Raw genomic sequence first — 55385 nt, 5'->3', positions numbered from 1 at the left:
GGCTGTGGCGAACACTTGCCGAACGCTACCGGCAAAACCTGATGCTGCTGCAGCCCGTTCATGAGTCCATTGTCCGCGGCAACCTGCGTCGCGGCGTGCGTCCCTATGTCAACCTTTACGGAGTCCGATATTCCAGCGGCGTGCTCGGCGAAGCGTCCGGCCAGATCGGCAAACCGTTGCGTATCTATTTCGATCCTGAGGATATGCGCGTCGTGACGGCGTTTCTCGCCAGCGGTGAGGAAATCGGCCCTCTCAGGGCGGCCAGACCCTGGGACCAGACACCTCACTCGTTGCGGCTTCGGCAGGACATCCTGCGGCTGAAACGTCTCAAGGAAATCGACTACGGCGATCTCTCCGATCCCGTAGAGGCTTACCTCAAGTATCAACGGCGCAAGTCCCGCGCGAAACAGCGGCGAATGCCCCATCGCATCGCCGAGGCGGCACGTGCCGTGGGGCAGCGCGACAGGCGTGACGAAATTCCGGCGGCCCCAGCATCAAGCGGTTCGGACAATATCCCTGCCGTGAGCCTGCCCGAGCTCGGCAAGGGGCAGGTCTTTCGTTGACCATGGCGAGCGACTCATTACGGCCGTCGCCGATCGATGACCATCCGGTTGTGCTGCGCAGATATCGCATCCCGACGCCATCGATCGCGCAATTCTACGCATTGCTGGTGCGCTGCTTGTCGTTGCGTACCGGAGCGATGGTCTATGCCCGCTCGCGGGTCGGCAAGACCTATGCGATCCTCTTTCTGGAGTCACTGCTCGCTTCACAGCGCCCGGCCTTGCCGATCCTGCGCATGCGTTGCCAGCACAAGCGCATTGCCACCGAGACGGCTTTCTTCAGCGCCCTGCTGACCATGGCCCGGCACAAGGCGAGCTCCGGACGCGATCCGACACAGCTGCGGCACCGGCTCACGCAGCGCCTGCTCGAAATCGCCGATCAGTCACACAGCAGCGATATCCTCGTTTTCCTTGACGAAGCCCAGCATCTGGGCAGCTCGGAGTTTGAATGGCTGCGCGACATTCACGACGAACTCGAGCTCGAAGGCGTGCGCCTTGTGACCATGCTTGTCGGCCAGCCTTCGCTGCGGGCAAGGAAGAGCATTTTCCAGCACGATGGAGAAGAACAGATTGTCGCCCGTTTCATGACCGAAGAATTACCCTTTCACGGCGTACGTTCCGCGCACGAGTGTTCGGCCTGTCTGCAGGGGTACGACCAGGGCGAGTATCCTGAAGACTCCGGCTGGACGCATACGCGCTTCTTTTTCCCGCGCGCCTGGGACGCCGGCATGCGTCTGGCCGCTGAAGGTGGCGCGTTATGGGACGCTTTCGACGACGCCCACAAGCGCGCCCAGCTAGTGGGGGAGCTGGAACTCCCCATGGAATTCTTCACGCGCGCGGTCCAGCACATCCTGTACCAGTATGCGCCGCGTGACGCCACCAGTTTCGCCTTTTCGAGAGCAATCTGGGACGAAGGCGTCGACGTGTCCGGCTATGTGCGCGCCAGGAAGTGATAACGCCCGGCCAGTGGTCGGAACGTTGCCGTGGCAGGAACGCGGCCCGGTTTCCACCGCTGACCGGACAACGTATACAACGCGCCCGGCATGGACCTGCGCGGTCGAGTCCGCGTGGTCGCGGTTCGCAAAGTTTCAGCTGCTCAACCGGCTGAACTGGACACAACTCGGCGAGGCGCTGGCGATCCAGCCAGCCATCAATACGGGCGAGGGCATTGACCTCCGGGTGACCGATGCCTTCAGGCTCAGCGACCTGGCCGACACCCTGTGCATCAGCTTGGACGACCTCGGAAATTCGTTTTGCACTGCGAAGCGTGGCGATGCGTTGCTCGACGCGGCGAGCCCGTCGCTGCGCTTCTGCCCGACCTGCGCGTCGGCGGGTTTTCATGCCACGATTTTTCAGTTCACCGCGTTCCGGCGCTGCCCCGTTCACGAATGCGCGCTGTGCGAGGCCTGCACCGGTTGCGGGCAACCGCTCGCGTACCGCCTCCACGCAGGGCTCGTACGCCATCCGTATGCCTGCCCGGCCTGCGGGCGCTCCCTGCTCGCCGCGGCCGCGCTTCGCCGCCTGCGCGCGAACGCCGGTATCGATGCTACCGGGCTGGATCGCCTGCGCGCATGGCACGACTACTTCTTCCGCTATGTGCAGCTGCTCGGCCCAGGCAGGCGGCGCATGCGTGATGCGGCGGGGCAGTACCTTGCCGGCGACGAAATCCAGGCGTGCTCGGACATTCCCCGTCGTCTCACGTTTATCGGCGAGCTGGAGCGACGCCTTCGCCGGCCGCCTGAGCTGCCCCGCGTCGATCCCGCACCCGAGGCCAGTGCACAACGCGGGGGCGGCTCTCGACCGTCAGTGCGCTTGCCGGTCAACTGCGCCTGGGCAGCCGGCTGGCCGCACGTCGACCACACTTGCATCATGCTGTGCGCCGTCTACAGTAAGGTCCGGAAAAATCATGTACGCCGTCTGGCGCGTTCAATCCGGCCCGTACATCCAGAGGCTGGCTCCATTCGCCATTCGCCCGAATTCGGATTGTTGCTGTGCGACGGCAACATCTCTGCTCAGTCGATTGCCCTGCTGGGATGGCGCCTGTCCTGGGAGCGGCGTTTCAGCATCCAGACACTCACGCGCTGCCAGGGAAATTATCCGCCTTTTGGACTGTTCGAATGGCTGGCCTTCATGCCGGCCCATTTGCCGCCCACAGCCGACCCGCGGGGCTGGCTGCATCGCCATTTCGTTCACGCACTGGGTCAAACCTGGAACGCGTGGTGTGCGATCGCTTCCGGGATGCAGGAAAGCGGCGGCTACGTGGTCTCACCGCTGCTTTTCCCCACGCGCCTGCTCTGGCTGGATTATCCCGTCGACGGGGATGCCTTGGGCACTGTGCGTTCGACCACGCATGTCGTCCCGCTCCGCGAGGCGGCCGCTCGCGGCTGATCTGATCGCGCTCGCACCGCCCGTTGTTCTGGAACCGCTATGGGCGCTTTCCTCTGTCAACCGCGCGTGAGGCTGGTGACAGTAGTCAGCGAAAGATCGACCGGCGCGGGCTTTCGCAGGCGGCTGCAGCAACCCTGGTCAGGCCGTGCCGAAGTTGATGTTCGGGTGCTTCCCCCTTGCCTTACCAGACCGGAAACACGACGTCCGGCTGCGGCGTAAATTGAATGCCCGAGCCGGGGCAGATCACGCGGCCCCGGACGGCGACGCGCTGGTTCAGGTACGGTAGCAGGAGCGTGGGGGCTGGTGCGCCTCCTTCACCAAGGAGAATGTCGGACACCTCCTTGTCATTGCACGGCGACGTCGAGGGGCGATCCAGCATGATCGTTGTATAGTCACCCGGCGCGTACTTCCCGCTGCCACGCTGAATAGTCCCAGTGATCCAGATGTCGTATTGCAGGGGCAACGTCGGCAGCGGCGGGCTGGCAGACATGGCGTTCTCTGACCATAACCCGGCGATCACCGCTGCCGGGACCAGGACACACAATCGTCTTTTCATGGCGCAAGCCTTTTGACGTCCGGTGCACGTCACTGTTTCCTTTTCACTTCCCCGAAGTCGGCATCTATCACGTCCTCGTACTTCCCGAACAGCACATGGTCTCCAACCTTCACATCCGGCACGCACCGTTTGGCCGTCCTGGCACCGCTTTCCGGGGCCAACGGCGATGACTTCACCCTGATCGGGTTTCTCACCGGCGGTCGCCGGTATGACGATGCCTGCCGCGATCTTGCGCTCCTTTTCAACACGCTTGACCACGACCCGGTCATGCAAGGGCATGAGCTTCATGATCGTGCTCCCTGAGACGCCGTGCGGGCGCGGCCAGCTCCCGCATGCATACCGGTGCGCCCGTTCCCGGAAAGCCTGCGCGCCAGTTTGGCGGGCGCGGTCGCCACATGGCCGGCCGGCACAACCCTGGCCGGTCGCACCGCGGGCGGGACCGAAGCCGTTGTCGCGCACCGGAAGGTTTCCTGCAAAGCTTCATCAAGCAGTTTGTCGATGTCAACGATATCTCGCGTCAATATCGTGGTCGGTTTCATCGTTGGCCTCCGTCGTCAGTCGGGAAAATTCGGTCCTCCCGCGATCAACCATGATCTGGCCGCGCCTGCGCTTATGGGACATCGCGCCATGTCGCCTCGTCAAAATCCCTGGCAAGCCCCGGCGCGAGTGGCAGCGTCCCCGGCACGATGTAACCCGCAGGCTCGACCGTCGGCTCGGGTGTCAGCCGCAGGTCAGCGAGTCTGGCCCTGAGGAACGCGTCGGCATGCGCAAGCCGGTCCTCAAGCTCCGGTTCCATAATGCCCAGAACCTGCGCTGCGGCATCCGCAGGCTGCGCTTCCAGGCGACAGAGCGTAACGGCGCGTCGCCAGGGTTCCGGCAGCTCCGCAAGCAGCGTTGCCACCAGCTCGCGAAGCTCCCGGGTCATGACCGCATCCTCCGGCGTGTCGTCCATTGCCGGCACCATGTCTTCGAGGCGCAGGACTTCGTCGGGCTGCCAGTACTCGAACAGAATCTCGTCGTCGTCATCGTGTGGTTCGTGGAGCTGGACGGGTAGCCTGCCTTCGAGTGAAATGCATCGACCTTCCTCGCTCTGTCGATGCGCCACTTCGTCGGCAAGCCGTTCGAGCGCGATCTGGTAGAGCCATTGCAGCGGTTCGAGCCTGCGCGGGCGCTCTGCCTGCCGTTCGCAGGCACGGGCCAGGGCCTCGTCGACGATGTCGTCGACCGTCGGGTCGCCTGGCGCGAGATCGCCCCGTGCCTGGAGATAGGCGAGTTCCCGCTGAACGAAGTGCTGCAGCGGTGCGAGCAGGGGGCGCACGAACTCGCCGAACCACGCGGATCTGGCGTCCGTCTGCGCCGCCAGGGCCGCCTTGAACCGCCGCAACCCGGCGCGCCGTTCCTTGCGGCGCCAGGCATCCTCGTGACGCAGATGCGCGATGTGCCGTTCGAGCTGCCGCTCCAGTTCGGTCATGGAGAGTTCGATCGCCGTGGCCGGCTCCGGCGAATCATTCCCGCTCGCGAGCGCTCCTCCCGGCAGCACCAGCAGGAGCCGTGTGCGGTAGACACTGCGATGGCGGCTTCTTTCCACCGTCGCATGCAGCCGGGCCAGCTCGGCCGGAAAATGCGACAGATGAGGCTTCAGGCGTCGCTCCGCGAGCCGGCCAATCAGGTCATCCAGCTCCGGGCGGGAGAGCTTCGCAACGTTGCGGTAACTGATCGACGTTTTCATGTCAAACCTGCGCATGTCCGGGCGCGCCGCGGTGGCGAGCGACGCCAAGTCCGTTTGGTCCGGGCCCCACGCCAGGTGGCGCGTGGCGCGGCGAACCGGATCCGTTAATACATGCCGGCATGCCTGCTGCCTCGTCAGTCGGACCAGCCTGTCTCCGGTAATCAGGTATCCTGGCTGAAAACTTCCAGACCCGTCAGGCACCAGCATCGAATCCGGCCAGTCGGGCACCCCGGCCGCGAGGCCGCGCATTGACAGTCGTGCCCTCGCGGCGCAACGCCGAGCCGGACGTTGCGCCGCGTGACCCTCTCATTCACTTTTGTTCCCCTTGCCACTGGCGTCCGGTTCCTTTCTCTCCAGGCTCAGGTAGGTATTGGCAGCCACCAGCCCGAACACGATGTGATTGAGGAAACTCACCCAGCCACGGGCATCGGCAAACCAGGAAAACCATTGCGTCATGCCATGGAAGTTGATCACGTACAGCAACACGCCGAATATGGCACCCACCAGCGACGCCGTCCCGACACTGGAATCCAGGCTGAATGGTGCCATGATCACTGCCAGAATGACCGCGAAGAGGATCGCCAGCACAAAGTGCGTAAGCAGCGCCACTATTACGACGCCCGCCGCAAACGTAGCGGGTTGTGCGAGCACGTCGCGGCCCATCACGATGGCCGCAATCATCCGCAGCGGCGACCATACGCTTTGCCGGGCAACACCCATGGCAAAAAGTTCAATCACCAGGAAAACGGCGCCCGCCACGCACCCGCCGATAATGGCTGCCGGCCACTCGGGCATGCGGCGAACGAAATGATGCGAATGCATGTGAAGTTCCATCATGACCTCCTCGGGATCTGCAGGTCTTTCCTCACCGGCGCCATCGCCAGATCGCCTCCGCGACATCCGGCGGCGGTGCGCGAAACGGGCGACTGTCCACAAGCCGCACGGCGTACTCCAACGCTTCCGATTCCGCCTTCTCGCGACTCGGCCAGCGGCGGCGCAGCCATGGCAGGTGCCAGTTCACGAAAACCTCGCCATCCCTCACAACCTGAACAAATACAAGGTATCCGTTCGCCGCGGTTTGCCACGGATATGCCGCCGTCCGTACGTGCCTCACGACGAGGGTATGCATACGGATCTCCAATCCGTTGCGCATCTCGGTCCTCACCCGTTCCATTGAATCACTCCCCCTCGCGCGTGCAGGCATCCTACCGGCCGTGCAGTGCTCCTGCCAAAACCGCTCCGAATCTGGTGCCCATCGCTTCATGGAATCACCGCCGGCATACGGCATGATCGACGGCGTACCGACGTCGCGAGCGGTGCCCGCACGGCAACCGCGCTGCTAACCGCGGCGCAGGTGAAACGTGAGTTGGCGAAACGTCTGCCGCAGGACAGCAATGCGGTCCGACAGCGTGGGTCGGGCACGCTGCGTGAACGGCCGGAAACCGCTGGAAAGGTCGACTATCGTACGGTGGAGGCGCTCGAACAGCGTAGTCGAAGCCGAGCGTAGGTGAAGGCAGCTCATCGTCTTCTCCTTCGACGCAGCAAGGAAGAGAACGGGCTTGCGCGCTCCAGTTCGCCTGCCATGCTGCGGGGCAAACAAATCGAAACACGCAGCATGCAACCGATCCATCACCGGGCACACTGCCTGAACTGCATATAAGTTAGTTTCACTGATGAAAATTTTCAAGGTCGTGCGATGGATCCCGGTAACCTAGCCGGCGAGCCAGTTTGCGGCTTCCGGAGTGCCTCACGGAGGACACCACATTTTCACGGTGGCGAGCAGCAGCGCCACCGGGACCGGCTTGATGAGGCAGTCGCCCCACTGCACCGGCCCCGGCGACGAAGGTGGCATCGCCGTATGAACCAGGATCGGGATGTGTGCCAGTGCAGGATGCGCCCGGAGCTGGCGACACAGTTCACCGCCACCCATCTGCGGCATCACCCAGTCCGTTATGATCAAATCGGGCGGCTGGCGAAGGGCCTGCGCGAGCGCCTCCACGCCGTCGTGTGAGCAGCACACGTCATACCCTTCGGCGGTGAGTATGAGGCCGCACGCATCGAGCAACTCAGGCTGGTCGTCGACAAGCAGGATAGAAGGCATTTTGCTGGTCGGTAGAGTTGTTTTCGCGACGCGGAGCAAATGGCGTTCCCGAGCGCCGGCCGGAAAGATATTGGCCGCCGAGGCGGTGCGAGGAAACGATAATATGTCCTCGCATGCGCGTCTTTGCTCAACGATTCACGCATTGGGTACGGATCATGACCGATTCTCAAACGGGAACCCTGCACGCCCTCGCCGGATTTCTCCGACGGGAACAGGTGCGCCTGACGGAAAGATGGATGCAGGCGGTTGCTGCCGATGCCGACCTCATCGAGGCGGACCGGCTGACCTGGGAGCAACTAGCCGACCACCTGCCCGCCATACTGAGCGGCATCTGCGTCGCGCTCGAAGAGCAGGATCTCCAGCCGGTCGAACGGGCCATCGAACGCGATGCGAGGCAACACGGGAACGTGCGCTGGCAGCAGGGTTACCGCGTTGATGAACTCGTGCGCGAACTGGAGCTGTTCCGGCGGCAACTGGCCAGCGCCGTCCGGGCCTTCGCGGAGTCCGAGGACACGTTTACCCGCGACCATGAATCCCGTGCCCTGCGCCTGATCGACGAGGCGCTCAGTTTTGTCACCCTGACGTCGATCCGCGAGGTCATCGGCGAGCGTGACCGGACCATCGCGGAATACACTAGCCAACTGGAACGCGCCAACCGGGAGCTGCGGGAGCAGCAACGCCAGGTCAGTGAACTGCACCGGTCGCGCATGCAGATCACGCGCAGCCTCGTGCACGACCTGCGCAACTTCCTGAACGCCTTTTCGGTCGACCTGCAGCTGATTGCGCGTGTTCCATCCGGAGCCGAGGCCGGGCTGGCGCTCGCGACCCGGCAGGCAAATGACATGAAGCAGCTGGTCGACGAAATGATGGAGTATTCGGTCGTCGTCGGCGAAAACAACCATAACTGCATCGAGCCGGTCGATCTGCCCATGCTGTTCGACGAACTGGTCACGGCCGCCCGTCCGGAGATCGAAGCGAAGGGCCTGCATCTGTCTGCCCGCCTTGAGGCCGGACTGGTCCGGGTGCAGTCGAACCGCATCAGGCTCAAGCAGGTCGCGCTGAACCTGCTGTCGAATGCGACGAAATATACCCGCGAAGGGGAAATCGAACTGGTCATCGCGAGATGCGGAGACAGCCAGTGGTCCATGCGGGTCGCCGACACCGGTGTCGGCATTGCGCCGTCAGACACGGAACGCGTGTTCAGGGAGTTCGAGCGGGCCGCCGGCGACGACGTCCCGGGAGCCGGTCTGGGTCTGGCGATTGTCAGGGAGCTGTGCCGCTCGCTCGAGGGCGAAATCCATTTCGAGTCCCGCGAGGGGCAAGGCACGACATTCGAAATCCGCTTTCCTCTCGACCTGACGCCGATAAGCTGACGCTGCACCCGCCGGCTCGCGATCTGGCCGGCTGTGCGCAGGGTGCGCGCCTCGCGATCGGTGTTCTACGTGTGTCGATGACGCGGATCCAGCCCGACCTGCTCCGCGAAAATGCTGAAAAGCGTGCCGTCCGGCACGCCAGATTCGGCCACGGGTGAGGTGCTGTCACGCGGCATCGACCGGCGCCTGCACCTTGCCGGACTCCGAAGGTAGCCGGATTATTGACACTGTTCAATCCGCGCGGCGGGTAACGACGCTCCTTGTGGGACGGCCTTCGGACGACACCGCACGCCCAGGTCGCGCTGGAGGCACGCTCAGGCAGCCAGTCCTGCTATCCCGTCTGCAGTGCGCATCACTGGATCGGCGGTGCGGTGCCCAGTTTTTCGGCCAGCATCCGCTCGTACACGCCGAAGTGCAGGTCCACTTCAGACTGATCGACTGCGGTAACGATCAGGGTGACCTGGTCCGGCAGCAGACCAAGCACGCCCGCGATACACGTTTCGAGCTGTGGCGCGCAAACCTTGTCCTTGACGACAGTCGTCCCGATCGTGACTTCATAGTTTTTCTCCTGTCGGCAAACCACTTCCACCAGGCGCGCGCGGGCGCTCATGTTGTTGTCGACCGCCATCCGGATGACGTCCACCGCCTTGCGCATCGCTTCTGTCGGAAACCCCCGGGTCGAACGCAGCCGCATGCGGTGCGGGCCCAGGGTCAGCCAGTCGGTATCGAATTCCATCGCGTCCTCCATTTGCTGTATGGTTCCGCCGCGATGATATGACCGGGCAAAAAAATTTCAAGGGTGCACCGCTGCTTTTGCCCCTTGAAATCCTCGCCAGAGTGTCTATCTTAGGTTTCGCTCAGGCAGACGCGCGGCTTGCAACGTCCCGTGCGCTGCGTGTTTCGATTTGTTTTGCCAGACGCTGGCAGGCGAACTGGAGCGCGTAGGCCCGTTCGCCTCCATCAACATTTGAGGAGAACTGCATCATGAGCGATTTCTACTCCGGATCTGACCTCTTCAGCGAGTTCGACCGACTGCAACGGCAGATGGCGAACCTCTTCGGTACTTTCCCCTCCAGCCTTCGGGCGAGCCGCTTCGGCGCCTTCCCGCCGGTCAACATTGGCGCGACCGACGAGTCGATCGAGATCGTCGCCTTTGCACCCGGCGTCAATGCGGCGGAACTCGACGTATCGATCGACAAGGGGCTGCTGACCATCAGCGGTGAGCGCAAACCGGCACAGCCGGATACCAGCGAGGACACGCGTCTGTATGCGCAGGAGCGCTTCACTGGCGCGTTCCGGCGGGTGATCGAGCTGCCGGAGAACGCAGATCCCGACAAGGTTCAGGCGCGCTACGAGAATGGCTGCCTGTCGATTGCGATCGGCAAGCGCGAATCCTCGAAGCCTCGCGCGATCACCGTCCAGTAACCCCAGGAGCCGAAAATGAGCGATACCACTGAACTGAGCAAGCGCGACCCGTCGGCCGTCACGCGCACCGGGAACGAGCCGTCCGCGCGACGGATGACAATTACTCCTGCCGTCGATATCTACGAGGGCAGTCAGGGCGTCACACTCTGGGCCGACCTGCCAGGAGTTACCCGGGACAAGCTCGATGTGCGGGTCCATGACGGCAATCTCGCCATCGAGGCTGAGGCGGTCGTGCCGACACCGGCAAATCTGCGGCTGCAGCATGCCGAGGTCCGTGAGCCGCGCTTTGCGCGCACGTTCACGCTCTCCCCGGACTTCGACACATCGAAGATCGAGGCAAATCTGAAGGACGGCGTACTGAAGCTCACGATCCCACGCCGTGACGAGGCGCGCCCGCGGCGGATCGAAGTGCGTACGGGCTGAAGTCGGCGCGTAGGGCAGCAGGCAGAAAGCACAGTGGGTGGCGGCGGCCTGGCTGCCTCCCCGCCGACAGCGGAGGCCCGGATGGGCGAGCCGTTCCCGACAGCAATGTCCGTGGCCAACATTGCGATGTCCAACTGCCACCTGCACCAACATGCACGGCGGTGGTTCACCGCAGCAGAAGCGCCGCGCGATGCGCTGTCGTGCGCCGTCAGTCGGCCTGGAAAGGGAACATTCGCGGCCGCGGAGCGCCAGGTGGCCGCCCAAACCGCTCCCTCAGCCCAGTCCGAAAACGTCGACGTTGGAAACGCAGGGTGCGGGTGCCATAACCGGTTCTCCTGCCAGATTCCAGAGGAGGAAACGATGAATCCCGATCCGAAAAAGTGGAATCCCTTCAAGTTCCTTCGCGGGGCTGTGCGCAAGTCCGATGCGGACAGCACGGAGAGCCCGCCGACGAGCGAAAACGAACAATGGCGGGCCCCCCTGCCCGACATTGCGCGATTGTTCTCACGGGAACCATGGCGCGCAGTGGAGGAGTTTTTTCACGACCCGTTTGCAGGCCGTAGCGTGCTCGAGCGATGGTTCGGCGACTTCAGTTCATCGCGCTTCCAGCCACGCATCGACGTTGTCGACGAGGGACCCGTGCTACGCGTGACCGCAGAGCTGCCCGGGATGGAGCGCGAAGACGTGAAGGTGAGTGTCGAGGACGGCGCGATCGTGCTGCGTGGTGAGAAAAAGCAGGATGTGCGCAGTGAGGAAAACGGCTGCTACCGGCTGGAGCGTGCGCATGGACGCTTCGTGCGCACGATCCCCATGCCTGAATACGCCGATCCCGGTCGCGCCCTGGCAAAATTCGACAACGGTGTACTCACGTTGACCGTGCCGAAAACGGAGCCGGTACCGTCCACGAGTCGCACGATCGATATCAGTTAGGGCGAGCCTGCAATGCGCAATGACGGCGGGCAGAAAAGTGGACTGGGTCGTTAGCTCAGCTGGTAGAGCAGCGGACTTTTAATCCGTTGGTCACTGGTTCGAATCCAGTACGACCCACGTGCAGCCGGGCAAGGACAGCGCCAGGTTCGACTAGGCCATGGATGGCGGTCAGCCACCCGTGGTGGACCGCTCGCTATGGAAACGCATCACGTCGGGGGTTCCCGACGCATATCGCACGGCGTGGTCCTTCGGACCGGGTTGGATCTCACACCAGAATTCCTGGTGGCGGGCACCGAGACGTCGGGCTGCCTCATAGCGATGAAAATGACTGGCAAGCCAGAACTGGCAGCCATCAAAGAACACCTTCATCGCCGGCTGCGCCCCGCGCATTAAACCACGGCGGACGTCGGCCATAGCGTCCTGCAGCGCAGCATCGGCGAACAGCCCCTTGGAGGCAAGCTCATCGTCAACCGAGAGCTGCAAGAACTTGAGATAGTCCCGGCCGAGGACGCCGGCGGGAAGTTTCATAGAAGAGTAGACGGGCGAACGAGGATGGCTGGGCATATGTCTGATTCTGCGGGGACAGCAAGACGGTCGTGATGCGGGATATGTCGCCACACTCCCGATCCCCGATCGATCTGGCTGGCCGGGGCAGTTCATTCCTCAGCCATGAGATGGCGGATAACCAGCGCCGGGTCGGCGATATCCAGAATCAGCCGGCGAAGGATGCGCCTGCGCATGTGCTCCTCGTCGAGCGTCCACGGCGCGCCCTTTTCGCTGAGATAGCGAGCGAGGGCATCCTGGTTGTCGGCGCCTGCCGGCAGGTCAAGCCGAACGGCCAGCAGGGCCGCCACGACGTCATCGATCTCGATGTCGAGCGGTCTTGAGTCAATGAAAAGTTCGAGTTTCATGACGGTCTCAGGCAAAAAGCGGCACTGCCCCCGCGAAGACTGAAAGAACAGTGCCGTAAAAAATGCACCGGCCGGGCTGGACGGCCGGTGCAGAGCGGAACCGATGTACGGTCAGTACTCCAGTTCCGGCGCACTCGCGGGCGCCGGCTTTTCGTCCTTCGGCGCTTCGGCCACCGTTGCATCCGTCGTCAGGATCAGCCCAGCGATCGATGCGGCGTTCTGCAGAGCCGTGCGCGTGACCTTGGTGGGATCGACCACCCCCGCCTCGACAAGATCGCCGTATTCGCCGGTGGCCGCGTTGTAGCCGAAGTTGCCCTTGCCTTCGAGCACCTTCGCGATGACCACCGAGGGCTCGTCACCCGCATTCGAGGCGATCACGCGCAACGGCGCTTCGAGCGAGCGCAGCACGATATGGATGCCGGCGTCCTGATCACCGTTGACACCCTTCAGGTTCGAAACTGCCGAACGTGCGCGCAGCAAAGCCACACCACCACCCGGCACGATGCCTTCTTCGACCGCCGCACGCGTGGCGTGCAGCGCGTCGTCGACGCGGTCTTTCTTCTCCTTCATCTCAACCTCGGTGGCCGCTCCGACCTTGATCACGGCCACGCCGCCGGCGAGCTTCGCCACGCGCTCCTGCAGCTTCTCGCGATCATAGTCACTCGTCGCTTCCTCGATCTGCGCACGGATGGACTTCACGCGCGCCTCGATGCGCTTCGCGTCACCGGCGCCGTCGATGATGATGGTGTCGTCCTTGCGCACCTCGACGCGTTTTGCTGACCCGAGATCCTCGAGCGTGGCCTTCTGCAACTGCTTGCCGGTCTCTTCCGAGATGACGGTCGCGCCCGTGAGGATGGCGATGTCCTCGAGCATGGCCTTGCGACGATCGCCGAAACCGGGTGCCTTGACGGCGGCGACCTTCAGGATGCCGCGCATCGCGTTGACCACAAGCGTGGCCAGTGCTTCACCGTCGATATCTTCCGCAACGATCAGCAGCGGCTTGCCGGCCTTGGACGTCGCCTCGAGCACCGGCAGCAGGTCGCGGATGTTCGAGATCTTTTTGTCATGTAGCAGGATCAGCGCATCGTCAAGATAGGCCGCCTGCTTGTCCGGATCGTTGATGAAGTAGGGGCTCACGTAGCCGCGGTCGAACTGCATGCCCTCGACCACGTCGAGTTCGTTTTCGAGCGACTTGCCGTCCTCGACCGTGATCACGCCTTCCTTGCCGACCCGCTCCATCGCATCGGCGATGATCCTGCCGATTGCCTCGTCGGAATTGGCCGAGATCGAACCGACCTGAGCGATTTCGCGGTTCGTCGAGATCGGCTTCGACAGCTTGCGCAACTCATCGAGCACGGCAGCCACGGCCTTGTCGATACCGCGCTTCAGATCCATCGGGTTCATGCCGGCGGCGACATGTTTCATGCCTTCCTGCACGATCGCCTGGGCGAGCACGGTGGCTGTGGTGGTGCCGTCGCCGGCCACGTCGGCGGTCTTCGACGCGACCTGCTTCACCACCTGCGCCCCCATGTTCTCGAAGCGGTCCTTCAGCTCGATTTCTTTCGCGACCGACACACCATCCTTCGTGATGGTCGGCGCGCCGAAGCTGCGCTCGATCAGCACGTTGCGGCCTTTGGGTCCGAGCGTGACCTTCACGGCATCGGCAAGCACGTTCACGCCCTTGACGATACGGGCGCGGGCGCTGTCATGGAATTTGACGTCTTTTGCACTCATGTTGTTGCTCCGGGTAAAGTCGTTGACTCAACACGTCGCGAACGACCGGGCGGGCGTCCGCGACCGGTCGAAAGTTCAGGCGGCCTTGCGGGCGGCGCCCACGTCGGCCTCGAGGACGCCCATGACGTCCTCCTCGCGCATGACGAGCAGTTCCTCGCCATCGACCTTGACGGTCTGGCCTGCGTATTTGCCGAAGAGCACCTGGTCACCGACCTTCAGCTGGAGCGCGCGCAGCGTTCCATCCTGCAGCAGCCGGCCGCTGCCGACGGCGACGACTTCGCCCTGTTCTGGTTTTTCTGCCGCTGAATCGGGAATTACGATGCCCGAGGCCGTCGTCCGCTGCGTTTCGATTCGCTTGACGATAACCCGGTCGTAGAGGGGACGAATCTGCATTTCCATCTCCTGAGCGATTAAAGGATCACCAATAAGGGAATCCGGCTGCATATGGGGCGCGTGAAATGCCTCCGTGCAGCCGAGCCAATGTCTGGCGGAAAGCGAAATAGAGGCGGCCATCGCGCCCTTCAAGGGGGCGTGGAAATAGCTCTTTGTAACAAATTGTTTCAGCGCGACAGCAGAATGCGCCGAACCTTGCCGAGGCAATAAACCGTGCGGCCGCGCCCATCCGGGCGGCGCGGCTCAGGCAGTACGGGACACGGTGGCCGGCGTCCGCCATCGGCGTCCAGAGTGTCGTCCGGTTCTTTGAGCGTGTTCCACAGGCCGCCCTTGACGGGGCGGAAGAGCCAGCGCACATAACCCCTGGACGCGGCAAGCTGCATCAGCACCTCGCGATCGGTCTCGTCATCGAGAAGCGGCCGGTCGCGGGCACCGTCCTCTCCGTAGTCGCCGAACGCCTGCCGGCAGGCGAGTGCCTCGGCGGCGCTCGCGCCGATCACGTTGCAGCCGCGCCGCTCGACACGCTCGACATCCCACGCGCCGGATTGCCAGGCCGCATCCAGCAGCATGGCGTCCACGGTCTCGAAGCTGTGCCACGGTGCATCGAGCTGAACGGCCGATCCCGGGACCGGTCGTGGCGGGATCTCGATGCCGGGCAGGACAAGCGGAGTCGCGCGCCGGAATCCGTGCCAGTGGAGTATTGCGATGAGCGGCGTATTCACCTGCGCCGCCGCCGTGACGGTGACGGCAAACAGCGGCAGGCGCACGGTGTCTATCTGCTCCTGAAGCCTGTCGAAAAGGTCCATGAAGCCTCCCGGTTGACATGTTGCAGGGCCTCTTGAAATTTCCGTTCCTTGCGCTATTTTATGCATCGCTCAGGCAGTCGCAATCAAGCGCTGCGTGTTTCGATTTGTTTGTCGGCGGGGCTTCCCACGGGCAGGCGGACTGGAGCGCGTGGTTCCGTTCGTCTTTCGTGCGCGGCCCCGGTTTCAGGGAGCCAGTCATGAGCGATCTTTTCTTCAGCACCGATCTGCTGGGCGAATTCGACCGCCTGCAACGGCAGATGGCCAGCGTCTTTGCGGGCTTGCCCGCAAGCCTGCGCGCCACGCGCAGCGAAACCTTTCCACCCGTCAACATCGGCAGCACCGACGACAGCGTCGAGATCGTCACGTTCGCGCCAGGACTCGATCCGGCAGCAATCGACGTCTCGATCGACAAGGGGGTGCTGACGATCAGTGGCGAGCGCAAGCCGCCGCAACCTGAAGCGGACGATGAGACGCGCGTCTACGCCAGGGAACGCTTCATGGGGGCATTCCGGCGCGTGATCGAGCTGCCGCAGCACGCGGACCCCGACAAGGTCAGTGCGCGCTATGTGAACGGCTGCCTGACGGTGAGCGTCGGACGTTCCGAGGCGTCGAAGCCACGCGCCATCGCCGTCCAGTGAGCCCGGCGCAAATGGAGTACGTGAAAGCACGGAGGACATCATGAACGACAGCACTGAACTGGCCACCCGTGAGTCGCGCACTGACGTTGCCTCGCGCGAGGGTGCGCAACCTGCGAAGCAGCTGACCCGGATCTCACCTGCGGTCGACATCTTCGAGGACAGCCGCGGCATCACGCTATATGCCGACCTGCCGGGCGTACCGCGCGAAAAGCTCGACGTGCGCGTGCACGACGGCAGTCTGAACATCGAGGCCGAGGCAGTGATTCCGGTTCCATCAGGACTGCGCCTGCAGCATGGCGAGGTGCTCCACCCGCACTTCAGACGCGCCTTCACGCTTAGCCCCGATTTCGACGCCTCGCGGATCGACGCACAGTTGCGCGATGGCGTCCTGAGGCTCACCGTTCCTCGTCGTGAGGTGGCAAAGCCGCGACGCATTGAGGTGAGCGTTGGCTAGGCGTACGCACAGGGGCAAGTCCGGTCATGCGGAGTGGACCGCACGGCCCGCGCCGCGTGACCTGTCACGCGGAGGTATTTATGGACAACGTACGCAGCGAATGCTGGAAGGGCTTCGTGATCGAGACCAGCGCGTTTCCGGTTCGGCACTGCGCGCTGCCTCCTGCCGGCCGCGATACGTACGTGGCCGTCGTGCGCATCCGGCACGCGGAGCAGACGGTCGCGGACTGGCATCTGCCGCGCTACGCCCAGCACTGGGCAAGCGTGGACGAGGCGCATCGGGAGACGGTCGAGTACGCGATACGCGCCATCAACGCGGGCTGTCTGAACGATACGGGTTCGCCGGCGCGATTCCTCGCGTGACAGCGCCGCGTTGCATGGTAGCGCAGCCCCTGTCCGGCTTGCACTACGTTTCGTTTTTCTGCAGGGGGCCGCTGCTTTCGGGACCCTGCCTTACGGGAGAAGAAAATGCTCAGTCCACACGAATTTGCGACCCTGATGCTGGTTCGTCAGGCGCCGGACCAGCTCGACATGGAGCGCGCCGAGCTCGACGCGCTGCTCGAACGCCAGCTGGTCATGCTGGAACATTGCGCCGAGGGCGCACGCCGCGCATACCTGGCCGGGAAGGGCCGAACGTTCCTCGACGCGCTCCACCCGGGGAGCGCAACACGTCGATGCCGGAAGACCGCCGGCAACGGCGGTGGGGAGAGGCCGGAGCCGTCCCCCGTGCCGGGCAGCCAACCGACGGATATCGTGGTGCCGGGACATGCAGGCTGAATGGTTGTGCAATCGCAACGCCTGGCTTGTCATCTCCGCGGTCGCGTGTGGGCGCGAGGTTGCCGTGAAACTCTCCGGTAACCGCGCTGCGATACAGGTCGTCGCGGCAGCGTCCAATCGATGGCGACCCGGGCGTGCAGGTCGTGGAATGACAGGTGCTGCACTTAATAGACTGGACGCGAATTCCGCGTGTCCGGAACTGTTTCGGAAATGATGCTCAGCCGGAGGTGTGATATGCAAACGGACAAAGTCATCGAGTATCACGGCTGCGAGGTCCGGCCGGTGGTCACCGCCACCGGGAGTGGCCGTTACACAGCTGCGGCCGTCGTCACCGACCGGGCGGGCGAAATACGCACGCTCGGTGTCGATGGAGATTTTGCCAACTTCCAGGAGGCACGCGATGAAGCGCTGGAGCTTGCCGTCGCATGGATCCAGCAGCGCTCGGTTGTTTCGGACCGGTATGTCCGACGGACCTAGCCTCCAATCAGCAACTGCCGTCCGGACGCAGGGTGAATAACGGCGGATTCGACGGTCGATCCGAGTCCGGTTCGCCGTGCTTCCGGAACTGTTAGGGCACAAGCCACCTCGAGGAAAAGAGAATGACAGATATTGCAGTCATCGATCCCGACGACGAAGACGCGCTTTATGAACGCATCCGGCTCCTGCTCTTTAGCGCTGACCTGCCGGTGCAGCGTCTGCAGGCCGACATCGACGATATCGGACGTTTCACCACGCCGGATGTGCGCTCACCGCACGTGCGCCTGGTCGAGGCCATGCCGCCGCTTAAGCCCGCTGCGGAAGCGATCGTGCGCGCCATGATCCGCGCATACGGCATGGAGCTGTTCGGGCGCGGCAGCGCGAATTCCGGGCTGCGTGCCTTGATCAAGGCTGGACCAGTCAAGTTCGGACAGACCGCCTTGATGCTGGGGCCTGACGCGCCCGTGCCGGTGCGTGCCCGTCCGCTCGTCGAGGAGTTCAACCGAATTTTCGAGCGCTACCCCGAAAGCGGTTTCCCGCAGGCGCGATACTTTCTTTCGGCTATTGGGCTGCCAGTCGGCCGCGACATGAATTCGCGAGTGCGTCGCTCGCTCCAGCGCAACTAGCACAGATGCCGTACTGACAAATATCCGGCTCGGGAACTTCGCTTCATGTCGTAGCGGTCGGTTTTCGCGAGCCATCGGTCGCATCGGCGAACCCGCTTCAGACTGAAATGCTGCTGGAGCAGCGTTCTATCGCCGCGCATCCGCAGGATTGCCAAGGGAAGCGTCTATGTGCTGCAGCGCATAGACGCTTTCCTGTTTGCCCCCTTGAGCGCGCGAACCTCCCTCCACTGCGGGCTAGCGGGAACAGACGACCGGGGCAGCGCAGTGATGTTCGAATGGAGATGGACTGATAACTTTTCTTATCGGTCCAGCATCAAATCTGGACTAAACTGGAGGTCATGAAAACACGCGAAACCGAACCCACCGGGTTCCCCGACGACGCCGAACTGGCGGCGCTGCGCGCATGGTACGCTGGACTTGACGCACGCGCGGCTGTTGCACGGTATCTGGGCGACCGCAAGGCGCCGGGGATGTCTGCCCGCGGCATGCTCGGACGCATCCGGCGCGCACTGGTCGCGTTCGCGACGAGTCGTCACCGGGCCGACCTGGCAGAAACATTCGACGAGCGATCGACAGCGTCGGCAGATACCGTTGCGCACACGATCGAGACATTGCGCAACCTGCCGTCACCGGAGCCGTCCATCGCCGACGACGTCGACCAGTGGTTGCCACCGCGGGTGGTTGCCGCTTTGCGGACGCACGGGATCCGGACGCTCGCAGACCTGACCGTGCGGATTCCGCGCCGGCGGCGCTGGTGGACAGCGATCGCCGGACTCGGCACGGCAGGGGCAGGCCATGTCGAAGCATTTTTTGCGGCCCATCCGGCTTTGACTGAACGTGCCCGTGTGCTGGTTGCGGTAGCACCTTCCGGACCGGTCGTGCCATGGGAACAGCTGCGTCTGCCGCACGAGGTCGACGGCTCGCAAGGACTGTTTCGCGCACCACGGCACGTCTGTTTGCTCAAGGCATCGAACGACTACGAGGCGGTGCAATCGTGGTTGTCCCTGCACGAGTCCGCCGCCACCAAGCGCGCCTACCGGAAGGAGGCGGAACGCCTGATCCTGTGGGCAATCGTCGAGCGAGGCTGCGCGTTGTCGTCGCTGACCACTGACGACGCGATCGCCTACCGCGCGTTCCTGCGACGGCCGACGCCACGCGAACGCTGGGTCGGGCCGTCGCGGTCGCGACAAAGCGTGGAATGGCGACCGTTCAGCGGACCACTATCGACGCGCTCTGCCGCGTACGCACTCACCGTACTTGCAGCCCTGTTCCGCTGGCTGGTCGAGCAGCGCTACGTCCTCGCGAACCCGTTCGCCGGCGTCAAGGTGCGAGGAAGCACGAAGGCGGGCCTCGACGTCACCCGCGGCTTTACTGAAGGCGAATGGCTGCTGCTCCGCACGATCGCCGATGGTCTTGAATGGTCTTACGGCTGGAGTGAGGCGGCCGGCCAGCGCCTTCGCTTCCTGCTGGATTTCGGGTATGCGACCGGCCTGCGGGCCAGTGAACTGACAGGTGCCACGCTCGGCGACATCCGCATCGACGAACAGGGTGATCACTGGCTGCACCTTGTCGGCAAGGGTGGCAAGACGGGCAAGGTCGCGCTCCCGACGCTGGCGCGTATGGCACTCGATCAGTATCTGGTGCAACGCCGGTTGCCGGTCACGCGCGAACGGTGGGATCCAGCAACGGTGATCATCGCCAGCCTCGCAGAGGATGGAACCGGGATTGAAACCACGCGGCTCGGACGCGTGCTGCGACGCTTCTTCGTGCTGGTCGCCGACGCGATTAAGGATGAGCGGCCTGCGACGGCGGAAAAGCTGCGCCGTGCGAGCCCGCACTGGATGCGCCACACGCACGCATCAATCGCGCTCGCGCGCGGGGCCGAACTGATCATGGTGCGCGACAACCTGAGGCATTCGTCAATATCGACGACATCGATTTACCTCCACGGCGACGAGGTCAAACGGGCAAGGCAGTTCGATCAGGCGTTTGGCGCCCCTGGACGCTAGAGACTCGGCTACATAAATCAGTGCCCACCAAGAGTCGCGAAAGATCTCAACTTTACTTCGCGAGTATCGCAACAATTTGATTTATATGGATAATAATTCCTATCCGATGCTGAAATTCCCCTAAATTCAGCGTAGGTTCAACTTTACTTCGCAAAACGGAACATCTTTACTTCGGCGGACGAGTGGGAGGTGGCGCGTCTGTACACACACCCCGACTTCCGTTCGGCGCTGGAGCAGGAGTTCGACGGACCGATCCGGCTGCGCTTTCACCTCGGCGTCTGGCCGTTCGCCAGGACCGACCGGCACACCGGCAAGCCCGTCAAGGGCGACGCGGGGCCTTGGGTGCTGCTCGCCATGAAGTGGATGGCGCGCCTGCGGGGCCTGCGGGGAAGCTGGTTCGACCCGTTTCGCAACACGCCCGATCGTGTGCTCGATCGCCAGATCCTGGTGCAATACGAGGCCGACATGGATGCCGCATTGGCGGATCTCAGCGCCGCAACGCTGAATACCGTCACGCAGCTCGCTTCGCTGCCGCAGTCGATCCGTGGCTACGGGCACGTCCGGCAGGCCCAGGCCGAGGCCGCGGCCGCGAAACGCGAAAATCTCGTCCGGCAACTGGAGGCCGAAAGTCGTCAACTAGCCAAGGCAGGCTGACAGGCCCCCCTTCCGATTCGAACAAGCGGATGCGTGCGGCACGCGTTTTGTGCGCAATCGCCTGACGCCGAGACCTTCTTGAACGCGAAGGCGAAGCGTTGTTGACGACTCTCGATGAACTATCGCATCCGCTTTGGTGAGTCGTCGACACAGGCGTGACAAGCCAACTATCTGGAGAGGGACGGCTCCGGGCTTTAAAAGATTATGGCTCGATCAACGCCTCGATCAATGTAGGAGTGCAGATCAAATTAAGATTATAAACAGGAGACAAATTGAAAAATACCGTCATTGCAAGTGTGCTTCTCGCTTCAGTTTCAAGCGCAGCATCTGCCCAGTCGAGCGTTACGCTTTACGGTATCGTCGATACCGACATTCGTTACGTCACGAATACCAACAAAAACGGGGATTCAAGTATTGGGATGGGAAACGGAGGGCTGGCCGAAAGCCGGTTTGGAGTCAAGGGCACTGAAGATTTAGGTCAGGGGTTGTCCACAATCTTCCAGCTCGAAAATCGATTCTACGCGAACTCGGGTCAGTTGGACTCTGCTAAACCGTTCTGGAATACCGCGTTCGTCGGAGTGCGCTCGAGGCAGTGGGGCGAGCTGACTATCGGACGACAGAGCACGACGCTAATCAGCATCGTCAGCCAGGCGTATGCGTCCAATCCCTGGGTTCCGTTCAGCAACGTCTTCCTGCCGGAGGTCATCATGGTCGGAGGGGACCGAACGAGCAACCTTGTCAAGTACACCTTACGAGCCGCCGATCTCTACGGTCAGGCTTCCTATGCACTCGGCGGGGTCGCGGGAAATAGCGGTTATGGGTCACAAACTGCCGTTGGTGTTGGCTGGTTTCCTGGGGCCGTGCGGATCGCGGGTGGGTATGCTGTCATCCATGATTCGACCAACGGTGCTCCGGCACAGATCTGGACGGCGGGTGGCTCGTACACCTGGAATACAACGCAGTTTCATGCGGGGTATTTTCAGAGCCGACTTAGCTCGAACTTCATGTCCTATCAGAACGGGCCGTATTCGGAGCAGGCGCTCAGCGCAATCAAGTACCTCGACTTCAGTTCACGCCGAATGATGTCACTGGGTGTAACACAGTCGGTCGGCCCCGCATTGCACCTGGCCTTCAATTACTGGCGCACATGGCAAACCGGCAAGACCGAGAAGCAGGACGGCACCGCTTCGCAGTTTCAGTTGCTCGCCGACTATTATTTGTCGAAACGGACTGACGTCTATCTCGAAGGGGACTACGGGTTGTACCGTCAAGATTTGATCGGTACCACGCTTGCCGGATTGTCTTCGGGCGGTGCGCCGGCGAAATCGACGCAGCTTGGAGTGACTGTCGGCATTCGGCACAGCTTCTAACCGAGATCAAAGCGCGGTGCACGGCGAAGCAGCGCGCAACTGATCAGTCTGAACGCAAATTGGGGAATTCAAGTGAAGATATCCAGAATCATTACAGCGTTATCGGTTTGCGCCATTGCGACGTCTTTGTCCACTGCGTACTCGCAGTCCGCCCAGCCAACGTCCGGATCGTCGAGCGTTGTTCCCGACAGAGCGACGACCGCAAAGGAACAACGAAAGGCCAACCGCAAGCTCGGAGCCGACGTCCGGCGCGCGCTGGAGCGGGCCGGAATCGACGCAAGCAGTGTTGTCGTCCAGGCGAATGCCGGCGCGGTGACGCTGATTGGCGCAGTTCCTGACACCACCCAGATTGCTCGAGCGGAGAGTATCGCTCGTGGCGTTGCGGGCGTCACGGCGGTCAACAACAAGCTAACGATTCGTCCCGAGCCTTAACGGAATCGAGCGGGGTTTGCGTGTGACCGGACCGGGTTCTTCCGCAGGCCCCGCGCCCGCCGGCATCCCGAAAATCCGGGTTTAAGAACCGGATACTCCAGCGCCTCGGAGCACGTCCTTCGGCAGCACACGTGCGTAGCTCACATCGGGAAGCTGCTTCGCGAACAGGATCCGGTAGACGACCGGCGCGGTCACTCGATCGAGTAGCACCTCGGTGTCGGGGGCCGTCTCGCCCCGCTCGATCGCGCGAAGGCAGATTGCGTCAAGCTGCTGCCGGATTTTGCCGGAGCAAAGCTGCGCATTCTCGCCGCTCCCCGTTCCTAATATTTCACACAACAGCGCGCGACCGGGCCCCGACGCGGTTGGTCCCCCCGCCGGTGTCTCGGTCCATCTCGCGCGCGCGTTTGCCACGATCCTCGGCGTGGCGCTGGAAATCGTGGTATTCGATGCGGCCGGCAAATCCGTTGAAGCCGTGTGAGTGCGGAACGCGCGGACTTAGGCTTTTTCGCCGTGGACCCGCTGCGGGGCGAAACCATAGCGTTTACTGAACCGTACGTACTGATCGAAGGCTATTACCTCGTGCGCGACACACAGGCCATTCGCCGCAACGAAGATGTGGATCAGCTGAAAAACCGCGTGGTCGTCGGAAAAGGCAGCGCCTATGATCTGTTCCTCACGCGCGAAATGAGGCATGCGCAGATCGTGCGCGCGCCCACTTCGCCTACCGTCGTGCAGACATTCCTCGAACAGGACCTCGAAGTGGCTGCGGGCGTAAAGCAGCAACTCGAAGTCGATGCCGCGAGGCGCCGGGCTTGCGCATGCTCGACGAGCGCTTCATGGTAATCCGCCAGGCGATGGGCTTGCCGAAGAGTCGCGGTGCTGCAGCGGCGCTCGCGTTGCATGCATTCGTTGAGGAAGTCAAGGCGTCCGGGTTCGTCGCTGCGGCACTCGTGCAGTATGGGATCGTGGGCTCGTTGGTTGCACCGGCGGCATGAGTATGATCAGAGCTCAAACGCCGAAAGCGCGACAGAGTGGTCGGTAGCACTCGACGACAATTCGTTGACGCAGTCCAAGCGTACTTGCACGCGAGCGTTGCCGATCCAAACATTTAGCCATTGTTGCTGACCGCCACGGTCATCAGGGGATGCCCGCTCTCTGAGCGGACTGACGATCCCGGAGGTCTCAAGGATGGCCCCCCACTAAGTGCGGGCAGGAAATATACGAAAAAGGCAATTGACGTCGGACCGTTATTCCACGGGCCCGCCGGATTGTACGGAAGGGGGCTGCGAATTCTCTGCGCTACGCGGTTTCACGGATTGCGGCTTGCTTCTCCGCCGAAATCCACGCCCCTGCGATGAGCGCCCCCTGCATGTGCGGGATCGGCGTCACTGCAACGTTCACCTCTCACTCACCGAACGCCACGTCGTCTAGACGGCGTGGCAATTGAACCGCAGCCAGAAAGGCGACGGCGTGAGTACCACAGAGGATCAGAAACGCCCACCCATATGCGCCTGAGACCGCATGGCCCGCGTCGATAGATTTTAGCCTCCATGCCAGGAACGTCGCGCAAAGGGTCGTCATGGTCGGACCGCCGAGGCGCTGAACGATGTTGAGCGACGTCGTTGCCATCGGCATCCGCTCTCTGCGGACCGAAGCATAGGCAGCGGTCAGCGACGGCAAGCCTACACCACTCATGCCTATTCCCCGTAAAAGCAAAGCGGGTATGAGTACGCCCAACCTCAGTCCATGGGCAGCGAGGTACAGCATGGGCAATGTGGCGGCGAACGTCAGAAGCGCGCCACCCGCGGATACGCACCGAATGCCGAGTTTGTCGGTCAGCGCGCCCATGAAAGGGTTGGTGAGCATCATGCCGATACCAAGCGGCGCGAGCATCCAGCCCATTTCTCCCGGCGTCCGGCCGCACGCCTGAATCAAAAAGGCCGGGATGAGCATCTGCCCGGCAAGCATACCGCCGTTCGACAGGAATTGCGTGACGGCCGCAGTGCGGAAAACCTTGCCACTGAACAGTCGCAGGTCGATCAACGCATCGTCCCCCTTTCGCCGTGCTGTCCACAGGAAGGCCGCCATCATTACCATGCCGCCGGACAGAATTACGAGCCCGGCCGTGTGGTCGAGGCGTTCGGAGCCATACAGGAACATCACAAGCCCGGGCGAGAGCAACGCGAGACCGGACCAGTCCAAAGTTCGCCGCTTCGTCTCGTTCTGGTCGTTCGGGAGGAACAGGATCACCAACAGAAGTGCGACGCCCCCGACCGGCAGATTGACCAGAAATAGCCAGCGCCAGGACGCATACTGCAGGATGGCGCCGGCGATGACGGGACCCAGGACCGGAGCCAACAGCACAGGAAGCGCCATATAGCCCGCCACGCGGGCCATGTGCTTGCCCGCGGCCCGAGCTATCATCATCTGGGTCATAGGCGCAAGGAGGCCCCCGCTGATCCCCTGCAAGACGCGGAACCCGATCAGCGCGGGCGCCGACCAGGCAAGGCCGCAAAGCGCCGAGCACAGCGTGAACGTTGAGAAGCACCAAAGGTAGAGGGCCTTTGCGCCGATGCGGTCGACCAACCATCCATTCAGCGGCAGAACCAGGGTGAGCGCCAACAAATAGCCGCTCGTGATCCACTGGATCGTCGAAAGGCTGCTATTCAACTCTGCCGCGAGGTTTGACAGTGAGACGTTGACGATCGTCGCGTCGAGCTGGGCGAGCAACGCCCCGAACAGCGCGACGCCAGCAATTTTCCAGACCGAGGAATCAAGCTGGTCCGTCGCAGGTGCGTCCGTGGTATCAACGGCTGTTTTAGGTGGGGTTTGTGACATGGCCGCCATTGAAACGGCCGAAATGCCGCGCCGAGAACAGTGAGATCAGGAATGCGCCAGCACCCAAAGCGATGATGTCCGCCGTGTGCCTCAACTGGAAATCGCCGACACGGCAGACAAGCAGGTAGCCGATAACAATATTGCAGAAGCCCCAGAGCACATTGATGCTCGGTGAAGACAGCCCTTCGCCGGGCGGCTTTGCGAACAGACTCTGGAATGGTCGACCCATCATGCCGCTCACGACATGCGGCACAGCATTCGCCAGGAAGAAACCACCGAGGAAATACGCAAGCAGGAATAGCCAGGACATCTCAGGTGTTCCTCGTCGAAAGGAGATTGGCAATCTCCTTGCTTGTGCCTGCTTCGCCGAGCTGCGGAAAAATCCGCTCAAGACTGTTGAAGTGCGCTTCCGCGCTGACGTCAGTCATGGCGTCCACAGCGAGGGTGACGTTGAAGCCAAGTTCATGCGCCTGCCGCGCGGTTGACTCGACGCCCACGCTCGTCGCAACGCCGCAGACCACCACCTGGGTGATGCCGGTTGATTTGAGATGCGCCTCAAGACCGGTGCCGGTGAACGCACCCCAGGTTTTCTTGGACACGAAATGATCCTGGGGCTGGCGATCCAGCTCTGGCAGGAGTTCGGACCAGTCCGGCGTGAGCGCACCGCCCGAGTGGTACTGCTCAATCCGGCCCGGCGCCATCCCGATGACGTTGACCAGCACGACGGGAAGGCCGTGTTGGCGGAAAGTTGCCGCAAGAAGACTGGCGTTCTCCAGCACTTTCACGAAGGGATGGGCAGTGGAAATCGACGCAACGACTTTCTGCAGGTCGATAACAATCAGCGCAGTTTTGGAATCCAGTTCGGTTACAGACATAAGTTGTCCTAATAATTTGAGCTTGATCTGCCTCTTCGTCACCGCCGATGGCGGCGATGACGAAGGTCAGGAATCGCCGACCTGCCGGATGATCGCGATCGCCGCTACAAGCGCCTCCAGGTCGGCGGGATCGAGCTGGCCGATGGCTCCGACCAGCCAGTTTCGCTTCATGGCGCGGTGGCGGGTTCTCACCGCCACGCCAGTCGCGGTCAACACAAAAAGGATCTGGCGACGATTCGTCGGGTGGGGCCGACGCTCGATCAGCCCTTCCTGCTCAAGACTCGCCAGAATGACCCCCATCGACTGCGGCTTCATCAGTTCTGCACGCGCCAGATCCGCGGTCGTCATGGGTCCGCCTTGCTCCAGACGAGCGAGGACGCCCATCTGTGAAAGGGCCAGCTCGGTCGGATTGGATTCCGTGCGTAGGCGCCGCAGCAGCCGACTGATCGCCGCCGAAAGGTCGTTTGCAACAATGTCTAGGGAAGATTCGGTCGTCATGATGGCAATATATACAGTACAAGATAAACTTGCAAGTTTACCTTCTATTACCGTTACGACACTGCTCGAGGGTGCTTGGTGCCCTGAGGGTTCGCAGATCAGAAGGCTGACATTTAATGTCAACAAACATCATGCCTTGACTCCGCTAAAGCGGCGACCAACGCATAATTGCGCTCGAAATCAGCCGATATGCCGTGAGAGTGGCCGATCGACGTGTGACCGGCCTGATCTCTTACGCATATGACAGCATACGTAGACACGCTCCATGCGGCTGCCGTCGTTGCAGACGACATGGGCTTTGCCCGGAACGTGTGGGAATGGGCAGAGAAACACGAGCCGCAAGCGCGCGCTACGCGAAAAGGGGGAGATGGCCGCAAGAATTCAGACCTGAGCGAAACGCGCTTCATCGAGATCGGCGATGAGCGCCGGGCCGGTCGGCCGCCAGCTTAGCCGCGCCTGGGTGAGCGCGCTCGAAGCGGGCATGTCCATGCCGACGAACATCGTCGTCCAGCCGAAATGCGCCGGCGCTTCATCGGCCGCAATCGAAACGGCAGGCAAATTGAGCCCACGGCCAAGGGCCTCGGCGATTTCGCGGGTGCCCACGCCCTCTGCGCCCACGGCGTTATAACGCGCGCCCGGTACGGCCTTTTCCACGGCGAGACGGTACACACGCACGACGTCGGAGAGATGGCAGGCGGGCCAACGGTTCGCGCCTTCGCTCACGTAGGCGCACGCGCCTTTTTCACGTGCCACTGCAGCGAGCCGTGTAATCAGCCCTTGTTTGAAGGGATTGTGGACTTGCGGCAGACGCAATACACCAACGTTGATCCCTTGTTCGAGCAAGGTTTGCCGGCCAGTCCGGACCTCATGCGCGGATTGGGATGGCCCGCATTGAAGAAGTCCTCGCTCGCCGGCTCGCCGTGCACACCGTTGCCGGTCCCGGTGCCCGACGTAATGATCGACGGACGATCCGAGCCCGCAAGCGCAGCACCGAGCGCCGCGATTGCGCGCTTGTCCTTTTCGCAATTCTCCTCGAAGCGCGAGAAATCGTGATCGAACGCCGCGTGAATCACCGCGTCCGCGTGCTCCGCGCCGCGGCGCATGCTCCCGGGGTCCTCCAGCGTTGCGCGATGAACCTGGGCGCCCGCTGCGGCAAGCGCCTGCGCGCCTGCGTCGGAGCGGGTCATGCCGATCACCTCGTGGCCGGCTTCGATAAGCTCCGGCACGAGTGCCGAACCGATGAAGCCGGTCGCGCCGGTCGGAAAATACGCATGGTCAACTCTCCTTGGTGGTGACGAGCGTACTATCCTTGGGATTTCTATACCGTTAAAGTAGTGAGAGCATCATATTAAAATGACTAACAGGATTTCCGTGCCGATCCATTCGGCCGGCTCGCTCGGCGACTTTCTCAAGCGTTGCCGCACCCGCCTCGATCCCGCGAGTTTTGGTTTCGGCGGCCGCAGGCGCACGCCGGGGCTGCGCAGGGAAGAAGTCGCGCAGCGGGCGAACATCAGCCCGACCTGGTACACCTGGCTCGAACAGGGGCGTGGCGGCGCGCCTTCGGCGGAGGTGCTCGATCGCATCTGCAGCGCGTTGATGCTGACTGATCCCGAGCGTGAGCATCTATTCATGCTGGGCCTCGGCCGGCCGCCGGAAGTTCGTTACAAGCCTGTGGACGGGGTCAACCCGCGGCTGCAACGCCTGCTTGATCCCCTGCGGTACAGCGTGGCCATCGTCAAGACGGCCACCTGGGACGTGGTGGCCTGGAATCGCGCCGCCGCCGTGCTGCTCACCGATTGCGGCAAGCTGCCTGCCGGTCAGCGCAACATCCTGCGCTTCCTGTTCTGCAATCCCGACGTGCGTGCGAAGCAGCACGACTGGCATAGCGTGGCCCTCTTCGGGGTGCCCTTGATTCTCGTGCAGGTCTCCGGTTAGGCACATCTATGCCTGGCATGCGTCCGGCTTGTGGCCCGGTATAAATTTCGTTTCAAATCAAACGCCTGCTGACTACCCCCATGCGCTTCCGAATTGCGTGGATGGCGGTAGCGGTTCAGCCGTTTGATCCGTACGCCGTGAAGAAAGACCGTGCGCTCTTCGTCTAATCTATCAACGAGCAGCCATTCGTCTCTTTCATCCGCCAGATTGTCACGAGTGTGATGAACGATCCGACTGACACATAAATCAGGAAATAGTTATCGTGGTGGATGGATTGCAGCCAAGTCATCAGGAAGGGCGTCGTGCCGCCAAAAGCCGCGATCACAAGGTTGATCGGCAGACCAATACCAACGGTTCGGATCTCTGTCTCAAACAGTTCCGACAAGACTGCCGGGATGACGGACGAAAAGAGTGCATAGAGCACCAAACCGAAAATCTCGATGCCCGCAATCGACCAGAAGGTAGGCTGAACTGAGAGCACTACTGGGTACAGGAACAGTGTGTAGAATCCCGCGAAGACAAGCATCTGCGGGCGACGACCAACCCGGTCAGAAAGCATGCCGAAGAACGGGTGCACCAGGGTGTAGATTGCGAGCGCGAACGAACCCGCCGCGTACGCGATCGACGACGAAGCGCCCGTACGCTGGATCGCATATACAGGGACGTACACACCAAACAGATAAAACGCGAATGTTCCGCAAATACCGATACCGAACAGCGTAAAGACCGGTTTTCGGTGCTTCGTGAAAAGCTCTCGGACCGAACCCATCGTCCGTTTGCCATCGGCACGTGCTTCCTCGAAGATCGCGGTTTCCGCAACGTGCTGGCGCAGCCACCAGGCAAAGATCCCGCTGATCGCGCCGATGACAAACGGAATACGCCAACCATACGCAATCATCTGGTCGTGCGACAGGGACCCGTTGAGTAGCCATACAATCCCGGACGCGCACATTAAACCAATGCCGGTGCCAAAAAACAGGAAGCTGCCGTGCAGGCCGCGCTTGTCCGAGGGTGCCGTTTCACCAAGAAAGGAAATGGCCGCCGCAAATTCGCCACCTGTCGACAACCCTTGCAGCAGACGTGCGATCGTCGCAATGACCGGTGCCGCAAAGCCGATTCTGTCGTACGTCGGTACAATAGCGAGCAGCAAAGAGCCGAGCGCCATCAGTTGAACAGATAGCGACAGCGCGGCCCGTCGTCCATGACGATCTGCGAGCACACCAAGAAGCCAGCCGCCCAGCTGGTCGCATGATGAACCCGAACGCGTAAACGCCAAATGCAGCTAGCAACTTGACCTCCTTGCTGTCGCCCGGAAAGAGTTGCCCGCTGAAAAAAATCGCTAGGTTCGCGTATATCGAAAAATCGAACCATTCGATTGCATGCCCTACGCAACCAGCGAAGCGGCTACGAAGCACGCTGCGCGCGTTTTTCACATCTCCGACAGCGCTTGATAGTGTCTGCTCCATATTGTCTCCGATATTTTATACTTCGTATAACTAATCTTATATTGATATAATGAACTACATGGCATGGCACCATTCAACCACGACTTACGTGTTTAAGCGCAGCGGGCTCCTAGTCTACCCGCTGACTTAAAACTACACCTAAATTACATGCCGATCAGGTCAGCGCGTTCCACCAGATTGCGCACGATGCGCACCGACGCGATGTCGATCATCTTCCCCTCGTACTGAACCGCGCCAACGCCTTGCGCGAGCGCTTCGTCATACGCCTTTATCATGGCGCGAGCACGTTCTACATCTTCCTTCGAAGGCGAGAAGATTTCCTGGGCGAGCGACACCTGCGACGGGTGGATGGCCCACTTGCCTACCATGCCAAGAATCATGGCGCGACGGGCTTCTTCACGGTAAGCGTCGGGGTTGCGGTAATCCGCGAATGGACCATCCACTGCGTCGATCTTGTTCGATCGCGCCGCAATGGTCAGGCGATGACGCTGGTAGTGCCAGATGTCGCCCGGATAGCCTCCGTCGCCACCAATATCACGCATCGACACACCCTGGCTTGCCGAGTAGTCGCCCATCCCGAAAATCAAACATTCGAGACGCGGCGTAGATGCAGCGATCACTTCGACGTTCTGCATGGCTTCGACTTCCTCGATCAGCACGTCAATACCAATACGCTTCTTGAGGCCCAACTTCTTCTCCATCATCGTCAGGAGCTTGTCAACGAACTGCACGTCGGCGGCCGACATGGCCTTTGGCAGCATGATCATGTCGAGGCGTTCGCGTGCGCCTTCGACAACTTCAATGATGTCCTCATAGGCATACTCCGTCGTCAGGTCATTGATACGTACGCAGCGCACCGTGCGGCCCCAGTCAAGGGTATTGAGTGCGGTGACTATCTTTTGACGAGCCGAACGCTTTTCTGAGGGCGCAACCGCATCCTCCAAATCGAGGAAGACATAATCGACACCGATTCCGGCAGCCTTCTCCATCATCCTTTCGTTTGAACCTGGCACCGACAACTGGCACCGGCGCAAGCGTTTGACTGTCTCCGACATACCTATCTCCTCCAATTTCTAGACTGTCGTGCGTTGTTGCACGACCCTGTGCTCACGTAATGCGGAAATTTCCTGCTCGGTCAACCCGAGGTCGATCAACACACTCGTGGTGTGCTCACCAACAAGCGGCGCGCGCTTATGAACCCCACCGGGCGTATCGCTCATATGGATGGGCGTGCCGGCAATCGTCAGCTTTTCGGTCGTGCCAGGTTGCTCCGTCTCGACCAGCATGTTCCGGATGCGGAAATGGTCATCTTCAAAAATATCTGCGGCGTCGAATACCGGTCCGAGCGGGATGTGACCACCGAATATTTCGGATAACTCCCGCTTGGTCCGCTTTATGGTCCAGGCGGTCAGGTACGCTTCCAGTTCACCGCTGTTTGCAACGCGAGAATCGTTGGTTGCAAACCTGTCCTGGCATGCCCACTCAGGACTGCCCATGCGCTCGACCATGAGTGCCCAAAAGTGATCGTTCGGCACACCCAGGCTGATAAATCCGTCTTTCGCCTGAAACAGCCCGAATGGACAAAGCAGCGGGTGGCCATTACCTTCAGGGCCAGGTGACTTCCGTGTAGCGCCATACTGGAATACGATGCGTTCGCAAATAGCCAGGACTGAATCAGTCATTGCGACGTCAACGAACTGGCCCGATCCCGTACGCTGCGCTCGCCAACACGCCGAAGCGATGCCGAACGCCAGGAACATCGCGGGGCCAATGTCGCCGATTCCGGGGCCGATTTTCGTCGGCGCCCCATTGCGTGTCTGGCCTGTGATGCCCATGATGCCCCCCATCGCCTGTGATACTGGATCGTACGCAGGCCATTCAAGATACTTACTGGCGCCGGAACGCCGATCACCGAAGCCTCTAAGTGCTCCATAAACGAGGCGCGGATTCACTTCGCGCAAACGTTCATAGCTAAGGCTCAGGCGCTCCATCACGCCCGATCGGTAATTCTCGATCACAACATCTGCACGCTTGACGAGACGCAGGAAGAGCGCGTGGCCTTCCGGCTTCTTCAGATCGATAACCAGCGATTCCTTGTTCCGATTCGTTGAGCCGAAATAGCCGCCAAAGCCTCCGTCCTCGGGCCGTATTGCCCCAACCAGATGCGGGCCATTACGACGCGTCTTGTCTCCGCCTGGCGGTTCGATCTTGATCACGCGAGCGCCCTGGTCCGCGAGCATCATCGTGCAGTATGGCCCCGCAAGCATAGCCGTCAGGTCCAGGACTATCAGACCGTCCAGCGCGCCACGCCTCGCGGACCCCGCGTTCATTTCTTCACCCAGTGGCTCTTGCGTTTGATCAAGGCCGTACGTTCGGCCTGCACGCATAGCCTGTCGTTCTGGTTGATCCCGTAGTGTTTGAAATGCACGATGCCTGCGTCTTCCCGTTCCGCATCCTCCTTCGCGAGAACTTCGGTGAACGCGTAGAGCGTATCGCCATGCAACACAGGCGTCGTCAGCCGAATCTTGTCTAGTGTGAGTTCCCGTATGCACTGTTCCGCCGTGTCCTGAGCGGCCAACCCGAGCACCATCGAAAGATTGATTCCGCCGAACACCACGCGCTTGCTGACGAACGCGCTCGGAGTCTTGTTCATGACATCCTCGTTGAAGTGCCCTTCCGCCGTGTTCATTACCATGTTCGTGATGAGCACGTTGTCCATTTCCGTGACGGTCTTGCCGCGCGCGTGGCGCATTAGCATTCCTGGTTCGAAATCTTCGAAGTAGCCGTCAGTAGACCTTAGTGTGTCTGTGATCATGCCGTCAACCCCCTCGCTTTCGCGAATTTCTCGTAAGCACGCTCCGCGATAATCCCTTCGACTTCGGACTTGCCAAGCAAGTTAGTCGAAATGATGCGCTGCTGGATTTCCGACGTTCCTTCAAAAATCTTGGTCAGGCGTGCGTCACGCCAATAGCGTTCAATCGGGAAGAGCGTCGTGTAGCCAGCGCCGCCGAAAATCTGCAACGCGGTGGATGTGACACGCTCCGCCATTTCGGAAGCGAAATACTTCACCATCGACGCTTCCTTGTCACAGCGGCGGCCGCTGTCGATTTCATTACACACGAAGTACATCAGTTGACGGGCGGCTTCGATTTCCGTGGCCATCGTAGCGATCTTGAAGCGGATGGCCTGATATTCCGCGATGGGCATACCGAATTGCTTTCGCTCCGTAGCGTATGCGATGGAATCTTCCAGTGCGCCTTGTGCCAGACCGATGGCACGCGCGGCGGTGTGGGCACGAGCCGTTTCCAGACCCTTTGTCATCACCAGAAACGCCTTGCCTTCATCGCCCAGCAGGTTTTCTTTCGGCACACGCACGCCATCGAGCGCGAGTTCGAAGGTCTTCCAGCCGAAATACCCGATCTTCGGAATTGCATTTCCGGTCATGCCATTCGGAAACTTGCCGCGCTCCTTCTCGATCATGAAGCATGAGATGCCTTCCCAACGCCTGGCACCGGAAGCCGGGTTCGACGTTCGCGCGAAAACTATTAGATAGTCGGCACCATCCGCAAACGTGCACCAGTATTTGTTTCCCGTGAGTACCCATTCGTCGCCTTCGAGCACCGCGCGGCACGAAATCGAGGCAAGGTCAGAGCCGGTATCCGGCTCCGATAATGCGCTCGCGTTCAGGAACTCGCCGGACACAACGCGAGGCATATATTCTTTCAGCCGCTCTTCCGGCATCGTTTTCATGATCCATCCGCCCTGCGCACGGGCGATGATCGAGGCGACAGACATCCAGCCGCGCGATAGCTCTTCGGCAATCAGGCAATACTCGAATGCACCGAGGCCCATTCCACCGAGCTCTTCGGGAACAGTGATTCCAAAGTAGCCCATTTCGGCCATCTTGTTGCGCAGGTCCATTGGGATTTCGCCGTCCGGACCGTCAAGCTCATTGGCGACCGGCAGCACTTCCCTCATCGTGAACTCGCGCGCTGCATCACGAATCATGACGCGCTCATCTGTCATGTAACCCTTACCGTCATTCGACATACCTTACCCCCGTGTTCGAACCAGATTGGAACGTTTGAATTCGACGACAAGTTCCCCATCCTGATTGGTGCCCTTCGTGTGCCAGGTCGCAATGCCGAAACCTGGCTTATTGCTTGGCAAGCGCTTGTCCACAACAACCGATTCAGAATAGAGCGTGTCGCCTGCGTACACTGGCTTGAAGAACTTGAGTTCGTCCACGCCTAGAAATGGCCCACCACCTTCCGACAAATCTTCGACCGACAGACCAAAAACCGTATTGAACACAAGCAACGGATTTACTGGAATGCCGTCGTAACCATTGGTTTTGGCTGCTTCAACGTTGGTATATTGCGGGTTGTAGTTCAGCGTCAGCGTCGAGAATAGGGTATTGTCCGAATCGCTGATGGTGCGTCCCCAATGATGAGTGAACCCGCGCCCCGGTTCGAAATCCTCATAGTGATTGCCGCGACTGCGAAGTATGGCGTTTGCTTTCAAATGGGCAACCACTGAATCTAGCGTCGTCATCGAATAGCCTCAAATAAAGGTTCTATGGTAGGAAGTTGGTCTAGCTGCGCCAGCACAGTCATAAGCCGTGCATACTTGTGCACGCCGATATTCGGCACGATGAGTGCCTGCGCCTTCTCGACAAGCCGGTTCCACTGCCGGGCCATGTCGTTGGCAGGAATGGCGACGTTGGCTTCCTCACGGATCATGCGACCATCGAGGGTCCGGATTTCTACAACGGCGGCGTCGCGGTCCGCTTCAGTGGACACGTTCAGGGCGACCCGACGGCGTGCCTTGACGTAGCGTGGGTTGCGCGCGGTTTCATCCGAATACAGTTGCAGCGAGGCCGTGGGCTGCCCGTCGAGCGCCATCGCAGCAAGCTGCTGGATCGCAAACTTCACTTCGAGGCCCGTATTCGGTTCTTCAATATCACATACACCGCGCTGCGCACCGCCCACGTTAATCGTCATTGACTCCATCAGGTCGAGCGTTATACCGTTCTTCACGCAGGCCTGATTTACTGCTTCGATGGTGGAGTGTGTCAGATAGCACGCAGCGTGATACTTGAACAGCGTGCGCTCAATGGCGGTCGTGGTGCGCGCTTCGAACGCATTGGGGAACGTGGGCTTCCCACCGGTCTGAGTTGGACCGAAACCCTGCGCACACTCGATGGAATGCGGATTGGCCGTGAAACCCTTTTCAGCCAGTCGCGCCGCCATCACGCCATTCATGGCAGCTTTGCCCGCGTGCAGCGGTTTCGCCATCGTGCCGAACATACTCTTTAGCCCAGCGGCCTGCGTCGCGGCAAGGCCTAGCGCGTGAGCCGTTTGGCCGGCGTTCAGCTTCATCACTAACGCGGAAGCGGCAGCAGCGCCTAGTGTGCCGGTCGTTCCCGTTGGATGGAGTCCAAGCCGATACTGCCCGTCTCCAACGACTTCACCGACACGCCCTTCGACTTCGTGTCCAACGATCAACGCTTTCAGGAGCGCTTTACCGCTCGAACCTTGCGCTTGTGCGACAGCGAGGGCTGCCGGCGCAACCGGCACGGTGGGGTGACCGTGCATTTGCGAGTTCACATCGTCGAAATCCAGCGCATGGCCTGCCGCACCGTTGATAAGCGCGGCGTGCGCGGCGCTTGTCCGGATGGGGCTGACCAGAAGTGCGCAGGGTGATTCGTGCGCAAGCCCATACTCGCTCAGCAGAATCTGAACCAACGGTTCTTTGGATGCAGCAATTGTGACCGCTACCCAGTCCAGCAACGCGTGACTCGCCCAGGCAAAGGCTCTTTTCCCCAGCGCCGACTCATCCACACTGCTGATCCACTGCGCCAGTGCGTGGGTGTAGCCACGCGGCAGCACGCTACCAGACGATTCATCTTGATCCATTTGTCTCCGTCCTGCGTCTATGTCGTGCAACAGTTGCTTTACGAGTATCAGATACCCGTTCGACCATCTGCATCACGCATGTGATAAGTGCGCCCTAGCTCCGCTCATCACATATGTGATGGTTAGGTGTGGTTCGATGACCAATACTGTTTTGAACATTGCCGTCTTCTCTAACGCACCCTCTTCGCTACTGTCATGGATAATTGGTCGCCACGTCGTTCTGCTCTCTATGTTCCCGGCATCAACGCTCGCGCTATCGAGAAGGCCCGCACGCTTGCCTGTGATGCGCTCATCTTTGATTGGGAAGATGCCGTCGCGCCCGCAATGAAGAGCAGGGCACGCGAGATCGTCGGGAGCGCCCTGGACACCGGTACGTTCCTCGCCAGGGAGAAAGTCATCCGCATCAATGGCCTTGGCACGCCGGATTTCGAGGTCGACCTGCAGGCCGCTCTGGTCTGCGAACCTGACGCGATCCTGTTGCCGAAGGTAAGCACCGCGCACGACCTACTCCGGTTCGCTTACAAGATGCGCGCCTCGACGGCAGGTGACACGACGCCGCTGTGGATCATGGTTGAAACGGCAGCAGCCATTTCCAACTTGCCCGCCATCCTCCAGGCCGTGCCCGCGACCGGTCTAAAACTCGATTGCCTGGTGTTAGGCACGAACGACCTGGCGAAGGAAACGGGCGTCTCCACTGGCAATGGTCGGCGGTATTTCATTCCGTGGTTGATGTCGGTGATCCTCGTCGCGAAGTTGAACAAAGTCACGGTGCTGGACGGCGTATGGAACGATTTCGGCGACACCGATGGTTTCGACGAGGAAGCACGCCAGTCGCGCGAGATGGGATTCGACGGCAAGACGTTGATTCACCCACTGCAGGTTGATCCTGCTAATGCGGTGTTCACGCCCGGCGAGGAAGCAATTGCCGATGCGCGAAGAATTATTCGTGCATTTGAGCGTCCGGAATCCGCTGCGGCAGGTGTTATTGATCTGGACGGTCGCATGGTTGAACGCCTGCACCTCGAGCAGGCGCAACACCTTGTTGCCCGCGTGGAGGCGACCCTGCCGCAAGTAGGCCGATCAACTGATTAGTGTGCCGGTTCTGATTTCGCAGTAGTACTTTTTATAAGTGAAAAACAATAAATGGAGACACTATGAAAAAAAGCGTGAAAAGCGGTATCGCGATTTTTGCAGGCGGTATCACGTTGGTCGCTTCGTCGGCGCATGCACAGAGTGACGTAACGCTGTACGGCGTCCTAGACGTGGGTGTTATGTACACAAGCAAAACACCAGGCGCTAGCGGCAAGAATGCAGGTTCCTCGCTCTCAATCGAAAATGGCGGCTACCTCCCCTCTTTTTTCGGCGTCAAGGGTAAGGAAGACCTCGGCGGCGGCTACGACGCAAATTTCGACCTCCAGAGTGGTATCGATCTCGGCAACGGCGGCTTCGATAACAACCTGGCAGGCAGCTTCTTCGGTCGCGAATCGTGGGTCGGCGTCAGTGGACGATTCGGTGAAGTGCGAGCGGGCGTGCAGTACTCCGCCTTCGAGGAAGCGATGTTTGAGCTGGACCCGCGAGGCTTCGAGCAGATGGGTACGCTGGTGACGCTGTACAGTGCAAACAGCATTACCGGCACGTTCTCGCCGAACGCTATCGAATACCGCAGCCCGAACCTGTATGGATTGCGCGGTATCGTGATGACATGTACAGGCGGTCACCCCGGGAACTTCCGTGAAGGCTTCTGCTATTCCGGAATGCTTTCATACGAAATTGGTAGCTTGAAGATTGTGGCTGGTGCCATTGATGAGGCGGCTGACGACGGCACAGAGACAACCAATCCGGGTTGGGCTTTTGAACGCCAAGTGATCGCGAAGACCGTTGGTGCAACATATAACTTCCAGAGCGTGCGCGTTGTCGCCAACTATACGACGTTCCGCGCGCCAGAACTACTATCGAATTCGAGCGGCGCGAACGACGTCTACAATATCGGTACGGACTGGTATGTCACACCGACCATTGACTTGAACGGTTCTGTGGCTTGGGTCCAGGACCCTAATCATTCACGAACGCACGTACTTCAAGTGTCGAGCGGGTTGAGCTACTACCTCTCGAAACGCACATCTTTTTACGGTCAGTTTGCCGTTGTCGACAACAAGGGCAATGAACACATCGGGCCGACGATGGAAAACGGTAACCTAGTCGGTGTGAGCGGCACCACTTTCGCTGCGGACATCGGTATCCGGCATATGTTCTGATGCTCTGACCCTGGCAGTAGTTGTCATAACACGCCGGAGTGTCCTTAACACAGCCTTCGGCCGCCTCAATCCCCGTTCAATTCTACGGGAAGGATCACACTCAAGGGACGCCTTTTTATTTATATCGCTGATTTCACCAATATGTAGGAAACGCGACTGCGACGAATATCCAGTTCGGACGTTACTCGCCTTTGATGTAAGCTATTCCCAGAGGAGCGAGTTATGTAGCACGACGTTTAAGGAAAATTCGAGATGGACGACACCAAGTTGGTGAAATCAGCTACCAGGATATTTGACATACTCGAATTGTTTGAGTATGACCGAAGGCCCATGCGCGTGGGGGAAATTGCGGAACGGATTGAGATCCCGCAGTCTAGCGCCTCCATGCTGCTCAAGACAATGGTGATGCGCGGGTACGCAGAATATGATGCGCGGCGCCACACGTACTGTCCATCCGTGCGCGTGGCGTTTCTATGTGACTGGGCAGCACGCAAAGAGGGCGTGAGAACTTCAGCTCACGAAGTGCTTAGAAAGCTCGCGCGCGAAACCGGCGAAACAGTGCTTCTGGCACGCCAAAACGGTATCCGGCTGCAATACCTTTCTGTGCTTGATGCGCAACAGACGCTGCGCCAGTCTGTTGCGTCCGGGATGGTGCGCCCAATGCACATGACAGCCATCGGTATCATGTTGATGAGTCGCATGGAAGACAGTCAAATTACCCCGCTGCTCCGTCACTACAACGCGGAACGCGAAATTCATGAGCCGCCTGCCCGAGTTGGTCAGGTTATCCGCGCCATTGAGCGGGCACGAAAACAGGGCTATTACGAATCCGCGAGTCTGGCAACACCGGGCGCCGGAGTTATTGCGACAGTTATGATGACACCGATCCGTGACAAGCTGCTAGGCATCGGTATTGGCGGTCCAGTCGCGCGGCTTCATGAACATCGTGAAAAGCTGGTCACGGCAGTGATCGATATCGCGCGGGAGTTCTAGGCCCCTCTTGACCCTTTTGCCCGCTAGGTAATCCCCCTAGGCGAGTATCTTGATTGGACGGCGACGTCGGTTGCCGAATATCGAGAGAGCCGAGAGACATCGGACTCAGGCGCATTGCTTGCGCGACCAAGATCGACAGTCCGTTAATACCCACGCGAAAATCGACCGGCTCGCTATGCAGGTACACCTTCAACCCCTCGTCGAGCCGGAACACGGCAGCCTCCCGAGCATCTGGTGCGCCATTATCCTACGTTTTGAGAGAATTTCCTCAGATCAGCTGTCTGCGGATTGTTGAAGAGTTCAGCAGGTCTGCCGCTTTCGGCGATCCGTCCACCTGAAACAAAGTGGCGTGCTATCCCGAACCAGCGCCTTGATATGGAAGGACGGGTGCGCTCTCCCATCGGCGCACCGGTCTTCCCCGATCACAACAACATCCGGCGCCCTCCGGGAGGGACATCGGACCCGGATCACCCTAGGCGGCCGTCCACCCGTGGACACTAACATCCGCCAGCGCCTCGAATACAGCCGGCGTACGTTGCAGGCGTGCGATCGTTCGAGCGCCTTCGAGGGCGGCTGCCAATGCAACTGCGGTAGAGGATGCGCGCTCAGGAGCGAAGCCGCACCCCTTGAAATGCTCCGCAATGACTTCGATCGAATCAGCAAATCCACGCGCTACCCGATTCGTCAGCTCAGCGTCGAGCGCGGGAAGCTCGTTCGCCAGATTTTGCATTAGACATCCATATTGGAAGTCGGAAGCGACCATCTCGGCAGCGAATGCGCTGAAAATCTGATGAACAAAACCTGGAGCATCACCGGCCGTATTCGCCGAGATATTTCGCAATACGGCAATCCGACTAGCAACGTAATGATCAATTGCTTCCTCTGCGAGCTGTGTCTTGCCACGTGGAAAGTGAAAGTAAAAGGATCCTTTCGGTGCACCGCTTTCCTGAATGATTTGGATCAATCCGGTCGCGGTATAGCCTTGGACGCGAAACAGTCGCTCGGCCGTGGCAATCGCGCGAGCGCGCGCATCAGTCTTACGTGGCATACCGTCAACATAACATGTTTCGCTTGACGCCGCTATGTCGATCACCATAGTATGGTGATCGACATAGAAAGCGTCTGAGGATGCTCACCTCCCCAATCCCAAAGCGAAGGAAGTTCGTTAAACGATGCGCAGCCTACTACCTAGTTTCCAGCCATCGGCGTCCCGACGAGCCCTCTTAGCGATAGGCGCGGCCAGCCTGGTTGCGGCTTTACTTCGACCGGTCCGTGCAAACCCCGTAGGAGGAACTGATTTGATTACGTCAACATATGACGAGGGAACGCTCCCCAAGGGGGTCCGTTCGCGAATGGTCCATGGGGTCAACGACCTAGATGTCCATATTCTGGAGGCCGGTTACGAAAACGCCGGCCGGCCGCTCGCACTGCTTTTGCACGGTTTTCCCGATCTGGCTTATGGCTGGCGACACCTGATCCCAATTCTGGCTGACGCCGGCTACCACGTCGTGGCGCCCGACCAGCGAGGTTTTGGCCGCACCACCGGTTGGGTGAACGACTATGACGCCCAGCTAGCGCCCTTCAGCCTTCTGAATATGACGCGCGACGCCCTCGGATTGGTTTTGGCATTGGGATATCGGCGTACGGCGATGCTTGTCGGGCATGACCTCGGCTCGCCCGTGGCGGCCTATTGTGCGCTAGCCAGACCTGACGTCTTTCCCTCGGTCGTGCTGATGAGCGCACCGTTCCCTGGTCCACCGACGCTTCCGTTCAACATTGCGGAAAGCGAGATGTCGCCGGTTAAACCGAACACGGCCAATCAAAAATTGGCGGCCGCGCTGGCGGCACTCGACCCACCGAGAGAGTATTACCAGCAATACCTGAGTTCACGAGAGGCGAACCATGACATGTGGCACCCCCCTCAGGGCTTACACGCGTTTCTTCGTGCATTTTTCTACGTCAAAAGCGCCGACTGGCCGGGAAACAAGCCGCATCCGTTGAAGGCGCTAACCGCCGCAGAACTTGCGCAGATGCCCACCTATTACGTCATGGATCTCGGCAAGACGATGCCCGAGACCGTCGCTCCATTCCAACCTTCCACCGCCGAGGTCATGGCCTGCAAATGGCTCACCGAGACGGAACTTGGGGTGTACGCGGAGGAGTATGGTCGCACGGGGTTTCAAGGCGCCCTGCAGGCCTATCGCGTCTTTTCCGATCCTGACCTGAGCGCTGAATTGGGTCTGTTCTCGGGCAAGACGATCGATGTTCCATCGCTTTTCATTGGCGGGAAGAGCGATTGGGGCACCTATTCGGCGCCTGGCGCGCTCGATCTCATGAGGACGAAGGCTGCGACGAGAATGGGGGGCATCGAGTTGATCGACGGCGCCGGTCACTGGATCCAACAGGAGCAGCCAGTTCGGCTCAGCGAGCTCCTGCTCGCCTTTGTCAAGGAGGTAGATGGAGCGGGTAGGTTATAGGGGACCACGGTACAACTGCCGCGTTGTCACCATCGGCGACGCGGCGTAAAGCGCTAGCCCGAATTGATTTCGAACCGACCGCTCGTCGCGCCCCTACGCCTGCCCCTCGAATGCCTTCAGTCGACCGGCGTAGTTGCCTTTGTTTAGCGAAATCATTTTGCGTCGAGCAACCCCAAAATGTAATTCCGCGGCAGCTCCCTCAATGAGACTGCCCAAACAAATGCGATGCTAACTGGGTAAGCGGTCTATGAAAAACATCCTTCCATAGCGCGGCTGAATCGCAGAGGCTAACTGTCGATGTTCTACGAACGGGCGCGAATACGACGAGAGCGCTGTCACGGGGCGGCGTAATCGAGCCGGGGATGGGCGGCGTAATGGAGCCGGCAGAAACGGGGGTAAAGCGCAGATTCGAACGGGCTCAAGAATGCGGTTTTTTGCCCAGTTTGGCAACCGCGTTTTCACTGTTTCCTGGCATCGGTTTGGGTTTGCGGAAGCTCTCACCGTCGATCACGACGCGATAGGCGCCGTGGCGTAGCCGGTCCAGCGTCGCGGCGCCCAGGATGCGGTTGTCGGGGAACGCGTCTCCCCATTCGCTCAGATCCAGATTTGACGTGACGATGGAAGCCGCCCGCTCGTACCTGGCGGCGATCAGATCGTGGAAGTCTTCGTCGTGGGGCGGGTGTAGCGGTTTGACAGCGAAGTCGTCGATGATGAGCAGTGGCACGCGCACGAACTGCTGGAACTTGCGCTCGTACAAGCCCGTGGCGCGGGCCGCGTGCAGCTTCTTGAGCAGATCCGTCTGCGAGATGAACAGCACGTCACGCCCCTGCCTGGCCGCGCAGTGACCCAGTGCCTGCGCCAGATGGGATTTGCCGACGCCTGTTCCGCCGACCAGTAGAACGCAGACCTTCTCGTCGATGTAGCGGCCGGTGGCCAGATCGTGGATGTAGGTTCGATTCAGCTTGGGCACCAGATCGAAGTTGAACGTCTCGAGCGTTTTGCCCATCGCGAAGCCGGCGCGGGCAAGCCGTACGCCCAGCTTCTTCGTGTCGCGCCGCGCGATTTCGTCGTGCAGCAGCATGGCGAGGAACTCGGTGTAGGCAAGCTGCCCGTCAATGGCTTCACGGTTTCGCTGTTCGATCGAGTCAAGGATGCCCGAGAGGCGCAGCTGCTTGAGGATGGTGTTCAGTTCGGGACTCGGATTCATGGTCGGCTCAATGGATCAGAAGGGATTGAAGGTCGCGGCCGAAGCGGCCACCGTTCAGGTAGGTATCAGTGGGCGCCGTAGTCGCGGATGGCGTCGCCGCCTCGCTGTCGAGTCCCTTGTCGAGGATCGTCTTGATGGTGCGATACTGGGGGCTGGAGAACGCGAGCGCGCGCTCGCATGCAGCGTTCAGCCGTGCATCGCCGACCTTCTCGCGCAGCCGCACGATGCCCTGGGCGCCGCGCAGGTTCTCAAGCACCGTGTTGTTGAACATCGCGAGGATGACGGCGTGGCAGGCCGGGCCGATATCCTTCGCGCGCGCGAGGCACCACTGGGGATCGTGCTCGAGCCACGCTTGCGCTTCGGGTGGCTGATGATCGCGCACGGTATGGCGGTCCCCGGGCTTGCGTAGCCTCGGATGAGTGGCGACGAGCTCGTGCCGGTGGAACGCCTGCACGACCGTGTCGGTGGCCTTGAGCCACAGTTGCTTGCCCACCAGCGTGAAGGGCACGGAGTACAGCGCCTTCCTGTAGACGACGTGCCCATCCGTATGCACCTTGACCTCAGACCACACAGCCAGTACCGGCGGCACATCGGGCAGGCGCGTGAGCAGCGGTCGCTCGATCGCGAAACGCGTGAGCGGTTGCTCGTGTGTGGTGCCGTGATCGCGCACGCCGGCGCGCTGCATGATCCACTCGCGCAACTGCCGGTTCGCGTCGGCCAGATCGCGGAACTCGCGTAGTGGTACGAAGGACTTCTTGACGTACTTGACTCCGGATTCAACGATTCCCTTCTTGGCCGGGTCGTGCGGCGGGCATGGGTCGATGCGGAAACCGTATGCTTCGGCGAGCCCCGCGTAGGAGCGCTGAACCTCAGGACTGTGCAGGCAGTGCCGGATGATCGCGCACTTGGCGTTGTCGATCGTCACCCGGGAAGGACAGCCCCCGAACCATTCGAAGGCACGGCGATGACAGGCCAGCCACGTCTCGACGGTCTGGTCCAGGACGACCTCGGCATACTGATGCCGGGACCAGCACAGGGTCATCACGAAGATCCACGTCTTGAGCGGGATACCAGACTCGTGCGTGAGCACGGGGCCGGCGCCGAAATCAACCTGGGCGGCTTCGGCGGGCGCGAACTCGAGGATCGTCGTTGCCTTGACGACGCGTTCGGCCGCCAGACGGCGCAGCATGCGCTTCACGGCATCGTAACTGCCGGTATAGCCGTGATTGCGCTGAAGGGCTGCATGGATTGTGGTGCCCTGGACGCTGGCGGCGAGCCACTCGCGAACCTGCTCGCGGTACGGCTCAACCGTCGAGACGCTACTGCGTGGCACCTGTCTCGGAACGCTGTTGAGGACGCTGGCGATCTCGGGGTCTTCCGGCATGGGCTGCGTCGGATCGAGCCAGCCTCGCGACTGGGCTTCCTGCCGTAGTGCTGCAAGCTTGGCTCGGCCCATCAGGCGTCGCCGCGCGATGTCGCGGTCGGAATCACCGCGTCGCATGCGCACAAGGATATGACGATACTCAAACAATTCGAACCTCCTGTTGGCCATAGGCGCTCCGCTCAAAAGAACCGAGCGTACCGACTTGGAAAGTTCGAACTGCACTTGTGCCCGCTACCGCCGGCGCCACAGGGTGGCTTCTTTACGCCGCCCATGAGGTGGCTCGATTACGCCGCCCCTGAACTGGCTTCATTGCGCCGCCCCCGGATTGGCTCTATAACGCCGCCCGCTGACAAGCGCAACACGCGATCTGATACAGGCATGCCTCAAGCCGGGTGTCGACAGCGCGCACAGCGATGGATCACGGCATCAATCCGAACCTAGTGCGGACCTAGATTTCACAGTATCCGTGCGAGCAAGGTCGGGCCGGAGTGGACGGGCTTGCGAGTGAGATCGACAGTCAGACCCAGGCCGAGGTCTCGGAGTTTTCGTCATCAGTCCGCGTCCTTGCATAGCAGTCGAGGCGAATCTTCATAAGAGTGGCTAAATGCGATAGGAAGGTAAACCGCCAATTTGAGCCCCGGGTCATCATTGGCCTGGAATGTCGCATATTCGAAACAGATAGGACCCTCGCTCGGGTGATGAAGCCGCTTGGTTCCCGACGAGGCCGATTGAACAGCGTGAACTTTCCACCAGTGCCCGAATTCGCCGCACCCTTCCCGCACCCGTTCCAGCAATTGCACGAAAGCGCGGTCGTATGCCCAAAGATCGTACGTCGGCCGGAACAACGCGACGAGCCGCTGCGCTTCATTCGACCAACTTTCTCCGAATACGCGCCGTGCGCGGTGGTCGGTGAGCATGTAAAACAGCAGGTTCCGGTCCTCGGGAGACATCTTGTCAAACTCGAAGAGCCGAGCCGCTGCATCGTTCCAGGCCCGGATGTCCCAACGACGACCTGTGATGTACGCGGGATGCGGCAGGCTATCAACGAATCTCTCTATCGTGGAAGGCACCTTCTCGCGAAAGAACGCAGGCTGACTCTTCACATCAGCGAGACGGCGCAGGTGAGCATGCTCCACCGCGTTCAGTCTGAGTGCCCTTGCCAGGGCATCGATCGTGGTGGGCGAAGGCGCAACCGCGCGGCCCTGTTCGAGCTTGATATACCACTCGGTGCTGATTCCCGCCGCTTCGGCGACTTCCTCACGGCGCAACCCAGGGGTGCGGCGGCGCCCTCTCGCCGTTCCGCTCGTGCCCGGATCGAGCCTCTCACGCCGTGCCCGCAAAAAATTACCAAGCGCGATGTTGGGCGCGGTCAAGGCCTTGCTCCAAAGTAGCATAGTCTCATACTAGTATGATGCCGGCTCTGGAGACGATTGTCGAGGCTTCGTATTCTGCTCAGACGCGATCAAGGGAGGCGATATGAAGGCAGTGATACTTAAGGAATTTGGAACTCCGCTCCAGGTGGGCGAAGTCAATGACCCGGTGCTTGGAACGGGCGAGGTCATCGTCGACGTCGTGGCCGCGCCTGTCCTGTCCTACACAGACGAGGTTTTCAGCGGCAAGCGGCGCTACTCGCTCAAGCTGCCCACCATTCCTGGCTGCGGTGCGATCGGTCGTGTAGGAGCGGTCGGCCCCGACGCCACCAAGCTCGCAATAGGCGACTGGGTGTTCTGCGATCCGACCGTACGTTCGCGAGATGATGCCCGGACGCCCGACATCACACTGCAGGGATGGAGCGCGCGCGGCGAAGGGGGCCTCAAATTGCAGAGCTATTTCGGCAACGGCCCTTTCGCTAGCCGCATGCGGGTTCCCACCGAGAACGCCATTCCGATCGGCGCGATTGAGGAGAAAGACGCAGGTCGATGGTGCGCACTGGTAACGCTTCTGATCGCCTATGGTGGACTGCGTCGCATGGAACTGCAGGCTGGCGAGACACTGCTCGTCAGCGGCGCAACCGGGAACTTTGGCAGTGCCGCTATCGCCATCGCCATGGCGATGGGCGCGGGGCGTGTTCTCGCCGCCGGCCGCAATGCCCAGGCCTTATCCGAACTCGTCCACCGTTTCGGACAGCGCCTATGCCCCGTTCATCTCACTGGCGACGCCGAGATGGATGCCGCAGCCATGCGACAGGCTAGTCCGCAGCGGATCGACGCGGTACTCGACTTCCTGCCTCCGTCGGCGCCCGCTTCACTGGCTCGCACCGCACTCATGGCGGTGCGGCCATATGGCCGCACCGTTCTGATGGGCGGCGTCGGGATGCTGGGAGGCGAGGATCTCGCATTACCCTATCCCTGGATCATGCGAAACCTGATCACAGTTTCAGGACAGTGGATGTATTCACGCGAGATCATCCCGGACTGCATCGCGCTTGTGCGCAGTGGTCTTCTACAACTGGAACATTTCGCATTGGCCGAATTTGCGATAGAGGACATTAATCACGCGATCGACCATGCCTCGACGCACGCCGGCGCCTTCAATCTCACGGTCGTCCGTCCGTGACCCCATCGGGATAACTCATGACTTCATCAAATCTGAACGTCGTGAAGGGTGGCCCGGCTGAGCGCAGCACGGTCATTCTCATACATGCGGTCGGACTCGACCTGACCTACTGGGATCGTCAGATAGAAGCCTTGACGGCGCACCATCACGTCGTCGCGCTAGACCTCCCCGGCCACGGGCGTTCCGCGCGTGCGCCACATAGCGGCAGCATCGCCGATCTTGCAAGCGATGTGGCCACGGTGATCGACGATCTCGGTTCCTTGTCGGTGCATGTCGTGGGCCATTCCTTTGGCGGCATGGTCGCCCAACAGCTCGCAATCTCTTACCCGGACCGCGTACGAAGCCTGACCCTTGCGGCCACGGCTGCCAGCTTTTCGGACGAAGCTAGAGGCTACCTGCGCGGTCACAGTTCTGCAATACGCGCTCAAGGTATGAGCGCGGCACTCCCATCGCTACCGCTGTCGCTCGCGGACAGCACCCGCCAGCGGCGCCCCGATCTTCTCGAACGGCTCACCAAGACGATGCTTGCCATGGATCCCGACGTCTATGCGGTAGCTTGGACAGAGATTGCCAATTTCGATGCAACGGACCGTCTCAGCGGCATCCGATGTCCCTCCTTGATTCTAGTGGGCGACGAGGACCGCAACACGCCACCGGATGCGAGTGCTCCCCTCGCACGGGATATCGCGGGAGCCGCGATAGTTGTGATTGCCGGTGCCGCGCACATGCTGCCGATGGAGGAAGCGGAACGCTTCAACGAGGAACTCATAAGGTTTCTTCGAGCCGTTGAGGCCAGAGCGACCCTCGGTCTCACTTGAATTTCAGCCTAGGCTTGGGTTGTGTCCGTGTTGTCACCATATTCCCCCGGGGCGTCAGAATTTCCGTGTTCGAGGCGGGTTGAAATTCACACGAATGGTCGAACGAATCGATCCTCAGAGAGGATCGCGAACTGGCTCATGGCGACCTTCCAGTCATGAGCGGCGCGGCCCCAATCGGCAGTGATGTTGCGCAGTGCCAGCCAGATAGGCTTCGTTGCCGCTTCATTGGTCGGGAAGTGGCAGCGGGTCTTGATGATCTTGCGCAGCTGCGAGTTGATATTCTCGATGGCGTTCGTAGTGTATATAGCCTTGCGCACAGCCGGTGGAAAGGCGAAAAACGGAATCACGCGATCCCAGGCGCTGCGCCAGGCGGCGTTGACCGGCGGGAATTTCCGGCCCCATAGTCCCTCGGCAAATGTATCGAGCTCGGCCTGGGCGACCCAGTCGATGATCGTCTGTGCGGTTGGCTCGAACTCGCGGGCGAACTCCTCAGGCGTTCGGCCGGCCTTCACCAGTTCGACCATGTGGGCGCGGAATTCCAAGGGGTATGGGGTACGATGCTTGCCCATTTCGGCACCTCCTCTTCAAAAAGAATAGGTGTCCGTTTTCGCGGGTCAACTTCACATTGGCTCAAGCGGCCGGCCCTGGCATGCTGTCACTTCGGCCATGACCTCGTCAGTAGCCGAGCTAATGCAGCCGCAAGCCAAACCCGGCGCTCTAGCACGATGAGATCAGAACGTGATCGAAGCCCAGAAGGCCAAGCGCGACGCAGCGAACAGTATCGCCGACCCGAAAGAACGCGACGCCGCTCTCGCGAAGATCGACGCTGACAATGCGGCCATCGTGCAGAAGGCGCTCGACAGTGACAAGGTGCAGGCGAAAATCTCGGCCATGAACAAGCACCAGCTTACCCAGTTCAGCAACGCGGCGTTTTCCTATATGGTCGGCGTGCTGAAGGACAAGCAGCTGGCAGATGAAAGCTCCTCGCTGGTTTCCGGCGCGACTGCGAATCCGACGCTGCTCCCGCGCCTCTCGTCGCTCAAGGACGTGGTTTCGTCTGTCTCGTCGCAGGCGAGCAATTCCGCCAGAATCGCCGACGGCCTGGTCAAACTGGCTCAGTCCGGCAAGTTCAGCAAGCTGCCGACCTCTGCGTCCGATACGCCCAAGGAAATGGCGACCATGACTGTCCGCGCCGACGGAATTTTGAGCCACCGGGCCGATTGAATTTTGAGCCGGGGTGGAGGCCGGTCTGAAGCAGGACCGGTTGTGGATAAGTGTATGGGTTTCGGGGGTCGTTGTCCTCCTGCGTATGAGGGTGCGTTGCGCAGGGGAAGCTGCGAAGGGCGTAGCCCGTAGCAGATTCCCCTGCGCTTGCGAACGACGTCAGGCTGATTCGGCCGCGCTCGCGCCGTCGCCTCTGCGCTCCGCTTCGCGCGACCGGATGCGTTTCTTTGCACTGGCGCTGCTATGCCGGAAACGGTAGCTTTCGTTGCCGGTCTCCACGATGTGGCAGTGGTGCGTCAGCCGGTCCAGCAATGCCGTGGTCATCTTCGCGTCGCCGAATACACTGGACCATTCGGCGAAGTCCAGATTCGTTGTGACGGCAACGCTCGTATGCTCGTACAGGCGGCTCAGCAGATGGAACAGCAACGCCCCGCCGGCCTGGCTGAAGGGCAGATATCCGAGTTCATCCAGAATGACCAGGTCGAGACGCAGCAGGCTCGCAGCGATCCGTCCGGCGCGGCCCTGCGCCTTTTCCTGCTCCAGTGCGTTGGCCAGATCCACGGTCGAGTAGAAGCGCACGCGCTTGCCGTGGTGCATGATGCCGGACGCGCCGATGGCCGTCGCCAGATGCGTCTTGCCCGAGCCCGGGCCGCCAACCAGAACCAGGTTTTGCGCGCCCTCGGTGAACGTCATGCTGGCCAGTTGCATGACGAGTTGGCGATCGACCGGCGAGCCATCGAAGTCGAAGCCGGCGATGTCCCGATGCACCGGGAACTTCGCCGCGTTCATCTGGTGGCTGACCGAACGCACGGCCCGATCCGCACTCTCGGCCTGCAGCAGCCGTTCAAGCAGCCACTGCGAAGACGCCACCTCGACGTTACCCTGTTCGAGCAGTTCGCCCCAGCCCGCAGCCATGCCGTGCAGTCGCAACTGTTTGAGTTCGACGATCAGATCACGCATGACCGGCCTCCGGCTGTTGCAGCGCCGGGCGCAGCCCGTCGTAGCGCGATGTGTCGGCCAGCGGCGGGGTCGTCAGTTGTAACGCCGTATCGATCTTCGGCGGCATCTGCACACTGCGCATGCGCGACAGCACGTTCACCACATGTTCGACGCTCACGCGCCCGGAGGGCGCGCCTGCTCAAGTGCCAGCTCGACCGCAATCAGCACGGCGTCCAGGCCGGTTTCCGGCACCAGCGCCAGAACTTTCGCCATCACGCGCTCGCCGCCCGTTTCGCGCAGCAGCGCCCGGCGCAGGCGTTGCTGCGGCCCGGGCATGTGTAGGAACGGCGCGCCGTTGCGCAGTGCGCCGGGCTTGCGCTGGATCAGCGGGATGTAGTGCTGCCAGTCGTAACGCACCAGACCTTCGTCGGCCAGCCGTTCGTGTTCGGCCACCACGGCGTCATCGCCCACTACGGCGACGCGACCCGGATAGAGCCGCGTGCTGAGCATCTGGCCAGCAAATTCGCATGGTACCGAGTAGCGGTTGCGTCCGATCACCACCAGGCACGTCGACGACACCCGGGCCGCGCGTTCAACGTAACCGTCAAACGGTGCCGGCATCGGCATCAGATGGGCGCGCTCCTGCTCGAAGACGTCGGCAATGCTCAGCTCCAGATAGTCCGGATGCTTCACCTGCTCCCACAACGACCGGCACCGGCTCGCCAGCCATGCATTCAGATCGGCGAAACTGCCGAATCGCTGCTCGCGCGCTTCAATCCAGATACGCCGGCGGCTGTCCTGCACGTTCTTCTCGACGACGCCTTTCTCCCAGCCGCTGGCCACGTTGCAGAAGTCCGCGTCAAACAGGTAGTGCGCGCACATCACCGCAAAGCGCGAATTGACGGTGCGGCCCCGGCCTTTGTGGACCTTGTCGACCGCCGTCTTCATATTATCGTAGATGCCACGGCGGGCCACCCCGCCGAAGGCCGTGAACGAGCGCGTATGCGCGTCGAACAGCATCTCGTGACCCTGGCTCGGGTAGGCCACGAGCCAGAACGCCCGCGACGCGCACAGCTTCATGTGCGACACCTGCAGCTTGCGGTAAATGCCGCCGACAACCAGTCCTTCCTCGGACCAGTCAAACTGGAACGCTTCGCCCAGCTCGAATCGCAACGGCACAAACGCCGACTTAGAAACCGCCTTGCCTTCGCCTTGTCGCCAGCCCCGGATGAAGTCGGTCACCCACGAATAGCAGCCGTCGTAGCCGCTCGCCTTGATCTCCTGGAACAGCATCCAGGCGGTGCGCCGTTCTTTCTTCGGTCGCCGTGCATCCACGCTGAGCGCCTGCACCAGTGCCTCATGAAACGGCGTCAGCCGGGTCGACTGCGCGCGCCGCTGATACTTCGGTTCTTCCTGAACATCCATGTTCAGGTATTTGCTAATCGTGTTGCGCGACAGGCTTGTGAGACGCGCTATCTCGCGTACCGACTTGTTCTGCCGCCGCACCTTGCCAATCATGGTCATCGGGATCATCCCCAAACACCCTGCCTGAAAAACTAGCAGGATAGGTCGATTGCCCGGCTCAATTTTCAGTCGGCGCGATCCCTACAAGTGGCTCAATTTCCGGTCGGCGTAAACAAATACGGATGCCGAAGCCAGATGAACCAGCAGTTTGAAGACGGGATCGGCTCGCATGTACGCGTACCTAACTTTATTCGGCGCATATCGAGATCCTGGTGCGCAACGCACGAGGCCGACTTCTGCAATCTGGTGCTGAACCGCATTCGTGCCCAGCGCCACCTTCAACTTGGCAATGCCACGGTGGCCGATGGCGACCGACGGCAATTGGGCGCGGCTAAACCAGATCGCGCGACAAACGAATCAGGAACTCGCGCAACCATTTGTGGCCGTCGTCGGCGTGGCTCCGTACGTGCCAATAGAGCGACAGGACGATTTTCGGCAAAGCGACCGGCGGCTCGAACACGGCCAGCGGTAAAATCACTGCGCCGAAGCGAGCGAGACGCGCGGGCACGGTCGAGATCATGTCGGTCGCCGCAACCACAGACAGCAGCGGCACGAAGCTCGGCATGCGCAACTCGACCTCGCGGACCCGGCCTTGCTCGTGTAACGCCAGATCGATCGGCGTCGAGTACATGTTGGCGCCGAACGGCAGCACCTGCACATGCGGCAGTTCCGCGAAAGCATCAAGCGTCAAGCCACCATCGCGCAGGCGGGGATGATCGGCACGGGCGATAGATACGTAGCGGTCCTCGATCATCACGCGCGTGCGCAGGTTCTGCGCCGCGCTCGGGATGAAACCGATCGCCAGATCGATGTCACCATCGCTCATCCAGCTCTCCATCCTCGCGATAGGCGGCTTGAAGACGATGCGCACGCCGGGCGCCTGGCGCGCGAGCTCGAGCGACAACCTTGGCAGCAAGAACTGCTCGACAAAGTCAGTGCCGATGATCGTGAAAGTGCGACGACTGGTGGCCGGATTAAAGTCGAGAGATGACCTCTCCAGCATGTTTTCGATGTCGAGCAGAGTGCGATCGAGTTGACCAAGCAGTTGCTCAGCCTTCGCGGTCAGACTCATCCCGCGCGAGGTGCGGACCAGCAGCGGATCGTTGAAAAGCACGCGCATGCGCGCTAGCGCGGCGCTCATAGCGGGTTGCGTAACGCCAAGCTTCTCGGCCGCGCGCGTGACGTGCCGCTCCGAGAGCAACTCGCGCAGTGTCACAAGAAGATTGAGATCGACCTCACGCAGCTTCATCCCACAAGGCTAACACAGGTGCCCACTCAACCAATTTACGCGAACGGAAGCCGCGTGGACGCCAGTCCGGCGACCGCCTGACGCGTGATTTCCAGGCCATGCGCGAGGACCGATTCACGCCAGATCCGCGATACCAGCACTAACGTGTCGATCATATCGGCGCAGGATGCGATCGCGGACCGGATCCTGCCGACGCGCGTATGGCCGCCAGAAACGCATCCACGAATCGACTGTTAGCGCCATGGCGACGTCACGGCCCCGCGTGCCGAGTTCGATCACCGCGCCGATCAACGGGCGGCCGACGAGGAATTGTCTCAGCCCGGCGAATACCAGCCCGTGGTACTGCGGTCGCGCCAAGCCAAGCGGCCGCTGGCCCTTGACTCGTTCGCTTCCCCACCACGCGCACGACATTTCGCGCTCCGGGGAATCGTCGTTATTGACGCACAGGAAAAACGGCGCACCGTACTCGCCTGCCGGTATGCCAGTCGACCAGTCCGATGCATTCGGCAGCGCCCAGATGACACTCCACGCTGCCCTCCAGCGTCGGGTTCGACTACTCGCGCTGCGTGCTGCCAAACATCATCCCCTGCGAATGCGTGTACTGCCCATGTGCGAGGGTATCGAACAGCACATCGTCGCCGTGACGATCTCGGATGCGCGTGATCGCCGAAACACCCGCAGCCAGGCTCGCGCGATCCCACTTTGACGGGATCAGCCACTGATCCAGCGCGCTGTCGTGCTCGTTCAAGGGAAGTACAAGATCGAACGCGATGAAGTTGCGATCGAGATCAACTTCGTTCGTGCGAGTCTTATGTGCGAAGCCGTATGGATTCAGTGCGTGAATCATCAACATGCCGACGTCGTCCAGAAGCTTGCGCGCCGACGACAACAGTAGCCATCCGACTTGCAACGCCGAACCGGCTGGGCCCTCGAGGCCGTGCGTATCGCTGATGGCAACCAGCACGCGTCGTGCGGTTGGCGCCCCGAGTTGGGCGACGTCGATGCTGAGGAACGCGCCATGCCGGCCGCTCGCACGCGCATGCGCATGGCGGGTCACGCGCGCGTTAACGGCTCGCGCTCCCGTAGTGCACCGGTCCTCGCGGACGCGTAGTCCTCGGTGAAGCAGTCCCAGTAACTGTGTGCGTCACCGGCCAGACCATAAAGGCCGGGTGCCGGGGCGTCAGCGCGAGGCGCGCGGTTCGAGTTCATATTCGCGTCCACGAAGTAATCATTGGTCAAACTGGATCACCCCCGAATTCAGGCAACGAAGACTAGTGCGACACCCATCGCATGTCGAGCCTCGACCATCACCGAGCGTTCGTTCAGCGTGCAAAACGGAATGTGGCTGCACGTCAGGACTTCGCGCGTCGCAAACAACGATCGCGTGGCGAAACGTAATGCGACCATTTGCTCGAGTGCGTTGGCGCCGCCGTAACCGTATCGCCGGCGCACTAGCCGTGCCGGGATGAACGACAGGCGGGTCGGACCGGCGTCGATGTGAGTGGTATCGATGCCCGACTGGCTCATGCCGAACGCCTGGCCGTAGAGCGAAGCGGCATTGCGCGGGTTCTCGCTACTGATATCCACGCCGATCAGCTCGGTGACGCCGTTCGCATGATGCCGCCACTCGTCGCGCCAGACGAGCTCCGGCGTGTAATGATGGCAATAGAACAGCCGCGCGTTGGCAATCCAGTCGGCCCGCAACCGGAAGATCCGGAAGCGCGCACTCGCGATCCCAGCCGCGTGGGCAACCGGCCGATCTAAATCGGCTGGGGGGCCATCGAGCAGGCCCAGCGTTGACCAGCGCGCCGCCACCTTGTCCGGCTCGCCGCCGCCCAATGCCAGCGCACGCAATCCGACTGGCGCGTCGACCAGATCGGACGGCGGGCACGCGTTATCGCCGACGAAGCCAAGCAGTTCCAAATAAGTGCGACCGAAAATCGCCAGATAATTGCTGGTACCAACCGAATGGTGGCCGCGATGCGTCAGATCGAAGCCGAGGCGCCGGTACAGGTGCCGGGCTTGGTCGAGACCATTGCGCACGTTGATGACAGCGTGATCGACGGTGCTGGCAGTCACGATCATCGTTGCGAAGTGAAGCAGACCTCGCCCCGCGGAGTGTCGAGCACGGCGACAAAACCCGCAGCGACGGCCCCCTGCACGTCGATCTCGATGCCGATGGCGTCATAGATCCGCGCCACTGCGCGCGCCTTTGGATGCTGCACGGCAAACTGCTTCAGCGTCGCCCCGCCCGGCGTCGTGGCCGCTGGATGCGGCGAGCCTTGCCAATCGATTGCGAACGGAATCGCCGCACCGAATTCAGCGTGACTGAACTTCGCTATAGTCCATGCCAGCCGTACGCCGTCCGGTCGCGTGCGTGACATCGGACGCCGCTCGATGACGCTGAGACCAGCTTGCTCGGCTGCCGCACACGCTGCTTCGAGATCGAGCGTTTGCACCATGT

General features: G+C 61.1%; 59 protein-coding genes, 1 tRNA gene and 7 pseudogenes (2 of these 67 cut by a window edge). 28 read left to right on the top strand and 39 right to left on the bottom strand.

Annotated elements, in window-relative coordinates:
- The 3 genes in view from C7401_RS31505 to C7401_RS31495 are tightly spaced (at most 13 nt apart) and all read left to right on the top strand, a layout consistent with a single transcriptional unit that may run on beyond the window.
- Nucleotides 1-563, top strand: the final stretch of a protein-coding gene (locus C7401_RS31505) for a TnsB C-terminal domain-containing protein (RefSeq protein WP_112175297.1). Its footprint begins 1381 nt before the window's first position; the window shows 563 of its 1944 coding nt (coding positions 1382-1944); its start codon lies off the left edge, out of view; its stop codon occupies nucleotides 561-563.
- Nucleotides 564-565: 2 nt separating this feature from the next.
- Complete coding sequence (locus C7401_RS31500; protein WP_112175296.1) at nucleotides 566-1513, top strand: ATP-binding protein; 948 nt, start codon at nucleotides 566-568, stop codon at nucleotides 1511-1513.
- Between the two features lie 13 nt (nucleotides 1514-1526).
- Complete coding sequence (locus C7401_RS31495; RefSeq protein WP_258397305.1) at nucleotides 1527-2948, top strand: hypothetical protein; 1422 nt, start codon at nucleotides 1527-1529, stop codon at nucleotides 2946-2948.
- A gap of 181 nt (nucleotides 2949-3129) precedes the next feature.
- Here the strand turns inward: C7401_RS31495 and C7401_RS31490 are convergent, their stop codons facing one another.
- The 7 genes and pseudogenes from C7401_RS31490 to C7401_RS31460 form a co-directional block, all read right to left on the bottom strand.
- Nucleotides 3130-3504 (bottom strand): hypothetical protein, encoded by a 375-nt coding sequence (locus tag C7401_RS31490; protein WP_112175294.1) that lies wholly within the window; start codon nucleotides 3502-3504, stop codon nucleotides 3130-3132.
- Between the two features lie 77 nt (nucleotides 3505-3581).
- Nucleotides 3582-3792: pseudogene (locus C7401_RS31485) on the bottom strand (co-chaperone GroES); the annotation flags it as partial.
- Nucleotides 3793-4114: 322 nt separating this feature from the next.
- Nucleotides 4115-5233 (bottom strand): RNA polymerase subunit sigma-28, encoded by a 1119-nt coding sequence (locus tag C7401_RS31480; RefSeq protein WP_112175341.1) that lies wholly within the window; start codon nucleotides 5231-5233, stop codon nucleotides 4115-4117.
- Nucleotides 5234-5539: 306 nt separating this feature from the next.
- Nucleotides 5540-6067, bottom strand: coding sequence for a hypothetical protein (locus C7401_RS31475; protein ID WP_112175339.1), 528 nt, complete (start codon nucleotides 6065-6067; stop codon nucleotides 5540-5542).
- Nucleotides 6068-6098: 31 nt separating this feature from the next.
- On the bottom strand, nucleotides 6099-6362 hold the full coding sequence (locus C7401_RS45375) for a hypothetical protein (protein WP_224045540.1): 264 nt from the start codon (nucleotides 6360-6362) through the stop codon (nucleotides 6099-6101).
- A 210-nt stretch (nucleotides 6363-6572) separates the two neighbouring features.
- Complete coding sequence (locus C7401_RS44580) at nucleotides 6573-6755, bottom strand: hypothetical protein (RefSeq protein ID WP_146758024.1); 183 nt, start codon at nucleotides 6753-6755, stop codon at nucleotides 6573-6575.
- A gap of 225 nt (nucleotides 6756-6980) precedes the next feature.
- Complete coding sequence (locus C7401_RS31460; RefSeq protein WP_112175291.1) at nucleotides 6981-7334, bottom strand: response regulator; 354 nt, start codon at nucleotides 7332-7334, stop codon at nucleotides 6981-6983.
- Nucleotides 7335-7489: 155 nt separating this feature from the next.
- Here C7401_RS31460 and C7401_RS31455 point away from each other — a divergent pair, with 155 nt between their 5' ends.
- Complete coding sequence (locus C7401_RS31455) at nucleotides 7490-8707, top strand: sensor histidine kinase (RefSeq protein WP_112175337.1); 1218 nt, start codon at nucleotides 7490-7492, stop codon at nucleotides 8705-8707.
- A 352-nt stretch (nucleotides 8708-9059) separates the two neighbouring features.
- On the opposite strand, the gene C7401_RS31450 is transcribed toward C7401_RS31455, so the two are convergent.
- Nucleotides 9060-9443 (bottom strand): hypothetical protein, encoded by a 384-nt coding sequence (locus C7401_RS31450; protein WP_112175290.1) that lies wholly within the window; start codon nucleotides 9441-9443, stop codon nucleotides 9060-9062.
- A 248-nt stretch (nucleotides 9444-9691) separates the two neighbouring features.
- On the opposite strand from C7401_RS31450, the gene C7401_RS31445 reads away from it, so the two are divergent.
- The 4 genes from C7401_RS31445 to C7401_RS31430 all read left to right on the top strand — a co-directional run bounded on the left by C7401_RS31445 (nucleotide 9692) and on the right by C7401_RS31430 (nucleotide 11602).
- Nucleotides 9692-10132 (top strand): Hsp20/alpha crystallin family protein, encoded by a 441-nt coding sequence (locus C7401_RS31445; RefSeq protein ID WP_112175289.1) that lies wholly within the window; start codon nucleotides 9692-9694, stop codon nucleotides 10130-10132.
- Between the two features lie 15 nt (nucleotides 10133-10147).
- Nucleotides 10148-10555 (top strand): Hsp20/alpha crystallin family protein, encoded by a 408-nt coding sequence (locus tag C7401_RS31440; protein WP_112175288.1) that lies wholly within the window; start codon nucleotides 10148-10150, stop codon nucleotides 10553-10555.
- A gap of 360 nt (nucleotides 10556-10915) precedes the next feature.
- The gene (locus C7401_RS31435) at nucleotides 10916-11485 is read left to right on the top strand and encodes an Hsp20/alpha crystallin family protein (RefSeq protein WP_112175287.1); all 570 of its coding nucleotides are present in this window, start codon (nucleotides 10916-10918) and stop codon (nucleotides 11483-11485) included.
- A gap of 44 nt (nucleotides 11486-11529) precedes the next feature.
- Nucleotides 11530-11602: transfer RNA gene (locus tag C7401_RS31430), tRNA-Lys, on the top strand.
- A gap of 51 nt (nucleotides 11603-11653) precedes the next feature.
- Here the strand turns inward: C7401_RS31430 and C7401_RS31425 are convergent.
- From C7401_RS31425 to C7401_RS31405, 5 genes are all read right to left on the bottom strand, one after another.
- The gene (locus C7401_RS31425; RefSeq protein ID WP_112175286.1) at nucleotides 11654-12013 is read right to left on the bottom strand and encodes a hypothetical protein; all 360 of its coding nucleotides are present in this window, start codon (nucleotides 12011-12013) and stop codon (nucleotides 11654-11656) included.
- Between the two features lie 128 nt (nucleotides 12014-12141).
- Nucleotides 12142-12396 carry a hypothetical protein gene (locus C7401_RS31420; protein ID WP_112175285.1) on the bottom strand — a complete coding sequence of 85 codons (255 nt, stop codon included), beginning with the start codon at nucleotides 12394-12396 and terminating at the stop codon, nucleotides 12142-12144.
- A gap of 111 nt (nucleotides 12397-12507) precedes the next feature.
- Nucleotides 12508-14130 (bottom strand): chaperonin GroEL, encoded by a 1623-nt coding sequence (gene groL / locus C7401_RS31415; RefSeq protein ID WP_112175284.1) that lies wholly within the window; start codon nucleotides 14128-14130, stop codon nucleotides 12508-12510.
- A gap of 75 nt (nucleotides 14131-14205) precedes the next feature.
- Nucleotides 14206-14523, bottom strand: coding sequence for a co-chaperone GroES (locus C7401_RS31410; protein ID WP_112175335.1), 318 nt, complete (start codon nucleotides 14521-14523; stop codon nucleotides 14206-14208).
- Between the two features lie 167 nt (nucleotides 14524-14690).
- Entirely contained in the window at nucleotides 14691-15329 is a 639-nt protein-coding gene (locus tag C7401_RS31405; RefSeq protein ID WP_112175283.1) for a diguanylate cyclase, read from the bottom strand.
- Nucleotides 15330-15526: 197 nt separating this feature from the next.
- On the opposite strand from C7401_RS31405, the gene C7401_RS31400 reads away from it, so the two are divergent.
- The 10 genes from C7401_RS31400 (at nucleotide 15527) to C7401_RS31355 (ending at nucleotide 22765) form a co-directional block, all read left to right on the top strand.
- A complete protein-coding gene (locus C7401_RS31400) occupies nucleotides 15527-15967 on the top strand; it encodes an Hsp20/alpha crystallin family protein (RefSeq protein WP_112175282.1) in 441 nt (146 codons plus the stop codon).
- Between the two features lie 40 nt (nucleotides 15968-16007).
- Nucleotides 16008-16421, top strand: coding sequence for an Hsp20/alpha crystallin family protein (locus C7401_RS31395; RefSeq protein WP_112175281.1), 414 nt, complete (start codon nucleotides 16008-16010; stop codon nucleotides 16419-16421).
- An 80-nt stretch (nucleotides 16422-16501) separates the two neighbouring features.
- The gene (locus C7401_RS31390) at nucleotides 16502-16783 is read left to right on the top strand and encodes a DUF6566 family protein (protein ID WP_112175280.1); all 282 of its coding nucleotides are present in this window, start codon (nucleotides 16502-16504) and stop codon (nucleotides 16781-16783) included.
- 105 nt (nucleotides 16784-16888) lie between these two features.
- Nucleotides 16889-17197, top strand: a complete 309-nt coding sequence (locus C7401_RS45730; RefSeq protein ID WP_258397304.1) for a hypothetical protein — start codon at nucleotides 16889-16891, stop codon at nucleotides 17195-17197.
- Between the two features lie 234 nt (nucleotides 17198-17431).
- Nucleotides 17432-17674, top strand: a complete 243-nt coding sequence (locus tag C7401_RS31380; RefSeq protein ID WP_112175333.1) for a hypothetical protein — start codon at nucleotides 17432-17434, stop codon at nucleotides 17672-17674.
- A 122-nt stretch (nucleotides 17675-17796) separates the two neighbouring features.
- The gene (locus tag C7401_RS31375) at nucleotides 17797-18300 is read left to right on the top strand and encodes a hypothetical protein (RefSeq protein ID WP_112175279.1); all 504 of its coding nucleotides are present in this window, start codon (nucleotides 17797-17799) and stop codon (nucleotides 18298-18300) included.
- A 338-nt stretch (nucleotides 18301-18638) separates the two neighbouring features.
- Nucleotides 18639-20309, top strand: coding sequence for a site-specific integrase (locus C7401_RS31370; protein WP_112175278.1), 1671 nt, complete (start codon nucleotides 18639-18641; stop codon nucleotides 20307-20309).
- Between the two features lie 162 nt (nucleotides 20310-20471).
- Nucleotides 20472-20963, top strand: coding sequence for a DUF6537 domain-containing protein (locus C7401_RS31365; RefSeq protein ID WP_309252011.1), 492 nt, complete (start codon nucleotides 20472-20474; stop codon nucleotides 20961-20963).
- A 272-nt stretch (nucleotides 20964-21235) separates the two neighbouring features.
- Nucleotides 21236-22333: a porin gene (locus C7401_RS31360; protein ID WP_112175277.1), complete on the top strand. Its 1098-nt coding sequence runs from the start codon at nucleotides 21236-21238 to the stop codon at nucleotides 22331-22333.
- Between the two features lie 72 nt (nucleotides 22334-22405).
- Nucleotides 22406-22765, top strand: coding sequence for a BON domain-containing protein (locus C7401_RS31355; RefSeq protein WP_112175276.1), 360 nt, complete (start codon nucleotides 22406-22408; stop codon nucleotides 22763-22765).
- A gap of 81 nt (nucleotides 22766-22846) precedes the next feature.
- Here C7401_RS31355 and C7401_RS31350 read toward each other — a convergent pair whose 3' ends face one another.
- Complete coding sequence (locus tag C7401_RS31350) at nucleotides 22847-23176, bottom strand: TetR-like C-terminal domain-containing protein (protein WP_258397303.1); 330 nt, start codon at nucleotides 23174-23176, stop codon at nucleotides 22847-22849.
- Between C7401_RS31350 and C7401_RS31345 the strand changes: the two are divergent.
- A pseudogene (locus C7401_RS31345) lies at nucleotides 23091-23760 on the top strand (transporter substrate-binding domain-containing protein). The gene C7401_RS31350 and the pseudogene C7401_RS31345 sit on opposite strands and share 86 nt — an antisense overlap.
- 409 nt (nucleotides 23761-24169) lie before the next feature.
- Here the strand turns inward: C7401_RS31345 and C7401_RS31340 are convergent.
- The 5 genes and pseudogenes from C7401_RS31340 to C7401_RS31320 form a co-directional block, all read right to left on the bottom strand.
- Entirely contained in the window at nucleotides 24170-25612 is a 1443-nt protein-coding gene (locus tag C7401_RS31340) for a DHA2 family efflux MFS transporter permease subunit (protein WP_112175275.1), read from the bottom strand.
- On the bottom strand, nucleotides 25584-25913 hold the full coding sequence (locus tag C7401_RS31335; RefSeq protein ID WP_112175274.1) for a hypothetical protein: 330 nt from the start codon (nucleotides 25911-25913) through the stop codon (nucleotides 25584-25586). Before C7401_RS31335 ends, C7401_RS31340 begins: the two co-directional genes overlap by 29 nt.
- A 1-nt stretch (nucleotide 25914) precedes the next feature.
- Nucleotides 25915-26478: a cysteine hydrolase family protein gene (locus C7401_RS31330; protein WP_112175273.1), complete on the bottom strand. Its 564-nt coding sequence runs from the start codon at nucleotides 26476-26478 to the stop codon at nucleotides 25915-25917.
- Nucleotides 26479-26544: 66 nt separating this feature from the next.
- Nucleotides 26545-26976 carry a MarR family winged helix-turn-helix transcriptional regulator gene (locus C7401_RS31325; protein ID WP_112175272.1) on the bottom strand — a complete coding sequence of 144 codons (432 nt, stop codon included), beginning with the start codon at nucleotides 26974-26976 and terminating at the stop codon, nucleotides 26545-26547.
- A 381-nt stretch (nucleotides 26977-27357) separates the two neighbouring features.
- Nucleotides 27358-28283: pseudogene (locus tag C7401_RS31320) on the bottom strand (SDR family oxidoreductase).
- Nucleotides 28284-28329: 46 nt separating this feature from the next.
- Between C7401_RS31320 and C7401_RS31315 the strand changes: the two are divergent.
- Nucleotides 28330-28881: pseudogene (locus tag C7401_RS31315) on the top strand (helix-turn-helix transcriptional regulator); the annotation flags it as partial.
- Between the two features lie 193 nt (nucleotides 28882-29074).
- Here C7401_RS31315 and C7401_RS31310 read toward each other — a convergent pair.
- The 7 genes from C7401_RS31310 to C7401_RS31280 all read right to left on the bottom strand — a co-directional run bounded on the left by C7401_RS31310 (nucleotide 29075) and on the right by C7401_RS31280 (nucleotide 36295).
- The gene (locus C7401_RS31310; RefSeq protein ID WP_258397301.1) at nucleotides 29075-30130 is read right to left on the bottom strand and encodes an MFS transporter; all 1056 of its coding nucleotides are present in this window, start codon (nucleotides 30128-30130) and stop codon (nucleotides 29075-29077) included.
- Between the two features lie 390 nt (nucleotides 30131-30520).
- Nucleotides 30521-31432: an HpcH/HpaI aldolase/citrate lyase family protein gene (locus C7401_RS31305; RefSeq protein ID WP_112175271.1), complete on the bottom strand. Its 912-nt coding sequence runs from the start codon at nucleotides 31430-31432 to the stop codon at nucleotides 30521-30523.
- A gap of 18 nt (nucleotides 31433-31450) precedes the next feature.
- Nucleotides 31451-32707, bottom strand: coding sequence for a CaiB/BaiF CoA transferase family protein (locus C7401_RS31300; protein ID WP_112175270.1), 1257 nt, complete (start codon nucleotides 32705-32707; stop codon nucleotides 31451-31453).
- On the bottom strand, nucleotides 32704-33192 hold the full coding sequence (locus C7401_RS31295; RefSeq protein ID WP_181565742.1) for a MaoC family dehydratase: 489 nt from the start codon (nucleotides 33190-33192) through the stop codon (nucleotides 32704-32706). The genes C7401_RS31300 and C7401_RS31295 overlap by 4 nt, the downstream gene beginning before the upstream one ends.
- Nucleotides 33189-34427 carry an acyl-CoA dehydrogenase family protein gene (locus C7401_RS31290; RefSeq protein WP_112175269.1) on the bottom strand — a complete coding sequence of 413 codons (1239 nt, stop codon included), beginning with the start codon at nucleotides 34425-34427 and terminating at the stop codon, nucleotides 33189-33191. The genes C7401_RS31295 and C7401_RS31290 overlap by 4 nt, the downstream gene beginning before the upstream one ends.
- Before the next feature lie 3 nt (nucleotides 34428-34430).
- A complete protein-coding gene (locus C7401_RS31285; RefSeq protein WP_112175268.1) occupies nucleotides 34431-34931 on the bottom strand; it encodes a MaoC family dehydratase in 501 nt (166 codons plus the stop codon).
- A complete protein-coding gene (locus tag C7401_RS31280) occupies nucleotides 34928-36295 on the bottom strand; it encodes an MmgE/PrpD family protein (RefSeq protein ID WP_112175267.1) in 1368 nt (455 codons plus the stop codon). The genes C7401_RS31285 and C7401_RS31280 overlap by 4 nt, the downstream gene beginning before the upstream one ends.
- Nucleotides 36296-36490: 195 nt before the next feature.
- On the opposite strand from C7401_RS31280, the gene C7401_RS31275 reads away from it, so the two are divergent.
- From C7401_RS31275 to C7401_RS31265, 3 genes are all read left to right on the top strand, one after another.
- Nucleotides 36491-37387, top strand: a complete 897-nt coding sequence (locus C7401_RS31275; RefSeq protein WP_112175266.1) for an HpcH/HpaI aldolase/citrate lyase family protein — start codon at nucleotides 36491-36493, stop codon at nucleotides 37385-37387.
- 62 nt (nucleotides 37388-37449) lie between these two features.
- Nucleotides 37450-38550 (top strand): porin, encoded by a 1101-nt coding sequence (locus C7401_RS31270; RefSeq protein WP_112175265.1) that lies wholly within the window; start codon nucleotides 37450-37452, stop codon nucleotides 38548-38550.
- A 252-nt stretch (nucleotides 38551-38802) separates the two neighbouring features.
- A complete protein-coding gene (locus tag C7401_RS31265) occupies nucleotides 38803-39543 on the top strand; it encodes an IclR family transcriptional regulator (protein ID WP_112175264.1) in 741 nt (246 codons plus the stop codon).
- Here C7401_RS31265 and tnpB read toward each other — a convergent pair.
- Nucleotides 39509-39730 (bottom strand): IS66 family insertion sequence element accessory protein TnpB, encoded by a 222-nt coding sequence (gene tnpB / locus C7401_RS46180; protein WP_373864472.1) that lies wholly within the window; start codon nucleotides 39728-39730, stop codon nucleotides 39509-39511. The genes C7401_RS31265 and tnpB overlap by 35 nt on opposite strands.
- A 285-nt stretch (nucleotides 39731-40015) precedes the next feature.
- Complete coding sequence (locus C7401_RS31255) at nucleotides 40016-40639, bottom strand: TetR/AcrR family transcriptional regulator (RefSeq protein WP_373864471.1); 624 nt, start codon at nucleotides 40637-40639, stop codon at nucleotides 40016-40018.
- A gap of 256 nt (nucleotides 40640-40895) precedes the next feature.
- Between C7401_RS31255 and C7401_RS31250 the strand changes: the two genes are divergently transcribed.
- Entirely contained in the window at nucleotides 40896-42020 is a 1125-nt protein-coding gene (locus C7401_RS31250) for an alpha/beta fold hydrolase (protein ID WP_112175262.1), read from the top strand.
- Nucleotides 42021-42438: 418 nt separating this feature from the next.
- On the opposite strand, the gene istB (C7401_RS31240) is transcribed toward C7401_RS31250, so the two are convergent.
- From istB (C7401_RS31240) to C7401_RS31230, 3 genes are all read right to left on the bottom strand, one after another.
- Complete coding sequence (istB, locus tag C7401_RS31240; protein WP_112175260.1) at nucleotides 42439-43227, bottom strand: IS21-like element helper ATPase IstB; 789 nt, start codon at nucleotides 43225-43227, stop codon at nucleotides 42439-42441.
- 7 nt (nucleotides 43228-43234) lie between these two features.
- Nucleotides 43235-44758 (bottom strand): IS21 family transposase, encoded by a 1524-nt coding sequence (gene istA, locus C7401_RS31235; protein WP_220092876.1) that lies wholly within the window; start codon nucleotides 44756-44758, stop codon nucleotides 43235-43237.
- A gap of 404 nt (nucleotides 44759-45162) precedes the next feature.
- Complete coding sequence (locus C7401_RS31230; protein ID WP_112175325.1) at nucleotides 45163-45984, bottom strand: helix-turn-helix transcriptional regulator; 822 nt, start codon at nucleotides 45982-45984, stop codon at nucleotides 45163-45165.
- A gap of 103 nt (nucleotides 45985-46087) precedes the next feature.
- Between C7401_RS31230 and C7401_RS46300 the strand changes: the two are divergent.
- The 3 genes and pseudogenes from C7401_RS46300 to C7401_RS31220 form a co-directional block, all read left to right on the top strand.
- Nucleotides 46088-46489 (top strand): annotated as a pseudogene (locus C7401_RS46300) (alcohol dehydrogenase catalytic domain-containing protein); the annotation flags it as partial.
- Between the two features lie 90 nt (nucleotides 46490-46579).
- On the top strand, nucleotides 46580-47167 hold the full coding sequence (locus tag C7401_RS46295) for a zinc-binding dehydrogenase (protein ID WP_444980877.1): 588 nt from the start codon (nucleotides 46580-46582) through the stop codon (nucleotides 47165-47167).
- A gap of 17 nt (nucleotides 47168-47184) precedes the next feature.
- Nucleotides 47185-47985: an alpha/beta fold hydrolase gene (locus C7401_RS31220; protein ID WP_112175258.1), complete on the top strand. Its 801-nt coding sequence runs from the start codon at nucleotides 47185-47187 to the stop codon at nucleotides 47983-47985.
- 86 nt (nucleotides 47986-48071) lie between these two features.
- Here the strand turns inward: C7401_RS31220 and C7401_RS31215 are convergent.
- Nucleotides 48072-48425: pseudogene (locus C7401_RS31215) on the bottom strand (transposase); the annotation flags it as partial.
- Nucleotides 48426-48723: 298 nt separating this feature from the next.
- On the opposite strand from C7401_RS31215, the gene C7401_RS31210 reads away from it, so the two are divergent.
- The gene (locus C7401_RS31210) at nucleotides 48724-49209 is read left to right on the top strand and encodes a hypothetical protein (RefSeq protein ID WP_112175257.1); all 486 of its coding nucleotides are present in this window, start codon (nucleotides 48724-48726) and stop codon (nucleotides 49207-49209) included.
- A 159-nt stretch (nucleotides 49210-49368) separates the two neighbouring features.
- Here the strand turns inward: C7401_RS31210 and istB (C7401_RS31205) are convergent, their stop codons facing one another.
- The 7 genes and pseudogenes from istB (C7401_RS31205) to C7401_RS31180 all read right to left on the bottom strand — a co-directional run.
- The gene (gene istB, locus C7401_RS31205; protein WP_112175256.1) at nucleotides 49369-50169 is read right to left on the bottom strand and encodes an IS21-like element helper ATPase IstB; all 801 of its coding nucleotides are present in this window, start codon (nucleotides 50167-50169) and stop codon (nucleotides 49369-49371) included.
- Nucleotides 50162-51672 (bottom strand): annotated as a pseudogene (gene istA / locus C7401_RS31200) (IS21 family transposase). Before istA (C7401_RS31200) ends, istB (C7401_RS31205) begins: the two are co-directional and overlap by 8 nt.
- A 331-nt stretch (nucleotides 51673-52003) precedes the next feature.
- Complete coding sequence (locus C7401_RS31195; protein ID WP_112175255.1) at nucleotides 52004-52921, bottom strand: LysR family transcriptional regulator; 918 nt, start codon at nucleotides 52919-52921, stop codon at nucleotides 52004-52006.
- A gap of 114 nt (nucleotides 52922-53035) precedes the next feature.
- Nucleotides 53036-53497: a DUF2817 domain-containing protein gene (locus C7401_RS45725; RefSeq protein WP_258397300.1), complete on the bottom strand. Its 462-nt coding sequence runs from the start codon at nucleotides 53495-53497 to the stop codon at nucleotides 53036-53038.
- The gene (locus tag C7401_RS45720; RefSeq protein WP_258397299.1) at nucleotides 53475-53978 is read right to left on the bottom strand and encodes a DUF2817 domain-containing protein; all 504 of its coding nucleotides are present in this window, start codon (nucleotides 53976-53978) and stop codon (nucleotides 53475-53477) included. The genes C7401_RS45725 and C7401_RS45720 overlap by 23 nt, the downstream gene beginning before the upstream one ends.
- 200 nt (nucleotides 53979-54178) lie before the next feature.
- Entirely contained in the window at nucleotides 54179-55000 is an 822-nt protein-coding gene (locus C7401_RS31185; RefSeq protein WP_181565740.1) for a VOC family protein, read from the bottom strand.
- A 2-nt stretch (nucleotides 55001-55002) separates the two neighbouring features.
- Nucleotides 55003-55385, bottom strand: the 3' portion of a protein-coding gene (locus C7401_RS31180; RefSeq protein ID WP_112175253.1) for a VOC family protein. 256 nt of this gene lie beyond the right edge of the window; only the last 383 of its 639 coding nucleotides appear in the window; its start codon lies beyond the right edge, outside the window; its stop codon occupies nucleotides 55003-55005.

The organism is Paraburkholderia unamae (assembly GCF_003268775.1).
GTDB classification, from domain to species: Bacteria; Pseudomonadota; Gammaproteobacteria; order Burkholderiales; family Burkholderiaceae; genus Paraburkholderia; species Paraburkholderia unamae.
This window is presented reverse-complemented; position numbering and strand designations above follow the sequence as displayed.

Excerpts from the sequence above, each read along its gene's own strand:
- C7401_RS31300 (WP_112175270.1), bottom strand. The coding sequence starts at position 32,707 with ATGAACGCGGGGTCCGCGAGGCGTGGCGCGCTGGACGGTCTGATAGTC.
- C7401_RS45730 (WP_258397304.1), top strand. The coding sequence starts at position 16,889 with ATGCTCAGTCCACACGAATTTGCGACCCTGATGCTGGTTCGTCAGGCG.
- C7401_RS31460 (WP_112175291.1), bottom strand. The coding sequence starts at position 7,334 with ATGCCTTCTATCCTGCTTGTCGACGACCAGCCTGAGTTGCTCGATGCG.
- C7401_RS31290 (WP_112175269.1), bottom strand. The coding sequence starts at position 34,427 with ATGTCGAATGACGGTAAGGGTTACATGACAGATGAGCGCGTCATGATT.
- C7401_RS31305 (WP_112175271.1), bottom strand. The coding sequence starts at position 31,432 with ATGTCGGAGACAGTCAAACGCTTGCGCCGGTGCCAGTTGTCGGTGCCA.
- C7401_RS31325 (WP_112175272.1), bottom strand. The coding sequence starts at position 26,976 with ATGACGACCGAATCTTCCCTAGACATTGTTGCAAACGACCTTTCGGCG.
- C7401_RS31335 (WP_112175274.1), bottom strand. The coding sequence starts at position 25,913 with ATGTCCTGGCTATTCCTGCTTGCGTATTTCCTCGGTGGTTTCTTCCTG.
- C7401_RS31255 (WP_373864471.1), bottom strand. The coding sequence starts at position 40,639 with ATGGTGATCGACATAGCGGCGTCAAGCGAAACATGTTATGTTGACGGT.
- C7401_RS31405 (WP_112175283.1), bottom strand. The coding sequence starts at position 15,329 with ATGGACCTTTTCGACAGGCTTCAGGAGCAGATAGACACCGTGCGCCTG.
- C7401_RS31500 (WP_112175296.1), top strand. The coding sequence starts at position 566 with ATGGCGAGCGACTCATTACGGCCGTCGCCGATCGATGACCATCCGGTT.
- groL (WP_112175284.1), bottom strand. The coding sequence starts at position 14,130 with ATGAGTGCAAAAGACGTCAAATTCCATGACAGCGCCCGCGCCCGTATC.
- C7401_RS31445 (WP_112175289.1), top strand. The coding sequence starts at position 9,692 with ATGAGCGATTTCTACTCCGGATCTGACCTCTTCAGCGAGTTCGACCGA.
- C7401_RS31425 (WP_112175286.1), bottom strand. The coding sequence starts at position 12,013 with ATGAAACTTCCCGCCGGCGTCCTCGGCCGGGACTATCTCAAGTTCTTG.
- C7401_RS31250 (WP_112175262.1), top strand. The coding sequence starts at position 40,896 with ATGGTCCATGGGGTCAACGACCTAGATGTCCATATTCTGGAGGCCGGT.
- C7401_RS31440 (WP_112175288.1), top strand. The coding sequence starts at position 10,148 with ATGAGCGATACCACTGAACTGAGCAAGCGCGACCCGTCGGCCGTCACG.
- C7401_RS31475 (WP_112175339.1), bottom strand. The coding sequence starts at position 6,067 with ATGGAACTTCACATGCATTCGCATCATTTCGTTCGCCGCATGCCCGAG.
- C7401_RS31435 (WP_112175287.1), top strand. The coding sequence starts at position 10,916 with ATGAATCCCGATCCGAAAAAGTGGAATCCCTTCAAGTTCCTTCGCGGG.
- C7401_RS31410 (WP_112175335.1), bottom strand. The coding sequence starts at position 14,523 with ATGCAGATTCGTCCCCTCTACGACCGGGTTATCGTCAAGCGAATCGAA.
- istB (WP_112175260.1), bottom strand. The coding sequence starts at position 43,227 with ATGAATCCGAGTCCCGAACTGAACACCATCCTCAAGCAGCTGCGCCTC.
- C7401_RS31195 (WP_112175255.1), bottom strand. The coding sequence starts at position 52,921 with ATGAAGCTGCGTGAGGTCGATCTCAATCTTCTTGTGACACTGCGCGAG.
- C7401_RS31420 (WP_112175285.1), bottom strand. The coding sequence starts at position 12,396 with ATGAAACTCGAACTTTTCATTGACTCAAGACCGCTCGACATCGAGATC.
- C7401_RS31280 (WP_112175267.1), bottom strand. The coding sequence starts at position 36,295 with ATGGATCAAGATGAATCGTCTGGTAGCGTGCTGCCGCGTGGCTACACC.
- C7401_RS31400 (WP_112175282.1), top strand. The coding sequence starts at position 15,527 with ATGAGCGATCTTTTCTTCAGCACCGATCTGCTGGGCGAATTCGACCGC.
- C7401_RS31480 (WP_112175341.1), bottom strand. The coding sequence starts at position 5,233 with ATGAAAACGTCGATCAGTTACCGCAACGTTGCGAAGCTCTCCCGCCCG.
- C7401_RS45375 (WP_224045540.1), bottom strand. The coding sequence starts at position 6,362 with ATGCATACCCTCGTCGTGAGGCACGTACGGACGGCGGCATATCCGTGG.
- C7401_RS31330 (WP_112175273.1), bottom strand. The coding sequence starts at position 26,478 with ATGTCTGTAACCGAACTGGATTCCAAAACTGCGCTGATTGTTATCGAC.
- C7401_RS31380 (WP_112175333.1), top strand. The coding sequence starts at position 17,432 with ATGCAAACGGACAAAGTCATCGAGTATCACGGCTGCGAGGTCCGGCCG.
- C7401_RS44580 (WP_146758024.1), bottom strand. The coding sequence starts at position 6,755 with ATGAGCTGCCTTCACCTACGCTCGGCTTCGACTACGCTGTTCGAGCGC.
- C7401_RS31220 (WP_112175258.1), top strand. The coding sequence starts at position 47,185 with ATGACTTCATCAAATCTGAACGTCGTGAAGGGTGGCCCGGCTGAGCGC.
- C7401_RS31295 (WP_181565742.1), bottom strand. The coding sequence starts at position 33,192 with ATGATCACAGACACACTAAGGTCTACTGACGGCTACTTCGAAGATTTC.
- C7401_RS31265 (WP_112175264.1), top strand. The coding sequence starts at position 38,803 with ATGGACGACACCAAGTTGGTGAAATCAGCTACCAGGATATTTGACATA.
- C7401_RS31455 (WP_112175337.1), top strand. The coding sequence starts at position 7,490 with ATGACCGATTCTCAAACGGGAACCCTGCACGCCCTCGCCGGATTTCTC.
- C7401_RS31450 (WP_112175290.1), bottom strand. The coding sequence starts at position 9,443 with ATGGAATTCGATACCGACTGGCTGACCCTGGGCCCGCACCGCATGCGG.
- C7401_RS31395 (WP_112175281.1), top strand. The coding sequence starts at position 16,008 with ATGAACGACAGCACTGAACTGGCCACCCGTGAGTCGCGCACTGACGTT.
- istB (WP_112175256.1), bottom strand. The coding sequence starts at position 50,169 with ATGCGTGATCTGATCGTCGAACTCAAACAGTTGCGACTGCACGGCATG.
- C7401_RS31390 (WP_112175280.1), top strand. The coding sequence starts at position 16,502 with ATGGACAACGTACGCAGCGAATGCTGGAAGGGCTTCGTGATCGAGACC.
- C7401_RS31490 (WP_112175294.1), bottom strand. The coding sequence starts at position 3,504 with ATGAAAAGACGATTGTGTGTCCTGGTCCCGGCAGCGGTGATCGCCGGG.
- C7401_RS31340 (WP_112175275.1), bottom strand. The coding sequence starts at position 25,612 with ATGGCGGCCATGTCACAAACCCCACCTAAAACAGCCGTTGATACCACG.
- C7401_RS46295 (WP_444980877.1), top strand. The coding sequence starts at position 46,580 with ATGGAACTGCAGGCTGGCGAGACACTGCTCGTCAGCGGCGCAACCGGG.
- C7401_RS31270 (WP_112175265.1), top strand. The coding sequence starts at position 37,450 with ATGAAAAAAAGCGTGAAAAGCGGTATCGCGATTTTTGCAGGCGGTATC.
- C7401_RS31375 (WP_112175279.1), top strand. The coding sequence starts at position 17,797 with ATGACAGATATTGCAGTCATCGATCCCGACGACGAAGACGCGCTTTAT.
- C7401_RS31275 (WP_112175266.1), top strand. The coding sequence starts at position 36,491 with ATGGATAATTGGTCGCCACGTCGTTCTGCTCTCTATGTTCCCGGCATC.
- C7401_RS31370 (WP_112175278.1), top strand. The coding sequence starts at position 18,639 with ATGAAAACACGCGAAACCGAACCCACCGGGTTCCCCGACGACGCCGAA.
- C7401_RS31285 (WP_112175268.1), bottom strand. The coding sequence starts at position 34,931 with ATGACGACGCTAGATTCAGTGGTTGCCCATTTGAAAGCAAACGCCATA.